A 56,552-nucleotide genomic window follows, 5' to 3' on the forward strand; every position below is an offset into this window, starting at 1 on the left:
TCGTCGAGCATCGTGATCACGTGCGGGAACGCGTCGCGGAAGAAGCCGCTGATCCGGATCGTGACGTCGATGCGCGGCCGGCCCAGTTCGGCCGGCGGGATCGCCTCGATGCCCGTCACCCGGCGGGAAGCCTCGTCCCATACCGGCTGGACGCCCAGCAGCGCCAGGACTTCCGCGGCGTCGTCGCCGGACGTCCGCATCGCCGACGTCCCCCACACCGACAGCCCGACCGACCGCGGCCAGTCCCCGTTGTCCTCCCGGTAGCGGCGGAGCAACGAGTCCGCCAGCGCCTGCCCGGTCTCCCAGGCCAGCCGGCTCGGGATCGCCTTCGGGTCGACCGTGTAGAAGTTCCGCCCGGTCGGCAGCACGTTGACCAGCCCGCGCAACGGCGACCCGCTCGGGCCGGCGGGGATGTAGCCGCCGTCGAGGGCGTGCACCACGGCGTCGAGCTCGCCGGTAGTCCCCGCCAGCCGGGGCACGATCTCCTCCGCCGCGAACGAAAGAACCCGCGCGACCTGCGGGTCCGGCGCCACCGAAGCCACCGCCGTGGCGTCCCAGGCGCGCATCTCCATCGTCTGCACCAGCTCGCGCGCCGTCTTCTCGACCGCGTCCACTTCGGACATCGGCGCGTCTTCCTTGAGCCCCAGTGCCGACCGCAGTCCCGGCACCGCACCCTGCTTGCCACCCCACATCTGGGACGCCCGCAGCATCGCCAGCACCAGGTTGACGCGGGCCTCGCCGGTCGGCGCCGCGCCCAGGACGTGCAGCCCGTCGCGGATCTGGGCGTCCTTGACCTCGCACAGCCAGCCGTCGATGTGCAGCAGGAAGTCGTCGAACTCCGCGTCGTGCGGCCGTTCGTCGATGCCGAGGTCGTGGTCCAGCTTCGCGGCCTGGATGAGCGTCCAGATCTGGGCGCGGATCGCGGGCAGCTTCGCCGGGTCCATCGCCGCGATGTTCGCGTGCTCGTCGAGCAGCTGCTCCAGCCGCGCCATGTCACCGTAGGACTCCGCGCGCGCCATCGGCGGGATCAGGTGGTCGACGATCGTCGCGTGCGCCCGCCGCTTCGCCTGCGCGCCCTCGCCCGGGTCGTTGATGAGGAACGGGTACACCAGCGGCAGGTTCCCGAGCACGGCGTCCGGCGCGCACGACGCCGAGAGCCCGGCCGTCTTGCCCGGCAGCCACTCCAGCGACCCGTGCTTGCCCAGGTGGACCACGGCGTGTGCGCCGAACTCCTCCTCCAGCCAGCGGTACGCGGCCAGGTAGTGGTGGCTCGGCGGCAGGTCCGGGTTGTGGTAGATCGCGACGGGGTTCTCGCCGAACCCGCGCGGCGGCTGGATCATGATGATGACGTTGCCGCTCTGCAGCGACGCCAGCACGATGTCCCCGTTGTCGACGTACAGCTCACCGGGGGCCGGGCCCCAGTGCTCCTCCATGGCGTCGCGCAGTTCCGCGGGCAGCGCGGCGAACCACTCGCGGTAGCGGGACGCGGGGACCCGGATCGGGTTCCCGGCCAGCTGCTCCTCCGTCAGCCACTCCGGGTCCTGACCGCCCGCGGCGATCAGCGCGTGGATGAGCACATCTCCATCAGGCTGCACAGTGCCGTCGGGCTGGTATGTGCCGGTCGGGTCGACGCCCGGGAACGCGTCCGCACCCAGGTCGTAGCCCAGCGCGCGCATCCGCCGCAGCAGCTCGATCGCCGACGCGGGTGTGTCCAGCCCGACCGCGTTGCCGACGCGAGAGTGCTTCGTCGGGTACGCGGACAGCATCAGCGCGATGCGCCGCTCGGCTGCCGGGGTGTGCCGCAGGCGAGCGTGCGCGAGCGCGATCTTCGCGACGCGGGAAGCGCGTTCGGTGTCCGGCACGTACCGGGGGAGGCCGTCGGCGTCCAGCTCCTTGAACGAGAACGGCACCGTGATCAGCCGCCCGTCGAACTCCGGGACGGCCATCTGGTTCCCGGCGTCGAGCGGCGACAGGCCGTCGTCACTGGCGGCCCACGTCTCGCGGTCGCTGGTCAGGCAGAGCGCCTGCAGGATCGGGACGTCGAGGGCGGCCATCTCGGCGACGTCCCACGCCTCGTCGTCACCCCCGGCCCCCACCTCGGACGGCCGCGTGCCGCCCGCCGCGAGCACCGTGACGAGCAGGGCGTCGACCTTGCCCAGCTCGGCCATCATCTCGGGCTCGCGCGTACGCAGCGAAGCGGTGTAGATCGGCAACGCGCGCCCGCCCGCGGCTTCGATCTGGTCGGCGAGCGTGTGGACGAAGTTCGTGTTCCCGGACAGGTGGTGCGCCCGGTAGTACAGGATCCCGATGACCGGGCCCTCGGCCTTCGCGGGACGCTCGAGCACGCCCCACGTGGGCTGTTCCGCGGGCGGCTCGAAGCCGTCGCCGGTGAGCAGGAGCGTGTCGGAGAGGAACCGGTGCAGCTGGGTGAGGTTCGCCGGGCCGCCCTGCGCGAGGTAGGCGTGGGCTTCGGCGGCGATGCCGGCCGGGACGGTCGAGAGCTTCATCAGCTCGGCGTCCGGCGTCTGCTCCCCGCCCAGGACGACGACGTGCGCGCCCGACGCCAGCAGCGTGTCCAGGCCCTCCTGCCAGGTCCGCGGGGTGCCGAGGATGCGGACGACCACGATGCGCACACCGTCGAGCAGGCCCGGCAGCCCGGCGACGTCGAGCCGCGCGGGGTTGCCGAGGCGCCATGCGCCCTCGGCCGAACGGGCGCTGAGCAGGTCGGTGTCCGAAGTGGACAGAAGCAGGATCACGAGGTTCCTCCTCGGGGTCCGCGCCCCGGGTAGACGGGCGCGCCGGCCGGAGTTCCTGGCTCCCGGAGACCCGCCGACGCACTCCCTCCCGCGGAGGCGGCATCGACCCAGTCTCCGGTGACAGTGGCGGGACCGCCCCGGACTCTCACCGGGTTCCTCCACCTGCCGACGCGTGGGTATCGGCTCCACTCTCCGGTGCCGGTCGAGGTGCGTCAAGGTGACGTTGACCGGGCGCTCGGTAACCTGGCGGCTTGGAAGCCTTCCTCCGCGACTTCGCCGCCGCCCAGTCCAGCCGCCAGCGCTACCGCCGGGCGACCGCCGACGAGCTGGCGGCCGCCGAAGCCGGGTTCGCCGCGTTCCTCGACCGGGCCCCGCACCACCTCGGCGAGCTGGGGTTCTCGGTGCGGGACGGCTCGCTCGCCGTCCAGGAGCCCGGCTCCGAGCGGGCCTGGGGCCTGTACGTCATCGACCGCTCGGCGCCGCCGTCGCTGGTGGTCGAGGCGCCGCACGCTTCTTCCGACCTGCGCACCGAACTGATCGGCCTCGAGCTCTTCCGGCGAACCCCGGGCGCGATCCTCGCGGTCGGCGGCGCGCACCGCCGCCGGGAGGATCCCGCGCACGACACCGGGACCGTCTTCCACGTCGTCACCACGCTGCTGGCCCGGCGCGGCCTGCCCCAGGTCCAGCTGCACGGCTTCAACGACACCACGCTCAGCTCGGCGGACGTCGTGCTCTCCGCCGGGGCCGCCGAAGCCGGGGACGCCGTCCGCCGCGCGGCCGACCGGCTCGCCGCCGCCGGGTTCCGCGTCTGCCGGGCCTGGGACGAGCCGTGCCGGGGCCTGGCCGGCACCACGAACGTGCAGGGCCGGGCCGCCGGGGGCAGTCCGTTCCTGCACGTCGAACTGAACCGGACCGTCCGGGAGGACCGCCGCGACGAGGTCGTCCGTGCGCTCGCCGAGGCGGACCTCGCCAAGCCCTAGGCGGACTGTTCTCCCAGGCGGGGGAAGGGTTTCGTGGAGAACAGGACCTCCAGCGGGACCTCGAAGAACTCCGCGATCCGCAGGGCCACGAACAAGCTCGGGCTGTACTCGCCGCGCTCCAGGTAGCCGATCGTCTGGTAGTGCACGCCCAGCGCCTCCGCCAGCTGGCGTCGCGAGATCGACCGCTCCGCGCGCAGCATCGCGATCCGGTTGTAGACGACCTCACTCATGACTACCCCACACGCTGCATGGCCTTCTCCCGCCGTTCGGCCACCGACGAACCCGCTTCCCGCCGCGCCATGCGGCGGAGCAGCGCCGGGGCCAGGGCCAATCCGATCACGGACCACGCGACGAGCACGGCCAGGGTCGGCAACGGCCGCCACGACCGGCCGATCTCGACGACCACCGCGCTGTCGGGCAGCAGCGCCGAGCGCATCCCGAGACCCAGCCAGTACATCGGGAAAACCTGGGCGATGTCCTGCACCCACTCCGCCAGCGCGGTGATCGGGTAGAAGATCCCCGAGATCGCGCCCAGGCCCATGATCGGCAGCGTGATCAGCGCGATGGACCGCGGGCTGTTGGTGAGCGAGCCCAGCGCGGCCCCGAGCGGCAGGGTGGCGACCAGCCCGAGCGCCAGCACCCACAGCAGGTGCAGGTACGACCAGACGCCGTCCGGGGCCAGCGAATCGAACAGGAACAGGCACGGGACCAGGACCAGCAGGATGCCGGTGACCTGCGCCATCGCCACCGCCGTCGTCTTCCCGACCAGGTAGCCGAGCATGCCGTTCGGCGTCGCCTTCGCGCGCAGCAGCGTGCCGTCCTCGCGGTCGATGGCGAGGTAGCCCGCGGTGCTGTTCAGGCCGTTGAACACGATCCCGGCGCCGAGCACGCCGGGCACGGTGGCCGCGCCGAGCGAGAACCCGGTGCCGGGCAGGGTCGCGTTCCGCATGAAGAACAGCGTGCCGAGGAAGAGCGCGACGAAGACCAGCTGCCCGACGACGTCGTCGCGGTTGGTCCACGTCTGCTTGAACTCGATCCAGCCGCGGGCCACCCCGGTCCGCAGCGCGGCGGTCCTGGCGTTCATCGCGCACCCGCTTCCTGGAGGCCGAGCTCCGTCTCGCCGCCGGCTTCGGCGCGGTGGACCAGCGTCATGTAGGTGTCCTCGAGCGACGCCCGCCGGACCTCGAGGTCCGCGACGGCTTCGCCGTGCTGCTTGAACAGGTCGTACACGTACTTCGTCGCTTCGGTCGTCGCGTGGACGAAGCGCTGGCCGCCGACCGTCCAGCGGACCTCGGCCTCGCCGGAGATCTGCCGGGACAGCGCGTCGGCCGAGCCGTCGGCGATGATGCGCCCGCCGTTGAGGATGAGGATCCGGTCGGCCAGCTTCTCGGCCTCGTCGAGGTCGTGCGTGGTGAGCAGGATCGTGGTGTCGAGCTCGTCGGACAGCCGGTGCACCAGGTCGTGGAACTCGCGGCGCGCCTCCGGGTCGAAGCCCGCGGTCGGCTCGTCGAGGAACAGCAGCTCGGGGCGCCCGACGATGCCGATCGCGACGTCGAGCCGCCGGCGCTGGCCACCCGAGAGGTTCTTGATCTTCTTCTGCGCGTGCTCGGTGAGCCCGACGGCCGCGATCAGCTCGTCGGCGTCCCACGGCCGCGGCTGCGCCTGCGTCGAGTAGGGCGCGTAGTACCGGCCGAGGTGCGCGAGCAGCTCCCGCACGCGCCACTTCCCGTGGTCGCGCCAGGACTGGAGCACGACCCCGAGTCGCGCCCGCCAGTCCTCGCCGCCGTGCGCCGGGTCGGCCCCCAGCACGCTCACTTCGCCCGCCGACCGCATCCGGAAGCCCTCGAGGATCTCGATCGTCGTCGTCTTGCCCGCGCCGTTCGGCCCGAGCAGGCACACGACCTCGCCCCGGTGGGCCTGGAACTCGACGCCGTGGAGCACGTCGTTCGTGCCGTAGCGCATCCGCAGCCCGCGCACGCGGACCACGGGGACTGCTGGATCTCTCATGTGCCAACCCCCATCGGACTGATGTGATCGAATGTAGCACACCTACTACATTCGATCAGACTCCTGCTGTGATGAAGATGGGGCGTGTGCGGCCGGAGACGACGTGAATGACTCATTTACGTCGTCTGGTGACAGGAATGAGTCATTCACGACGCCTGGGTCGCCGCCCTCCGCGACCAGGACACATTCGTTCGAGAAACTTCGCCGAACCGGGAACTTGACCCGCGGTCATCCGGTTCGCCGGGCATGGGTACTTGGCTGGGGCTCGCTCTCCCGGGCGGCGTCGTGATCCTGCTGGTCATGGCCGCGATCGAACTGCGGCCGCGCAAGAACGGCTCGCGCTTCAAGGCCCGGCTGTCCGCGACGTACGTCGAGGAGACCACCGCGTTCCTCTACGGCACCAAGCGGCGTGAGCTGGAACACCGGGAAACGATGTCGATGCTCGTCGAGCAGGACGCCGAGGGCGCGCCTCCCTGGCGTGACGTGGACCTGGACGCCGGGATCGCCCGGATCCGGCCGCGCGCGGACCCTCCGGAGCCGGAAAACCGCCAGCTACAGTGACCTCATGCCGACCCCAGCACGTGTGCGAGCCGACGCGTGCCCGGGAGTTTTCGCTCCCCACGACGCCGCCGACGGCCCGTTGGCCCGGGTGCGCCTGCCCGGCGGCACGATTTCCGCACCGCAGCTGCATGCGCTGGCGGACTGCGCCGAGGCGTGCGGCGACGGCGATCTCCACCTCACCTCGCGCGGCAACGTCCAGCTGCGCGGCGTCACCCGGCCCGGCCTCGCGGCGCGGCTGGCCGACGCCGGCCTGCTGCCTTCGCCGTCGCACGAGCGGGTGCGGAACGTCCTCGCGTCGCCGTTGAGCGGGGTGCGCGGCGGGCTCGCCGACGTCCGGGGCCTGGCGCACGACCTCGACGCCGTGCTCTGCGCGACCCCGGAGCTGGCCGAACTGCCGGGCCGGTTCCTCTTCGCCTTCGACGACGGCCGCGGTGACGTCGCCGGGGAAGGCGCCGACGTCTGCTGGCGGGCGACCGGCCCGGCCGAGGGCACCCTGCTGCTCGCGGGCGGCGACACCGGACGTCGCGTGGTTCGTGCCGACGCCGTCCCGGTGCTGGCCGAGGTCGCGCTGGAGTTCCTCCGCGTGCGTGGGTCCGCCTGGCGCGTCGCCGAGCTGGACGACCCGGCTTGGCGCGGAACACCTGTGCCGCGGAGCGCGACAGAGGTCCCGGCCGGGCTCATCGAGCGGGATGGCGGCTTCGCGGCGGGCGTCGTACCCCGCTTCGGGCAGCTGAGCGCCGCTCAGGCGCGGACCCTCGCCGAGTACGGTCCGGCTCTGGTCACGCCGTGGAAGTCGCTGGTCCTGCCGGACGTGCCCGCCGACGTCTTCGAGCGGCTGGGCTTCGGTGGCGAGCCGCTCGGCACGAGCGCGTGCATCGGCCGGTCCGGCTGCGCGAAGTCGCGCGCCGACGTCCGCGCCGACGCCGTCTTCCGGCCGGGCCTGCGCGCACACTTCTCGGGCTGTGAACGGCGGTGCGGGAAGCCGTCGCAGTCCCATGTGGACGTCGTCGCCGAAGCGGGCGGCTATCGCATCGACGGCCGGTGGGTGCCGCTCGACGAGATGGAAGGGAAGCTGTGATCGACTACCTGCGGGACGGTGCCGAGATCTACCGGCACTCGTTCGCCACGATCCGCGAGGAGGCGGACCTGGCGATCCTGCCCGACGACGTGGCGGGCCTGGCGGTCCGGATGATCCACGCCTGCGGCATGGTCGATCTGGTCGACGACCTGCGCTACACGCTCGACGTCGTCGAGTCCGGCCGCGCCGCGCTCGAAGCGGGTGCGCCGATCCTGTGCGACGCGCAGATGATCGCCAGCGGCGTCACCCGGCGTCGCCTGCCCGCGGGCAACGAAGTCGTCTGCACGCTGCCGGACCCCCGTGTCCCGTCCCTCGCCGAGCGGATGGGCACGACGCGCTCGGCGGCGGCCCTGGAACTGTGGCGCGACAAGCTGCCCGGCTCGGTGGTGGCGATCGGCAACGCGCCGACCGCGCTCTTCCGCCTGCTGGAGATCCTCGACGAAGGCGTAGGCGCGCCCGCGGCGATCATCGGCGTGCCGGTCGGGTTCGTCGGCGCCGCGGAGTCCAAAGTGGAGCTTGCCAAGCTGGCACCGGCGCCCTACCTGGTGGTGCACGGGCGCCGGGGCGGCAGCGCGATGGCCGTCGCCGCGATCAACGCCCTCGCGAGCGCCGAAGAATGACCGGGACGCTCTACGGCGTCGGGCTCGGCCCCGGCGACCCGGAACTGATGACGGTCAAGGCGGCGCGGCTGATCTCCGAAGCTTCGGTGATCGCCTACCACTGCGCGCGCCACGGGCGGAGCATCGCGCGGTCGGTCGCCGAGCCGTACCTGCGCGAGGGGCAGATCGAGGAGAAGCTCGTCTACCCGGTCACGACCGAGACGACCGACCACCCCGGCGGGTACGAGGGCGCGATCGCGGACTTCTACGAGCTGAGCGCGAAGCGGCTCGCCGAGCACCTCGACGCGGGACGTGACGTCGTCCTGCTCTGCGAAGGCGACCCGTTCTTCTACGGCTCGTACATGTACATGCACGAACGGCTTTCCGGCCGGTTCCCGGCCGTGGTCGTGCCGGGGGTGACGTCGGTGAGCGCGGCGTCGTCGGTGCTCGGGCGGCCGCTGGTGCAGCGCGACGAGGTGCTGACCGTGCTGCCGGGCACCCTGCCGGCGCCGGAGCTGGCCCGGCGGCTCGCGGACACCGACGCGGCGGCGGTGCTGAAGCTGGGCCGCACGTTCGGCTCGGTGCGGGAGGCCTTCGAAGAGGCCGGGAAGCTGGACGACGCCGTCTACGTGGAGCGCGCGACCTGGGGGCAGCAGCGGATCGAGCCCCTCGCTTCGGTGGATCCTTCGACGGTGCCGTACTTTTCGCTCGCCTTGCTGCCTTCGCCGGCCTATGCGTCACGGGTTTCGCCCGCACCTGATCTCGTTCCGGCTGCCGGGGGAGCGGGCGAGGTGGTCGTGGTCGGGCTCGGCCCGGCGGGTCCGGAGTGGCTGACGCCGGAGGCCGCGGCGGAGCTTGCGGCCGCCGAGCACGTCGTCGGGTACGGGCCGTATGTCGCGCGCGTGCCGCAGAAGGCGGGGCAGCGGCGGCACGCGTCGGGCAACCGGGTCGAGGCGGAGCGGGCGGTCGAGGCGCTGACGCTGGCGGCTTCGGGGGCGCGGGTCGCGGTGGTGTCCTCGGGTGACCCGGGGGTGTTCGCGATGGCGTCGGCAGTGCTGGAGCAGGTGTCCTCGGGGCACGGCGCGGGTGTCCGGGTGCGGATCGTCCCGGGCGTGACGGCGGCCCAGGCGGCGGCGTCGCGCGTCGGCGCCCCGCTCGGGCACGACTACTGCGTGCTGTCGTTGTCGGATCGGCTGAAGCCGTGGGAGATCATCGAGAAGCGTCTCGACGCGGCGGGCGCGGCGGATCTGGTGCTGGCGCTGTACAACCCGGCGTCCCGCTCCCGGACGACACAGCTGGCGGACGCTCGCTCGGTCCTGCTCCGCCATCGGGCCCCGGAGACGCCGGTCGTGGTGGCGCGGGACGTCGGCGGACCGGAGGAGGACATCCGGGTCACGACGCTGGGTGCGCTCGATCCGTCCACTGTGGACATGCGCTGCCTGCTGATCATCGGCTCGTCGCGGACCCGGGTGGAGAACGGGGTGGTGTGGACTCCGCGCAGCTATTGACGTCCGATGTACGCCGGGCGGAGCGGGCGCTGCACCGCCGGACCTCGATGGCGTGCGAGGCGGCGTCGGCGGCCGGGGTGCCGGGCCGGTTCCGGGCGTGGGACGAGGACGGGTTGCTGGCGGTGCTGGCGACGGATCCCGCGCTCGGGTACCTGTCGACGGTGTCCGGGGTGACGCCGGAGACACTGCCCGCGGTGGCCGGCTTCGTGCACAAGCCCGGCTGGGACGGCGCCGAACCGACCGTGGTGGCGCCGGCCGGGCTGCCGGTGCCGGGACTGGTGCCGGCGGGCGAGCGCATCCTGGCCGTCCTGCGGCTGGAGCCCGCGCCGGCACCGGCGCCGGAGGCAGTCGACGAAGACACCTTCCTGCGAGTCCTGCTGGCGGGCTTCGAGGCGCACGGGACGGTCGCGGCGTTCATGGCCGCGGAACACCGGCACCCGCGCATGCGGCGGTTCCAGGTGCTGGACGGGCCGACGCCGATCGCCGCCGCGGGCATGACGCTCCACGACGACGTCGCGGTGCTGGGCGCGGCTTCGACCCTGCGCGAGCACCGGGGCCGGGGCGCGCAGCCGCAGTTGCTGCGCCGCCGCTTGGAAGTGGCCGCCGCGGAGGGCTGCACCCTGGCCGTGGCGACGGCCCGCCCGGGCTCGCCCAGCGCGGCCAACCTCGAGCGGGCCGGGTTCCACCTCCACCGCCGCACGGCGTGGCGGAAACCCTGACCCAGCAGGTCTCACGACGTCGGGCCGGTCAGCGGGTCGGGTCCTTGCCGTTCGGCTGGCTCGGGCCCGGGCCCGGGGACCACCACCCCGGCACGGTCTTCTCCCCGTGCACCACGGTCGGCGCGATGCCTTCGGTGAACGGCTCGATCTGCAGCAGCTGCCCCCACGACTGGCTCGGCTGCCCGATCAGGTAGCTCGGCACCTCGGGCTCCTCGGCCAGCTCCTCCAGCCACCCGATCGGCCCGCCGTTGGTCGAGGACGCCCACTCCGCCTCGTCCGCCAGGCCGCCCGCGGTGATCCGGTACTCCGGGACCTGCGAGATCCCGTCGTGGGACGTCACCGGCTGGACGCACGGGTACACGAACGACGCCGGCCAGTCGACGTACACCGGCTTCGAGCCGATCTTGTCCGTCAGCGTCGTGAACGTCGGGACGCGTGGGGCCGACGCCGCGATCCAGCCGTCCTCGGTCAGGTCGTTGTCGACGATGTTGATGCGGACCGCGTTCGTCTCCGGGGGCAGGTCGCGCAGGTTGATGCGCGTGTCGTTCCAGCCGCCCGTGCCCGAGCCCGGCGGGAGCGCGAACTGGCTGCGCAGGATCTTCACGCCGTCCGGGGTGTTGACGCCGTAGTCGAGGCTCACCGACGTCGGGCGGCGGGCCTCGCCGGCCGTCGCCACCACGATCTGGCCGTCCGCGGGCTTCTCCGTCAGCGCGTACCAGTCGCTGCGCAGGCGCCCCGCGCGCGTCTCCGGGTCGAGGTAGCTCGACCACATCGGCACGGTCTCCGGGGTGAACCCGTGCGGCGGCTCGGCCAGCGGGTCCTTGTCGTCGACCGCGCGGGTGTGGAAGCCGGTCTGGACGCGGCCGTTGTCCTGGTCGGGGTTGGGCAGCGGGGAGTTCGGCTCCTTGGGCTTCTCCGCGACCGTCCGCTGCTCGGTCTGCGGGTGCAGGATGCTCGTCGCCGCGTCCCGCTCCACCATGACGTGGTCGGAGAGGTTGCAGCTCTTGCCGAACAGGTGCCCGATGTTCGCCGCGCCGAGGCTGTAGCTGCCGGCCTGGTTGTGGATCGCCCACGCCATCGTGACGAACTCGCCGCCCGCCACCAGGCCGCACACCACCACCAGCGACAGCGACCCGAGCCGCAGCGCGCGCAGCCTGCCCTCCTGCGGCTGGGCCGGCAGCCCCGGCCGGTGCGCGCGGACGTTCTCGACGAACGCGTAGATCCCGGCGACGGCCGCGGCCACCAGCAGGATCGTGGACAGGCCGATGCCGCCGATCGACGGCGCCACGTTCGTCCACTGGACACCGAGGCGCGAAACGAACCAGTACGTGTTGGGCCCGGTCGCGGCGAGTGCGGCGACCACCAGCAGCGCGGCCAGGAAGGCCGCGCGGTTGCGTTTGGACCGCAGCACCGTCGAGCTGGTCGCGAGCGCGGCCAGCGCCGCCATCGACGCGCCGACCGCGGCGAACGCGCCGAAGTGGTGCGTCCACTTCGTCGGCGTCAGGGCCAGCAGCAGGAAGAACAGCGCCGTCGTGCCGATCAGGCGGCGCGCGGGGCCGAGCGCCGCGCCGGGGATGCGGCCGCGGCGCAGCAGCATCACCAGGCAGGTGGCGGTGCACAGCACGACCAGGAGCACCGGGAAGCGGCGTGGCGCCGAGCCGTCCGGCAGGTCGGCGAACAGCAGCTGGTAGCGGGCGAGCTCCTGGAACCACGACAGGTTCGGGCCCACCTGGGTCCGGATCCGGGTCGCCTCCTGGACGGTCGCGAACGTCTGGTCGGCGAACACCACGACCAGCACCAGCAGCCCGGCCGCGGCGACCGGCGCGAGCACCGGCAGCCAGCCGTTCTCGTTCGCGCGCTGGCGGATCAGCTTGAACAGCGGGCGCGCGGCGACCAGGTACGGCGCCACCGCGATCAGCCCGGTCGGCGTCGCGGCCAGGGTGAACCCGGCCGCGGTCAGGCCGAGGCACAGCGGCAGCAGCCGCCGCGTCACCAGCGTGCGCTCCACCGCGCAGATCGCCAGCAGCGAGCCGAGCGCGGCGACCGGTTCCGGGCGGACGCCGTTGTTGTAGGGCATCCACCAGATCAGGAACACCGTCGCGGCGGCCCAGCTGGCCGGGCGGCTGGTGCGGATCTGGGTGCCGAGGCGCGGCATCACCTCGCGGCTGATCAGCAGCCAGCTGAGCACCCCGAGCAGGAACGACGGCAGCCGGATCCACGGCGGCACCACGCTGACGTGCGCCATCAGCTCGAAGACGTGGTAGAACCAGCCGAACGGCGCCTCGGCGACCCCGAACCAGCGGTGGTAGTTCGTCAGGAACCCGGTCTGCTCGGTGACCCGGGCCATCGTCAGGATGTAACCGTCGTCCGAGGTCACCGGCCCGATGAAGACCCACGCGCCGAGCGCGGCGATCACCGTGGCGTCCCGCAGCGTCAGCCGCCACCAGCCGACCGGCGCCCAGCGCGGCGCGCGTCTCGCGGCGCCGGAGTCGCGGCGCCAGACCGCGATCATGCAGCCGACCAGCGACAGCACGGCGAGCACGCCGACGCCGACCTTCAGCGCCGTCGGCGACGTCTGGTAGCGGGTGTCCGGCACGACCGAGACGTGCAGGCCGGCGATCGGGTCCTTGCTCGAGTTGATCGAGGAGTAGATGCCGACCACGCGGGGCCGGACGTCGCCGTTCGCGTGGAACACCGGCGTCCCGGCCACGGCGAGGGTCATCTGCGTCGCGTCGACGTCCAGTTCGACGTCGCACTTCTCGGCGGGCAGCGGCTGCTGGGCGATCTGCTGGCCCTGGCTGGAGGCGAGCAGCACGCCGTTGTCGATGCGCAGCTGCAGGCCGACGCCGTTGCCGGCCTTCGGGTCGGTGCGGCCGTCCGGCACGGTGGCGAAGAGCAGGCCCGGGCCGCCGGTGCGGGCGTCGACCGAGCGGATGGCCGCGCACGGCAGCTCGGCGCGCAGGTCCTGGGCCCAGTACCCGGTCAAGGGCGCGTTGACGGAGCGGGTGTCGCTGCCGGTCGGCCAGACGACCTCCGCCGTGTCCTGCACCACCGGCAGGAAGGGGAAAGCCAGCGCGCACAAGGCCGAGAGCAACCCCAGCGCTACGGCAATCAGACGCATCGGCGCAACGCTAACGGGTCAGACGTCGGCGGCTGACGCAACCCCCGGATCACGCGGCGTGAAGCGCCCGTGGTGGAGGGCGGCGGTCAGGGGGCGGCGGCGGCGCCAGCCGTGGCGCTCCAGGTCGGGCACCGTTTCGAGCTTGCTCACCGGCCCGACGCAGAGCCACGCGACCGGCCGGATGCCGGCCGGGATGCCGAGCAGCTCGCCGAGGAACGGCTCGCGGTAGAAGCTGACCCAGCCGACGCCGAGACCCTCGGCGGTCGCGGCGAGCCAGAGGTTCTGGATCGCGAGGCACACCGAATAGAGGCCGGCGTCGGCGATGGCGTGCCGGCCCAGGACGTCGGGCGCGCCGCGGGCCGGGTCGTAGGTGACGACGATGCCGAGGCTCGCCTCGAGGATGCCCTCGATCTTGATGTTCGCGAAGGTGCTCGCCCGGTCTTCGGCGAGCTGGTCCGCGAACACCTCCCGCTCCTCGTGGACGTGCTTCGCGAACGTCTCGCGCGTCGCGTGGTCGTCGACCAGCACGAAGTCCCAGGGCTGGGTGAGCCCGACACTGGGGGCGGCGTGCGCGGCCTCGAGGATCCTCAGCAGCGTGGCTTCGGGGATCGGCTCGCCGGTGAACTCGCCGCGGACGTCCCGGCGTTTGCGCAGGACTTCGTAGAACTCTTCGCTCATCGGTGCAGGACCCAATCGACGGCTTCGGTCACGGTCTCGGCGGTCTCCGTCCGCGGTCTCGGCGGCCGCCGGACCAGCAGGACGGGGAGGTTCAGCTCGCGCGCCGCGGTCAGCTTCGCGCTGGTCTGGGTGCCGCCGGAGTCCTTGGTGACCAGGACGTCGACCCGGGCGAGCAGCTCGCGCTCGGCGGCCACCTCGTACGGCCCGCGGGCCAGGATCAGCTCGTGGTGGCGGGGCAGCGGCGGCCCGGGCGGGTCGACGCAGCGGATCAGGAACCACAGGTCGTCGAGGTGCGCGAAGGCGGGCAGGCCCTGGCGGCCGCTGGTGAGGAAGACGCGCGTGCCCAGCCCGGGCAGCTTCCGGGCGGCGTCGGCGAGGTCGTCGGCCCAGTGCCAGACGTCCCGCGGTCCCGGTTGCCAGCCCGGCCGGGCGAGCCGGAGGAGGGGCACTTCGGTCAGCTCGGCCGCTTTCGCCGCGTTCGTGCCGATGCGTTCGGCGAAGGGGTGCGTCGCGTCCACGACGGCCTTCACGTCGTTCTCGCGCAGCCAGGCCGCGAGACCTTCCGGGCCGCCGAAGCCGCCCACGCGCACCTCGCCGGCCGGAAGCCGTGGGCGCGCGACGCGTCCTGCCAGCGAAGACACCACACGGACTTCGCGCGCCACCAGGTCTTCGGCGAGCTTCCGCGCTTCGCCGGTCCCGCCGAGGATGAGGATCACGAAGGACGTCCGTAGCCGACGGCTTCGCGCCACCGGTCGAGAGTGCGCAGGTTGGCCAGCGTCTCGGCCCAGGTCAGCTCGGGTGCCTGCCGGTCGCCGACGTGCGTGGCGACGTGGTCCGCTTCGCGCGCGAAGACGCCCTGGGTCGCTTCGACCTCGATGACCTCGGGCTCGCCGTCGGCCGGCGTCAGGATGATCCGGGAGACCCCGGGCTTGCGCAGGGGGTGGATCCACGCCGGTTGCGGCACGGACAGCTGCCCGCGCGTGCCGAACACGCGGATGCCGTCCTCGCGGGTCAGCCGGATGCCGCAGGAGATCGTCGCGAGGATGTCGCCGGGCAGGCGCAGCAGGCCGGTGGCGTACTCGTCGACGCCGTCCGCGCTCAGGTGGGCCATCCCGCTGACCTCGGTCGGCTCGACGACGTCCTGTCCGGTCGCGGCCTGGGCGACCAGCCGGGCCAGCGACGTGCAGTAGCAGCCGACGTCGAGGATCCCGCCGCCGCCGAGCGCCGGGTCGCTCAGGCGGGCGGTCTCCTCCGGGTTGCTGTCGAAGGAGAACGTCGTGTCGACCGCGCGGACTTCGCCGATGGCGCCGCTCGCGATCAGCTCGACGAGCCGCCGCGTCTGCGGGTGCAGGCGGTACATGAACGCCTCCATGAGGAAAACGTCGTTCTCGCGCGCGGCGGCGATGACCTCTTCGGCGTCGGCGGCCGTGATCGTCAGGGGCTTCTCGCACAGCACGTGCTTGCCCGCTTCGGCCGCGGCGATGGCCCATTCCTTGTGCAGCGCGTGCGGCGTCGAGACGTACACGGCGTCGACGTCCGGGTCGGCGAGGAGGTCTTCGTAGCTGCCGTAGGCCTTGGGGATCTCGAAGCGGGTGGCGAATTCGCCGGCGCGGTCGGCGTTCCGCGCCGCGACGGCGGTGAGGGTGCCGTGCTTGCTTTCGTCGACGCCCGCGGCGAAGTGGGCGGCGATGGTCCCGGCGGCCAGCAGGCCCCAACGCAAATCGGCACTGCGCAGTTCCGTCACAACGACTCCGGTTGGTTCGCCCGGTCGCGGGCACTGGAATAGAGGAAGCTGTCCGGGAAGCCCGCGGCGGCGAGCACCCGGCCGACGAAGATGGTGGCAGCCCGCGTCATCCCCGCTTCGCGGACGAGCTCCGGCAGCTCCCCGAGCACGCCCCGCACGATGGTTTCGCCGGGCTGGGTCGCGAGCGCGACGACGGCGACCGGGCAGTCGGCGCCGTAGTGCGGGGTGAGTTCCCCGGTCACGCGCTCGACGTGGTTGATGGCGAGGTGCAGCGCGAGCGTCGCCCGCGTGGCGGCGAAAGCGGCGAGGGTTTCGGTGGGAGGCATCTTGGTGGACCGGGCCTGGACACGGGTGATCACCAGGCTCTGGCCGACTTCGGGAACGGTGAGTTCGCGTTTCAGCGCGGCGGCCGAAGCGGCGAAGGCGGGCACGCCGGGTACGACGTCGTAGGGGACGTTCTTCGCGTCGAGCCGCCGCACCTGCTCGGCGACGGCGCTGTAGAGCGAAGGATCGCCGGAGCAGAGCCGGACGACTTCGTGCCCGTTCTCGTGCGCTTCGACGAGCTTTCCGACGATTTCTTCGAGGCTCAGGTTCGCGGTGTCGACCAGCTCGGCGCCCGGCGGGCAGTGGGCGAGCAGGTCGGGCGGGGTCATGCTGCCGGGGTAGAGGCAGACGCCGCAGCGGGCGAGCAGGTCCCGGCCGCGGACGGTGATGAGGTCCGCGGCCCCGGGTCCCGCGCCGACGAAGTGCACGGTCACCGGCCCTCACCGCCGAACACGGTCGAGCGGTCTGCCGCGGCTGGTCGTGAGTGAGAAACAGGGTTAGAACACTGTTTCTCACTCACGAGCCCTCCGGCGGTCACCGGCTGCTCCACTGCGTCACCGTCCGGGCGGGGGTCCACCCGGTGTACCCCCCGAGCGGCGCGGCGCGCTCGACCGCGATCCGCAGCAGCTCACCACCCCGCTCGGCGTACACGTCACCGAGGATCTGCTCGGCCTCCAGCGTCACCCCGTGCGCCACCAGCCGCGCGCCGGTGGCCAGGCACGTGTCCAGCAGGCCGGGCGCGGTCAGGCCGCCGCCGATGAAGATCGCGTCCGGTGCCGGGAGCGCGCTCAGCGACTCCGGGGCCGGGCCGGTCACCACCTGCAGCTCCGGTACCCCCAGGTCGAGGGCGTTCCGGCCGATCCGCTCGGCGCGTTCCGGGTCCTGCTCGATCGCGATGGCGCGGTTCAGCTCGTGCAGCCGCGACCACTCGATGCCGACGCTGCCCGCCCCCGCGCCGACGTCCCACAGCAGCTCACCGGGGCTCGGCGCGAGCCGCGCCAGTGCCGAGACGCGCAGGTCGCGCTTGGTCAGCTGGCCGTCGTGGGAGTACACGTCGTCCGGGATCCCGATCAGCGGCAGCGCCGGCCCCTCGCAGGTCAGCGCGAACACCGTCAGCGGGCCGGGGTCGCCGTCCCAGCCGTCGGAGATGCGCTCGTCCGGCCCGCCGAGGTTCTCCAGCGCGAACAGCTCGCTCTCGCCGTACCCGCGCACGGTCAGCAGGGAACGCAGGCCCGCCGCGTCGGCACCCAGGACGAGCACCCGCCGCCCCGGCGCCAGCACCCGGGCGACGCGGGCCGGCGACCGGCCGACGAGGGTCACCACCTCGGTCTCCTCGGCGGACCAGCCCAGCCGGGCCCGGGCCAGCGTCACCGACGAGACCGCGGGCAGCGCCTCGACCTCGTACCCGTGGGCCACCAGGGTGGTGCCGACCCCCGACAGGAACGGATCGCCGCTGGCCAGGACGCAGATGCGCTGCCCTTCGTGCTCGGCGATGAGAGCGTCGAGCCCCGGCAGCAACGGCGACGGCCACGGCTCGCACGGGACGTCCGGAGGCAGGTACGCCAGCTGCCGCGGTGCACCCAGCACCACGTCGGCGCCGAGCACCAGAGCCTGGGCCTGCTCGGAGAGTCCCGGCCATCCGTCGGCTCCGATCCCGACCACGGTCAACCGTGATTTTTCGCGCACGATTTCCCACCCTAAGCGAGCCGGGCCCTGTGCGATGATCGGCCGGTCGCCGACCTGGAGGAGTGCTGTTGAAGCCGTACCCGTTCACCGCCGTCGTCGGGCTGCCGGACCTGCGCCTGGCGCTGGTCCTCTCCTCGATCTCCCCCGCGGTCGGCGGGGTGCTGGTGCGCGGCGAGAAGGGTACGGCGAAGTCGACCATGGTGCGCGCGCTCGCGGGCCTGCTGCCGGGCGTCGACGTGGTGGGCGGCTGCCGGTTCTCCTGCGATCCCGCGGCTCCCGACCCGGTCTGCCCCGACGGCCCGCACCCCCCGGACGCGCGCGCTCACCGGCGCCCGGCGAAGCTCGTCGAGCTGCCGGTCGGCGCGGCCGAGGACCGCGTCGTCGGCTCGCTGAACCTGGAACGCGCGCTGGGCGAAGGCGTCACGGACTACCAGCCGGGCCTGCTGGCCGCCGCGCACCGCGGGCTGCTCTACGTCGACGAGGTCAACCTGCTCCACGACCACCTCGTCGACACCCTGCTCGACGCCGCCGCGATGGGCCGCGCGACCGTGGAGCGCGAGGGCGTCTCGGTGTCGCACGCGGCCCGGTTCGTGCTGATCGGCACCATGAACCCGGAGGAAGGCGAGCTGCGGCCGCAGCTGCTCGACCGGTTCGGCCTGACCGTCGAAGTCGCTTCCAGCCGCGACCCGGAGCAGCGCGTCGAGGTCGTCCGGCGCCGCCTCGCCTACGAGGCGGACCCGGACGGCTTCGCGGCGGAGTACGCGGCCGAGGATGCGCAGCTCGCCGCGGACATCGAAGCGGCGCAACGGCTGCTGCCCGCCGTCAAGCTGCCCGACGACGCGCTGCGCCGGATCGCCGAAGTCTGCGCGTCCTTCGAGGTCGACGGCATGCGCGCGGACATCGTCACCGCGCGGACCGCGGTCGCGCACGCGGCCTGGGCCGGCCGCGACGAGGTGACCACCGACGACGTCCGCGTCGCCGCGCGGCTCGCGCTGCCGCACCGGCGCCGCCGGAACCCGTTCGACGCCCCCGGCATCTCGGAAGAGCAGCTGGAGCAGGCCCTTCAGGACGCCCAGCCCCCGGAGCCGGGCCCCGAAGACGACGGTCCCGGCTCGGGTTCGACGCCCGGGGAAGCGCCGCAGGAAGTCCCGCAGGGGGACGCGCCGCAGGGTCAGCCGCAGCAGCGGAACGGCGGGCAGCAGAAGACCGTCGGCGCCGGCGAGACGTTCAAGGCCCGCGTGTTCCGCGTCCAGGGCACGGGCGAAGGCGAGCGGGGACGCCGGTCGCGCGCGATCACCGACAGCGGCCGCACCATCGGCGTCCAGCCCCCGAGCGTCCGGGACGGGCGGCCGCACCTGGTCGCCACCGTGAAAGCCGCCGCGCCGCACCAGAAGGCCCGCGGCCGCGACGGCGCCGGCCTGAAGCTGCGCCGCCAGGATCTCCGCTTCGCGCTGCGCGAAGGCCGTGAAGGCAACCTCGTGCTCTTCTGCGTCGACGCGTCCGGCTCGATGGGCGCGAAGGCGCGGATGCGCGAGGTCAAGTCCGCAGTGCTGTCGCTGCTGCTCGACGCCTACCAGCGCCGCGACAAGGTCGGGCTCGTCACGTTCCGCGGCACCGCCGCCGAGCTCGCGCTGCCGCCGACGATCAGCGTCGACGCAGCCGCGTCCCGCCTCGAAGGCCTGCCGACCGGCGGCCGGACACCCCTCGCGGAAGGCCTCCTGGAGGCCGCGCGCGTGCTGCGCGTCGAGGAGATCCGCGACCCGCGGCGCCGTCCGCTGCTGGTCGTCGTCACCGACGGCCGCGCCACCAGCGGCCCCGACGCCGTCGCGCGCGCCCAGGCCGCGGCCGGGCTCCTGGGCGGGGTGACCTCCGTCGTCATGGACTGCGAGAGCGGCAGGATGCGCCTCGGCCTGGCCGCCGATCTCGCCACCCACCTGGGTGCCGAGCACGTGCCGCTGGCCGAGGTCGCCGCCGGATCCCTCGCCGACGCCGTCCGCTCGCGCACCGGAAGGGCCGCCTGATGCCGCAGGGGAAACCGGAAGCCGTCCCGGCCGACGGGCTGACCACGCGCCAGCGCCGCAACCGGCCGCTGCTCGCCGTGCACACCGGCGAGATGAAGGGCAAGTCGACCGCCGCGTTCGGGATGGCGCTGCGCGCCTGGAACCAGGGCTGGTCGATCGGCGTGTTCCAGTTCGTCAAGTCGGCGAAGTGGCGCGTCGGCGAGGAAGCCGCGTTCCGCGCGCTGGGCAAGCTGCACGACGACACCGGTCAGGGCGGGCCGGTCGAGTGGCACAAGATGGGCGAGGGCTGGAGCTGGGCGCGCAAGTCCGGCACCGAGGAGGACCACGCCGCGAACGCCCGTGAAGGCTGGGCGGAGATCAAGCGCCGGCTCGCCGCCGGGACGCACGACTTCTACGTCCTCGACGAGTTCTCCTACCTGCTCAAGTGGGGCTGGCTCGAGGTCGGCGACGTCGTGTCCACTTTGGTCTCGCGCCCGGGGCACCAGCACGTCGTCATCACCGGCCGGTACGCGCCGCCGGAGCTGGTCGAGGCCGCCGACCTGGTCGCCGAAATGACCAAGGTCAAGCACCCGATGGACGCCGGCCAGAAGGGCCAGCGGGGGATCGAGTGGTAGCGCGCGTGGTCGTCGCCGCCCCCGGCTCCGGGCACGGCAAGACCACGATCGCCGCCGGGCTGATGGCGGCGCTGCGCGAGGCCGGGCACCGCGTGTCCGGGCACAAGGTCGGGCCCGACTTCATCGACCCGAGCTACCACGCGCTGGCGACCGGACGCCCCGCGCGCAACCTGGACCCGTTCCTGCAGGGCGAAGAGCGGCTGATCCCCTTGCTGCGCCACGGTTCCGCCGGGGCGGACATCGCCGTCATCGAGGGCGTGATGGGCCTGTTCGACGGCGCGCTCGGCACCGAGGGCTATGCCTCGACCGCGCACGTCGCCCGGCTCCTGGACGCGCCGGTGGTGCTGGTGGTGGACGCGTCGGCGGCGTCGCGCAGTGTCGCGGCGACCGTGCTCGGGTTCGCTTCCTACGACACGCGGGTGCGGCTGGCCGGGGTCATCCTCAACAAGCTGGGCTCGCAGCGGCACCTCGACGAGATCGCGGCCGCGCTGGAGGCCACCGGCGTCCCGCTGCTGGGGGCGTTGTACCGCAACGAAGAGATCCACGCGCCGAGCCGGCACCTCGGTCTGGTGCCCGCGGCGGAACGGTCCGCGGAAGCCGAGCGCGTGCTGCCCTCGCTGGCCGCGTGGGTGCGGGACGGCGTCGACCTCGAGGCGATCGTCCGGATCGCTTCGGCGGCGTCTTCGCTTTCCGCGCCACCGTGGGAACCGTCCGGTGTGGACGGTCCACGCGTGACGGTCGCGGCCGCCGGAGGTCCCGCGTTCACCTTCCGCTACACCGAGAACATCGAGCTGCTGGCCGCCTGCGGGGTCGACGTGGTCGACATCGACCCCCTGCGGGACAAGGCCCTGCCGGACGGGTGCGCCGGCCTTTACTTCGGCGGCGGCTTCCCGGAGGTGCACGCGGCGGAGCTGTCGGCCAACACCGCGTTGCGTCTCGAAGTCGCTTCGGCGATCGAACGCGGGATGCCGGTGAGCGCGGAATGCGCGGGCCTGCTGTACCTGTGCCAGTCGCTGGACGGCGTGCCGATGGTCGGCGCGGTGCCCGCGGACGCGAAGATGACCGCCCGCGGCAAGCTCGGCTACCGGCGCGCGGTCGCCGTCGAGGACAACGTCCTGGCGACGGCGGGGCAGCGCGTCACCGGGCACGAGTTCCACCGCACCGAGGTCACGCCGTCGCACGGCGTGACGGCGGCGTGGGGCTGGGACCGGCAGCTGGACGGCTTCGCGTCGCCGACGCTGCACGCGTCCTACCTGCACGTCCACTGGGCCGGGTATCCCGAGCTGGCCCAGCGGTTCGCGGCGCGGGTCCGGGCCCGTGCCTGACTACGACCTGCACCACCACGGCGACCGCGAGGTCGGGCCGGGGCTGGTCGACCTCGCCGTGAACGTCCGGCTGCCGCGGCCGCCCGCGTGGCTGCGGCAGGTGCTGGCGTCCGCGCTGGACTCCCTGGCCGCCTATCCGTCCACTGTGGACGCCGAATGTGCGGTGGCCGCGCGCCACGGCCGTCCCCCGTCGGAAGTCCTGGTCACCGCGGGTGCGGCGGAGGCGTTCACGCTGCTGGCCTCGGCTCTCCGGCCGCGGCACGCGGTGGTCGTGCACCCGCAGTTCACCGAGCCGGAGGCGGCCCTGCGGGCGGCGGGACACGCCGTCACGCGCGTGCTCCTGTCCGAAGCGGACGGTTTCGTGCTGGACCCGTCGCTGGTCCCGCTCGACGCCGACCTGGTGTTCGTGGGCAACCCGACGAACCCGACGTCGGTGCTGCACCCGGCGGCTTCGCTGCTTTCCCTGGCGCGCCCCGGGCGGTTGCTCGTGGTCGACGAGGCGTTCCTGGACGCGGTCCCGGGCGAAGGGGAAAGCCTGGCTGCCGGTGCCCCCGGCGTCGTCGTGCTCCGCAGCCTGACGAAGACGTGGGGCCTGGCCGGGCTGCGGGCGGGGTACGTGCTCGCTCCGGCGGACGTCGTCGAGCGGCTGCGGGCGGTGCAGGTGCCGTGGTCGGTGTCCACGCTGGCCGGGGTGGCGACGGTGGCGTGCTGCCGTCCGTCCGCTTTGGAAGAGGCGGAAAAGCTGGCGATCGCGGCGGAGTCGGATCGCGAGTACCTGGTGTCCGGCCTGGCCGAGGTGGGCGTCCCGGTGCTGGGTGACCCGCGCGGCCCGTTCGTGCTGGTGCGGGTTCCGGACGGCGCTTCGGTGCGCGCGCGGCTGCGCGAAGCGGGTTTCGCGGTGCGCCGCGGCGACACGTTCCCGGGACTCGGCCCGGACCACCTGCGCCTGGCGGTCCGCGACCGCGCGACGACCGACGCGTTCCTGGCCGCGCTGCGCGAAGTTTCGTAAACACCGACAGGGGGCTGTCGCCGGCACCGCCGAGAGTGGGTGTCGCCGCCGGGAACCGCCCGGCGTGGCAGCGAAAGGACCGACATGCCCCGATTCAACGACGTCGCCTGGTTCGAGATCGGTGCCGCCGACCCGGCGGCCGCCGAACGGTTCTACGGCGACGTCTTCGGCTGGACCGTCGCGCAGGACGAGTCGGCCAGCACCGACGCGGCCTACCGGGTCATCGAGACCGGCGGTTCGCGCGGCGGGCTCTTTTCGACCAAGGGCGAAATGCCCGACTACGCGGTGTTCACCGTGCTCGTCGAGGACGTCGAAGCCGCGTGCCGCCGGGTCGAGGAGGCCGGCGGGAAGGTGCAGCGCCCACCGGCCGTCAACCCGGTCGGCGTGACGTTCGCGCACGTGCTGGACCCGGCGGGCAACCACTTCTCGGTGTTCACTCCGCCAAAGTGAGCTGTTCGACGACGCCGTACGGGATGTCGAGGTCCTCGCGCCGCAGCGGGCGGGGCGGGGGCACCTCGGCGGTGACCGAGACCGAGGTGATCCGGTCGATGCGGAAGGCCCGGATCCCTTCGCGCAGCCGGCACCAGGCCACCAGGTACCAGTGGTCCGGCTTGCCGACGTAGCCCAGCGGCTCGATCTCCCGCCGTGTCTCGGCGCCTTGGCGGTCGCCGTAGCCGATGCGCAGGACGCGGCGGGCGCCGAGCGCATCGGCGAGCACGCGGGGGATCGGGGGCAGGTCGCCCGCGTCGTCGAGGAAGTGGACGCGGGTGGCCAGGTCTTCGGCCGCGGCGGCGTCTTCCTGCTGCATCGCGGCGACGAGCTTGCGCAGCGCCGAGCCCGCTTCGGCGCGGAACGGCGTGCCCGCGAGCCGTTTGAGCGCCAGGGCCATCGCGACGGCCTCGCCCGGCGTCAGGTTCACCGGCGGCAGGGTGCGCGCCTTGTCGAGGCAGTACCCGCCGGTGCGGCCGGGCTCGGCGTAGATCGGGGTGCCCGACTGCTGCAGCGCGCTGATGTCCCGCTCGACGGTGCGGGTGCTGACTTCGAACCGGTTCGCGAGCCAGCGCGCGCTGCGGGGCCGCGGCGCGACGGCTCGGAGTTCTTCGACGAGGGCGTAGAGACGGTCGGTCCGGTTCACGTCGTCGACCCTAGGCGTGGGGTACGACGTTTTACGCGAGGGTGAGCAGGGCGGCGGCGACGGCGACCTCGACCCCGGCGCCGAGGACGTCGCCGGTGACGCCGCCGAGGCGCTTGGTGGACCTGGCCAGGAGAGCCGCGGCCACGACGTAGGCGATCGCCACGGCGAGCGGGCCCCGCCACCAGGGCAGCCCGGGGATCAGCGTGGCGAGTCCGGCGGCGGCGACGGCGATCGCGGCGGCGGCGGTTCTCGGGACCGAGCCGGCCACGGTGGCGCCGAGTCCCTCGGGCCGCGCGGACGGCACCCCGCGCGCGCAGGACATCGAGAGCGTGCAGCGTCCGACGAGCACGCTCGCGACGACCGCGGCGACCGGGTGCGCGGCTTGGGCGAGCGCGCCGACCTGGACGAGCAGGACGAAGACGAGGGTGGCGACCCCGGTGGGCCCGGAGTCCCCGCGGCGCATGACGTCGAGGGCTTTGGCGCGGTCGTAGGAGGCACCGAGGCCGTCGGCGGTGTCGGCGAGCCCGTCGAGGTGCAGGCCCCGGCTCCCGAGGGCGACGGCCCCGAGCGCAAGGGCGGCGATGGCGATCTTCGGGAGGTCGAGCGCATCCCCGGCGGCGACGACGAGCCCGGCCGCCGCGGCGAGCGGGAGGGCGGCGAGGGGAGCGAGCACCATGGCGCCCCCGGCGACCCGGCGGTCGATGACACGGGGCGCCGGGACGGGAACGGTGGTGAGGGTCCCGACGGCCATCCGCACGGAATCGGCCCAGCGGCTCACGAGCGCCCCAAGGCGGCCTTCGGTGCGTGGGGCGCACCGAAGGCCACATTGGGTGCGTGGGACGCACCGAACGCCACATTGGGTGCGTGGGACGCACCGAACGCCACATTGGGTGCGTCCCACGCACCCAACGCCACATTGGGGCGCTCGGGACCTCCGCTCACGCGAGGTCCGCCAGCAGACCCATGTCCGCGATGATCGCCCGCGCCGCCCGGAGCGTCGGGACCGCCTGGACCGCCCCGCTCCCTTCGCCGAGCCGCAACCCGAAGTCCAAGATCGGCTCCAACCCCAGTGCCTTCAACGCGAACGCCTGCGACGGCTCCGTCGAGCGGTGCCCGGCCAGCCACCACCGCTCCGCCCCCGGCGCGATGTCGCGCGCGACCAGGGCCGCCGCCCCCGAGAACACCCCGTCCAGCAGCACCGGGATCCTCAGCAACGCCGCCTCGACCAGGAACCCCGCCGTCGCCGCCACACACGCGCTGCCCAGCGCCGTCAAGCGCGAGAACGGGTCCTCCACCCGGCCCGAAGCCCGCGCCAGAGCCGCCGCGACCGCCGCCGTCTTGCGCTCCAGTCCGGCTGGGTCGACACCCGTGCCCGTGCCGACCACCTCGGCGGCCGGCAGGCCCAGCGAGGCCGCCACCAGCGCCGCGCACATCGCCGTGTTGCCGATCCCCATGTCGCCCGGGATCAGCACGTCGGCGTCGCCTTCCTCGCGGGCGATCGCGCGGCCCGCTTCGAACGCCGCCTGTGCCTCGCCCGGCTCCAAAGCGTCCTCGACGTCGATCGAGCCCGACCCGCGGCGGATCTTGTGCGCCGTGACCGACGCCGGCAGGTCCGCGCCGTCCCAGTCGACGCCCAGGTCGGCCACCCGGACCTTCGCGCCGACCTGCGCCGCCAGGACGTTCACGCCGCTCTTGCCGGCCAGGAACACCCGCACCATCGCCGCGGTCACCTCGCGCGGGTACGCCGAAAGCGCCGACACGCCGTGGTCGCCCGCGAAGACGACCACCCGGACGTCGTCCAGCGGGCGGGGCGGCACGCTGCCGTGCGCCGCCGCCAGCCAGGCGGCGATCTCCTCCAGCCTGCCGAGCGCGCCGAGCGGCTTGACCAGGCCGTCGAGCCGCTCGAGCGCTGCGGCGCGGGCGGCGGGGTCGGGCACGGGTACGTCGAACACGGGCGCCTCCTGGTTACAGGTCGAGCGCCCGGCCCGCGACGACCAGCACGACCCGGTCGGCGTCGGCGGACACCCGGTTGTTGAGTGCGCCCAGCACATCACGGAACAGCCGTCCGGACGACGTTGCGGGCACCACACCGCTGCCGACCTCGTTGCTGACCGCGACCACCGGCACGCGCGCCGCGGCCCACGCGGCCAGGAAGTCCTCGAGCCGGTCGTCCAGCCGGTGTTCCCAGCCCGGCTTCTGCCGCCACGCGCCGACGTCGTCCAGCACGCGGGACAGCCAGGTGCCGAGGCAGTCGATCAGCAGCGGCTCGGTCGCCTTGCGGAGGGTGCCGGCCAGGTCCGTGGTCTCGACGGTCTTCCAGTGCGACGGCCGCCGCGCCTGGTGCGCGGCCACCCGCGCGGCCCATTCGGGGTCGTCGTCACCCGCGGGAAGGCCGGGCGCGACGTAGACGAGGTGCGGGTGGCGGGCGACGAGCCGCTCGGCGTGCCGCGACTTCCCCGAGCGGACGCCACCGAGGACCAGCACCTTGCTTTCGTCGCGGCCGTACCGGCGGAGCGCTTTCGCAAGGTTCTCGAGGTACCCGGCGAGCCGGGTGGTCAGCCCCGCCGACGTGTTCTTTCCCGCGGAGGCGGCGTTGGGCACAGTCATACCCGGCATTGTGGTGCACGCGCTACCGTGCGCCACGTGCCACTCCGTCTAGGGACAACCGCTGCCGGACTCGTTACCGGATATGCCGCCGACACCCTGTTCGGTGACCCTCGACGGGGGCACCCGGTCGCGATCTTCGGTTCGGCGGCCGCGCGTCTCGAACGCGTCCTGTGGGCGGACTCGAAGCCGCGCGGAGCCGCCTTCGCGGGGTTGTGCACCTTCAGTGCTGTCGGTCTCGGCGTCGCGCTTCAGACGGCGACGCGGCGACGCCCCTTCGCACGCTTCTCCCTCACGGCCGTGTGTACGTGGGTAGTGCTCGGCGGACGCGGCCTCGCCGCCGAAGGAGCCGAAATGGCCCGCCTGCTCGAAGCGGGCGAAGTGCCTTCGGCGCGTCAGCGGCTCTCGCACCTCTGCGCGCGCGACGCGACGACGCTCGACTCCGCCGAACTGACCCGCGCGGCGACCGAGTCGATCGCCGAGAACACCTCGGACGCCGTGGTCGCGCCGTTGTTCTGGGGTGCGGTCGCCGGGATGCCCGGCTTGCTCGGCTACCGCGCGTTCAACACGCTCGACGCGATGGTCGGGTACCGGTCGCCGAGGTACCGGAACTTCGGCTGGGCCGCGGCGCGCGCCGACGACGTGGCCAATCTTGTGCCGTCGAGGATCGGAGCAGTGCTCACGGCGATGTGCGCGCCCCTGGCGCGAGGCCGCGCGCGAAGCGCGTGGCGGGTCTGGCGCCGCGACGGCGGGCAGCACCCGAGCCCGAACGCGGGGCAGGTCGAGGCGGCGTTCGCGGGGGCACTGGACATCCGGCTCGGCGGGACGAACAGCTACGGCGGGGAAGTGGAGAGCCGCGCCCGGCTCGGGGAGGGGCGCGATCCGGAGCCGGTCGACCTGCGGCGGGCGGTGCGGTTGTCCCGCCTGGTCGGGCTGGCCGCGGTGGTGGCCGCGACGGCGGCGGCCCGATGAGCGGCCTCCTCGTCGCCGGGACGACGTCCGACGCCGGCAAGAGCCTCGTCACCGCCGGGATCTGCCGGTGGCTCGCCCGCCGGGGCGTCCGCGTCGCGCCGTTCAAGGCGCAGAACATGTCCAACAACTCGATGGTCTGCGCCGACGGCGCCGAGATCGGACGCGCCCAGTGGCTGCAGGCGCGGGCGGCCCGGGTCGAGCCCGAGGCCGCCATGAACCCCGTCCTGCTCAAGCCGGGCAGCGACCGGCGCAGCCACGTCGTCGCGCTCGGGAAGCCCTTCGGCACCCTCGAAGCCGGGGAGTACGCCACCGGCCGCGCCGGGCTCGCCGAGATCGCCTTCCACGCCTTTCAGGACCTCGGCGAACGCTACGACGTCGTCGTCTGCGAAGGCGCCGGCAGTCCCGCCGAGATCAACCTGCGCGGCGGCGACTACGTCAACATGGGCCTCGCACGGCGGTTCGGGCTGCCCGTGCTCGTCGTCGGCGACATCGACCGCGGTGGCGTCCTGGCCGCCATGTTCGGCACCCTCGCGCTGCTCTCGGCCGAGGACCAGGCGCTCGTCGCGGGCTGGGTCGTCAACAAGTTCCGCGGCGACGTCGGCCTGCTGCGGCCCGGCCTCGACAGCCTCGAGACGGTGACCGGCCGGCCGGTGCTGGGCGTGCTCCCGTGGCTCGACCGCGTCTGGATCGACTCCGAGGACGCCCTCGCCGCCGCGGGCTGGCGCCGCGAGGCCCACGGCCGGGGGCTGCGGGTGGCCGTCGTGCGCTTCCCGCGCGCGTCCAACGCCACCGACGTCGACGCGCTCGCCGCCGAACCCGGCGTCACGGTGACGCTCACGGCCGACCCCGACACCGTCGCGGCGGCGGACGTCGTGGTGCTGCCCGGGTCGCGCGCCACCGTGGACGACCTGGCCTGGCTGCGCGACCGCGGCCTCGACACGGCGCTGGCCGCCCGCGCCGCGGCGGGCCGGCCGGTGCTCGGCATCTGCGGCGGCTACCAGATGCTCGCCGAGTCCATCGTGGACGACGTGGAGTCCGGTGCGGGCGAGGCGCCGGGCCTCGGCCTGCTGCCCGCGCGGGTCACGTTCGCCGAAGAGAAGGTGCTCGCCCGCCCGTCGGGGACCTGGCGGGGCAACCCCGTCGGCGCGTACGAGATCCACCACGGCTCGGTCACCGTGCCGTCGGCATCGGAGTCCTTTTTGGACGGAGTACGCCAGGGCGCGGTCTGGGGCACGATGTGGCACGGCGCCTTCGAGAACGACGCCTTCCGCCGCGCGTGGCTCACGGAGGCAGCAGCCCAGGCCGGGGTCGGGTGGACCCCGGCGGCGGGCGCGCCCGGCTTCGCCGACCTGCGCGAGGAGATGCTGGAAAAGCTGGCCGACGCGATCGACGAGCACTTGGACACGGCGGCCCTGCGCACGCTGCTGGACCTGGGGGCGCCGAAGGACCTCCCGTTCGTCCCGCCCGGCGCGCCCTGACGCTCAGGGCCGGACGAACGCGGTGAGCTGCCCGCTCACCTGCCGGAAGGTGCAGGTCGCCTCGCGGACACCGTCGGCCCAGGAATCCTCGGTCGGCAGGTGCGCCATGAACTTCAGGCTGGGCGGCGGGGTTCCTTCGGTGAAGTACGCCACCGCCGCGGCTTCGCACGCGAGCAGGGCCGGATCGCGCAGCGCCGCGACACCCGGGTAGGTCTCGTAGCCGCTGCTCACGTCGACCCGCTTGACGACCTGCTCGTCGTGCGGCTGGTCGCAGGACACCCGGGTGACGTACTCGCCGTCGGCGCCCGAGTTCAGGCAGTCGCCGGCCGCCATGGTGTGGATGTAGTCCGGACCGGACGCCGCGTGCGTGAGGAGCTTCGGCACCACGGTCGTGAGCCCGACGCCCAGCCAGACCACGCTGAGCACCAGCCCGGCGATCGCGAGCCCGCGTCCGCTCTCCTTGCTCCGGCTGATCCGGACCAGCGCGAGGATGCCGAACAGCGCGCTCAACGGGACCAGGCCGGGCAGGCCGCACAGCAGTGACGCGATCGCGAACCCGTCGGTCCCGGGGGACTCGACGGGCCCGCGGACCGTCGTCTGGCTGTGGCTGGACAGCGTCGAGCGCGTTTCGTCGAACAAAGGTCCCCCTCCGGATTCCCCCGACCCGGCGGGGGAATCCTCAGGGACCGGCGCCGGTCCCAAGATCACGATCCGGCGGCGACCGCGGCCTTCTTGGCCAGCGACTTCTCCGCGAGGGCACCGAACGCCAGGCCCAGCGCCAGCCACAGCGTCACCTGGGTGCCGATCGAGGCGGTGCGGAAGCTCCACAGCGTCGAGGCCGGGAACTCCGCGGGAACCTCGTCGACCACCGGCATCAGCCAGGCCACCACGCCGATCACGACGAGGTAGCCCGCCGCGGCCAGGAGGAAGCCGTTCCCCGCGCCGAAGCGGTCCGCGAGCTTGCGGCCGGACACCGTCGCCAGGATGCCCACCAGCAGGGACACCGCGACGAACCCGAAGTACAGCTCGGTGCGCGAGCCGATCGTGCCCGGCTGGCCCACGGCCGGCGGGTTGGCCGGGTACTTCAGGAAGGGGACGAGGAACACCACGGCGAACGCGCCGCCGGTGAGCAGCAGCGCCGTCACCCGGGGGCGGAGATTGCCGAGGCGGCCCTGGGCGAACGCGAAGGCGAGCGAGAGCAGGCCGCCGAGCGCGACGCCGTAGACCACGACGCCGGTGAGCAGCCCGACGGTGCTCTGGATGTCCCGCGGGACGAGCTCCTCTTCGGGTTGCTCGGCCGGCGCGGGGGTGGCGCCCGGGTCGTGGGAATGGGCGTGGCCGCCGGACTCTTCGAGCCCGATGGCGGTGTTCACCGACGGCTCGCCGAAGGCGTAGGCGAACCCGAACGCGAGCACGCCGGCGATCAGGCCCGCGAGCATGCCGCGGACCAGCAGGGTCTTCATCATGGGAGGTCGTGCCGCCGCTCAGTGGCAGGGGAAGGCCAGCAGGTGCCGGCCGTCGTGCACGAACTCGTGGACGTACATGTTCGCGAACACCGCGGTCGCGCCCTGTTCGGCGCTCACGAAGTACAGCGCGATCAGGGCGAGGAGCACCACGAACACCGCCCACGGCACGATCTCACGGATCGGGATGCGGATCGGGAGCGGAACGGCGGGAGCTGCCGTGTGGGACATGTGCGTGGCCTCCTCGGGCTTTCGCGGCCTCATCGGGGTCGGTCACGACGGTCCGGGTCTGGCTTCCCCCGGGGTGGGGGTCACAGTGGCGCGACCGCGCGGACTTGCACCGCGTTCCGGAATCCGTCGTCTGGCCGGTTGAGCGTAGGTCCGCCGTTTGGGCTGCGTCAATGTGACAATGCCGCGGTGACTCGAATGGTGGCGGCCCTCGATGTGGGCGGGACGACGATCAAGGCGGCACTGCTGGACGAGCAGCTCCAGCCCCGGGCGACGCTGCGCGCGGAGACGGCGCGCAGCGCGGACGGCACGGCGCTGGCCGCCCAGGTCGCGGACATCGTGGCCGCGCTGGCGGAGCAGGCCGGCACCGGCATGCCGGCGGCGGTCGGCGTGGTCGTGCCCGGCATCGTCGACGAAGAGACCCGCGTCTGCCACTTCTCGGCCAACCTCGACTGGCGCGAGGTCCACTTCGGCGAGCTGCTGGAGGGGCGGCTCGGGCTGCCGGTGGCGTTCGGGCACGACGTCACCGCGGGCGGCATCGCCGAGTTCCGCGTGGGCGCGGGGCAGGGCGCGACGAACGCGGCGTTCATCCCGGTCGGCACCGGGATCGCGGCCGCGCTCCTGCTCGACGGCCGGATCCACCGCGCGCACGGGCAGGCGGGCGAGGTCGGGCACATCGACGTCGGCCACTCGGGCAAGTGCGGCTGCGGCGCGATCGGGTGCCTGGAGGCGATCTCCTCGGCGGCGGCGATCGCCCGCCGCTACACGGAACGCACGGGCCGCGCGGCCGACGGCGCCCGCGAAGTGGTCGAGCTGGCCCGGCACGGTGACGAGGTGGCGGTGGCGGTGGTGCAGGACGCGCTCGATGGTCTGGGCCACGGGATCCGGACGTTGCTGACGCTGCTGGGGCCGGAGGTGATCGTCCTCGGGGGCGGCCTGTTCACCGCGGCGGACTACGTGCTGGAGCCGGTCCGGGAGTGGCTGGCCGCGCATCTGACGTTCCAGCGGATGCCGGAGCTGCGGATCGCGAAGCTGGGCGACGAAGCCGGGCGGCTGGGGGCGGGGTTGCTGGCGTTGGACTTGCTGGAAGCCTGACCCACCCCAAGTCCGTGAATGGCTCATCGAGGGACTTCAAGTCCCTCGATGAGCCATTCACGGCTTTCAGGCCAGGAGGACCTCGACCCCCGCCGCCTCGAACGCCGCGACCTGGGCCGGGTCGGCGCCCGAGTCCGTGATCAGCTGGTCGACCGCCGCCGTGTCGCAGATGCGTGCGAAGGCGTGGCCGCCCAGCTTGCCGCTGTCCGCGATCACCGTCACCTGACGCGCCCGCGATGCCAGCAGGCGGTTGATGCTCGCTTCCCCTTCGTGGTGGGCGAACGCTCCGCGCTCCGCGTCGAACGCGTCGACGCCCAGGAACACCAGGTCGAGGGTGATCTGGTCGAGGAACAGGCTGGCGAGCGGCCCGGTCAGCTCGAACGAGTGCTGCCGGGCCACGCCGCCCGTCACCACGATCTTGATGTTCGGGCGGACGGCCAGCTCGTGGGCGATGTTGAGCGCGTTCGTCACCACCGTCAGCGCCGGTGAGCCGTCGCGCTCCGCCAGTTCCGGCCGCAGCACCAGCGCGCGGGCGACCTCGGTGCTCGTCGTGCCGCCGTTGAGCCCGATCACCATGCCGCGTTCGACCAGCCGCGCGGCGGCCGCGCTGATGCGCTGTTTCTCCGGCGCATTGCGCGCGGCCTTGTGCCGCAACGGCAGGTCGTACGCCACGTTGCTCGCCACCGCGCCGCCCCGGGTGCGGGTCAGCAGCCGGCGTCCGGCCAGGTGGTCCAGGTCGCGCCGGATCGTGGCGGGGGACACGTCGAGCTCCTCCGCGGAGGCCTCGACGTCGATCTTTTCCCGCTGCCCCACCATGTCCAGCAGTGCGCTGAGCCGTTCGTGCCGGTCCAAACCAGCCTCCTTCGCCGCCTTCCCCGACGACAAAGGTAGTCAGAGGGCGCGCAGGAAAGCCAGCGACGGCATGAAGAAGTACTCACCGCCCCGCACCGTCACCGATTGCGGCACCGGGTCGGCCGTGCGCTGCACCGATCCGCCCCATTCGACGGTGTAGTCCGACGTCCCCCGCTCGCCCTGCCCGATCACCGGGTCGAGCCCCGGCGTGACGCCGTCGACGATCGGGAAGCCCGGGTTGTCCGCCCAGAGTGCCTGCGTGAACTCGAACTGGTTGCCCAGCACCGAGTTGAACGCCATGAACAGCAGCCCGACCCCGCCGCTCGGCCGCGCCGCGGGTGGCACGTCGGCGTTCGGGTCGTCCGGCCGTTCGCCGTAGGTGACACCCCGGCGCGCCATCAGGTGCAGGCGCTCGCCGGACGGTTCCTCGGCGCCGCCGGACCCCCGCGGGTTCGTCTTGCGGATGTGCGCCTGGAACGGGCACTTCAGCGCCGCGCGGTCGCTGTCGTAGGTGAAGTTGTTCGACACCGGGCTTTCCGCGCCGTCTTCGCGCTGGGTGGTCAGCGGTGTGCCGTCCTCGAACCGGCCGATGAGCATCGCGCCCGCGCGCTCGCGGTCGTCGCCGGTCAGGCCGAGCGTGTCGGCCAGGTCCGCCTCGGCCTGCTTGAACCGCCGCACGTTCTGGTCGAGCTTGCGGAAGACGAAGTAGCTGCCGAAGTGCACGCCCGGATCGGGTGCCGCGGTGTCCGGCACCAGCACCTGGGACAGCGGCGCCGCCGGGTTCCACACGTTGATGCCGTCGGTGTTGTTCTTCTCCGCGTCGACGTCCTCGGTGAGGAACAGCGGCTGGCTCCGGCCGTCGACGTACCCGAAGTGTTCGATGCCCTCGCCGCGCGCGTTGGCGCGGCCGAGGCCGGTCTCCTCCACCAGCACGGCGACGGAGTCCGGCAGCAGGCCGAGGATTTCGTTGCGCCGGGCGGTCATCGCCTTGTCCGTGGCATCGCCGACGAGCACGACGGCGTGGATTTCCCCGTGGTAGCCCGGATCGAACGTCGAGCGCGGCGGGTCGTTCAGCTTCCGCCGCGTCTCCGGTGCCGCCATCCCGCGCAGGAATGCCTGGTCCTGCGGGAAGTTTTCGACGCCGAGGGCGCGGTAGCCGGCCGCGGTGAGTCCGACACCGACGTACGGCGTGCCCGCGGCGCCACCGCTCTTGAACGCGCCGACCTCCTCGAGGTGGGCCTTGGCTGACTTCATCTTCCCGGTGACCGAGACCAGGAACGCCCGCGCCTCCGCCGCGTCGCCGAAAGCGAGCAGCAGCGCGGAAAGGTGGTCGCGGACGTGGGCCTTGAGGATGTTCGGCTGCAGTTCGCCGAGCATCACTTCGGCGTCTCCGGTCGCCGTGGTCCAGGACAGCGTGGTGGACAGGTCGACACTCATTTCGGGCTCCCCTCCCGTGCGGATATCGCAGGCGCACGACCGGCCCGAGCTCCCCCTGCCGGCCGTGCCCCTGGAACCAGGTTGCCGACGGGGCGCTGCCGCGTGCCACCGAAACCTGGGCATTCACACGAAAGATTAAGTTGAGCGCCGAACCGTCCGCGGCGGCGGGTCCCCTGGCCGGCCGGCCGGTGGCGAATCACCTTTCGCCGTGCTTCCGTGAATTCGGTTACCGGTCATTTCCACGTCAGTTCACCGGGAACGGTAGCGGAATTCCCGCCGCTGCCGACTTTCGCCCCGAGAAGGCGGGAGACGGAGATGAACCAGGGAACACCGCGGCTGGCCGTACTGGCCACCGCCGTTGTCATCGGTGCGGCCGGGCTCGCGGGCTGTGCCACCGGTCCGGTGGACCGGCGGGCGCTGTGCACCGGGTTCGACAAGCTGGGAAGCGAGTTGATGTCGGCGAACGGCCTTTTCGACAACGCCGTCTTCGCCAGTGCCGGGGATCTGGCCGACCTGGCCGACCGGTACCAGGGCGGCGGGTTGAGCGCCGACGCCACCGCGCTGGAACGGATCTCCGACGCCGACGCGACGAACGGCTTCGAGCTGGAGCGCGCCACGTCCGGGACCGCGAAGGTCTGCGGGCACCCGCTGGGCCTGGGGACGACGAGCTACGCGGAAACCGGCAGCGGGAGCACGCAGGCGAACGGCGGCTACGGGAGTTACGGCGGGTATGGCTACTCGCCGCCCACGGAGTCCGTGACGTCGACGGCGCCCGAGCCGCCCACGTCGTCTTCGCCGACGACCCCGGCCGGTGACGAGGTGTCCGCGCGGGCCACCCTCCAGCAGCAGGTGGACACCGACCGGACCCAGGTGGAAACCCTGGCGGACAAGTGGGTTCCGCAGCTGTCGTCGAAGAACCACGGCCTCGTGGCGCACGGGACGACCTACGACTACCGCGCGATCTGGGCCGACTTCACCGCGACCCGGCAGGCGTACCCGTCGGCACTGCTGCTCTGGTCCGGCGACTACACGAGCTACACCAAGGGCGACTTCTGGGTCACGGTGGCGAACCAGTCGTTCCCGACCGGCGCGGCCGCGAACGCCTGGTGCGTGGCCGAGCACCTCGACGCCGACCACTGCTTCGCCAAGCTCGTTTCGCACACCCACGGACCCCGGGGCAGCACCCTGCCCCGGTGAACCACCCGAGAAAGGAACTGTCGTGAACTGGAGTGCTTACGAAGTCTTCAGCCTGCTCAGCGGTGTCGTCATGATCGGGGTCGCCTGCGCCCCCAAGGTCAAGGCCTCCGAACGGTTCTGGGCCCTCGTCAGCGGGGCTTTCTTGATCGGCTACGCGATCTACGTCGCCAACCAGACGAGCGGGACCTTCTCCTTCCCCTGGATCATCTTCGTGATCCCCTTCGCCGCCGCGGGCTACCTCGTGGTGCAGGCCCTCTCGAGAAGCCGGGAGACCGGGAACCCGCAGAACGACGACCGGCAGAACGAAGACCGGACCCGGTGACGCGGTTCCTCAGCCGAGCTCGGCCGTCGCCTCGACGAGTTCCGACAACGCTTCCCGGGCCACTTCGCCGAAGCTCCGCTCGTTCGACGGCTCCACCCACCGCGCGAACCCCGTCGTGAACGCCAGGCCGCCGATCTCGGCGGCCAGGCTCGCCGCCGGGTCCGGGATTCCGCGTTCGCGCAACGCCTCGGCCATCGTGGCCGTGAGCTTCGCGTGCTTGAGCAGCGACCGCTCCCGCAGGTCGCTGTGGTCCGCGACCACCTGCCGGATCGTCCGGGCCTGCTCGCGGCGTTCCGGGCCGAAGGCCGCTTCGGTGGCCGTGAGCGCTGCCGCGACCGCGTCGATCGGCGTCGCCTCGGCGGGGGCGGCCGCGATCCCCTCGGCGAACATACGGCTCAGGATTTCCTGGCCGGCGAAGAGCACTTCGCGCTTGTCGGCGAAGTGCCGGAAGAACGTCCGCTTCGTCAGCCCGGCCCGCTCGGTGATCTCCGCGACCGTGACGGCGTCGTACCCCCGCTCGGCGAACGACTCCACCGCGGCGCGCAGCAGCCGCTCGCGTGCGTTCGGTTCCCAGCGGCTCATGGTCCCAGCTTAAGCGATGACACCCGGTGTCGTCACACGTGCTACGGTGATGTCACCAGGTGTCATCACAGGGAGGTTCTCATGCGTGTCTTCGTCACCGGCGCGAACGGCTGGATCGGCTCGGCCCTCGTGCCCGAGCTGCTCGGCGCCGGCCACCAGGTCGTCGGCCTCGCCCGGTCGGACGCCTCCGCGGCGGCCGTCGAAAAAATGGGCGCCGAGGTGCTCCGCGGCGACCTGGACGACCTCGAAACGCTCGAAGCGGGCGCCCGGGCCGCCGACGGCGTCGTCCACCTCGCCTTCGGGCACGACTTCGACCGGATGGACGCCGCGATCCGGACCGACGCGGCCGCCGTCGGCGCCATGACGGCCGTGCTCGAGGGCAAGGCGTTCATCGCCGCTTCGGGGACGCCGTTCGTGGCCGGGCGGCCGGCGACCGAGCAGGACGAAGCCGTCTTCGGGGGTCCGGTGGCCGGCCGGGCCGACATCGCCCGCGCCGTCCTGGCGACAGCGCAACGCGGCGTCCGCGCGTCCCTCGTGCGGCTGCCGCGCTCGGTGCACGGGGAAGGGGACGCCCACGGCCTCATCACGCGGCTCATCGACGCGGGACGGCAGAGGGGCATCGCGGCCTACGTCGGTGACGGGACGGCGCGCTGGCCGGCGGTGCACGTCCTCGACGCGGCGCACCTGTTCCGCCTGGCGCTGGAACAGGCTCCCGCGGGCTCGGTGCTGCACGCGGTCGGCGACGAGGGCGTGGCCATCCGGGACGTCGCGGAGGTGGCCGGCCGCCGGCTCGGGCTCCCGGTCACGTCCGTGGCGGCCGACGAGCTCGGCTTCCTCGGCGCGCTCCTGGCGATCGACCAGCCGGCGTCCGCGGACCGGACCCGAGAGCTGTTCGGCTGGCAGCCGGCGCACCCGGGACTGCTGGACGACCTCGAAAAGGGTTACTACGGCTGAAAGTGGGACAGCGCCGACGGGGGTGGCGACAGTGACACCCCCGCCGGCGCCGGGTTCTACGCGATCGGCCGGTCCGTCGGCGCGATCGGGGCGGGCAGGACGTCCCGCCCGGTCAGGTAGGCGTCCACGCCGGCCGCGGCACTGCGGCCCTCCGCGATCGCCCACACGATCAGGGACTGGCCGCGGCCCATGTCGCCGGCCACGAACACGTTGTCCAGGCTGGTCTTGAACGCCTGGTCGCGGGCGACGTTGCCGCGCGGGTCCAGCTCGACGCCGAGGTCCTCGATCAGGCCCTTCTTCTGCGGCCCGAGGAAGCCCATCGCCAGCAGGACGAGCTGCGCGGGCAGCTCGCGCTCGCTGCCCTCCACCGGGACGAACTTGCCGCTCTCGTTGCGCACCTCGACCAGCTTCAACGCCCGGACCCGGCCGTCGGCGTCACCCAGGAACTCCTGCGTGTTCACCGCGTACAGCCGCTCGCCGCCCTCTTCGTGCGCCGAGGAGACCCGGTAGATCATCGGGTAGGTCGGCCACGGGTGGGCGTCCGAGCGCGCCTCCGGCGGCTTCGGCATGATCTCCAGCTGCGTCACCGACTTCGCGCCCTGGCGGTGCGAGGTCCCGACGCAGTCCGCGCCCGTGTCGCCGCCGCCGATGACGACGACGTCCAGGCCGGAAGCGTCGAACGGCGACTTCTCCAGCTCGCCCGAAGCGACGCGGTTGGCCGGCGGCAGGAACTCCATCGCCTGGTGGATGCCGTCCAGCTCGCGGCCCGGGATCGGCAGGTCGCGCCAGTCGGTCGCGCCGCCCGCCAGCACGACGGCGTCGTACGACGAAGTCAGCTCCTCGGCGGTGATGTCGGCGCCGACGTTCACCGAGGTGCGGAACTCCGTGCCCTCGGCCTCCATCTGCGCCAGGCGCCGGTCGAGCCGGTGCTTCTCCATCTTGAACTCGGGGATGCCGTAGCGCAGCAGCCCGCCGATCTTGTCGGCCCGCTCGAGGACCACGACGCTGTGGCCCGCGCGCGTGAGCTGCTGCGCCGCGGCGAGTCCCGAGGGGCCGGACCCGACGACCGCGACCTTCTTGCCGGTCTTCGTGACCGGCGGCAGCGGCGTCACCCAACCCTCTTCGAAGGCGCGGTCGACGATGGAGATCTCGACGCGCTTGATCGTCACCGGGTCGTCGTTGATCCCCAGCACGCACGCGGTTTCGCAGGGTGCCGGGCACAGGGTGCCGGTGAACTCCGGGAAGTTGTTGGTCGCGTGGAGCCGTTCGATGGCCTGCTGCCAGTCGTCCCGCCACACCAGGGTGTTCCACTCCGGGATGAGGTTCCCGAGCGGGCAGCCCTGGTGGCAGAACGGGATGCCGCAGTCCATGCAGCGGCCGGCCTGCTTCTCCAGCTTCGTCGTGGCGAAGTCTTCGTAGACCTCTCGCCAGTCCATCAGCCGCAGGTCGACCGGACGGCGCTTCGGCTCTTCGCGGGTGGTGGTCAGAAAGCCCTTGGGGTCAGCCATGTGCGGCCTCCGTTTCTTGCGGGACACCCGCACCCGGTCGGCACTCATGACTGGCTGCGCGATTATCAGCCATGAGCTGCCTCCATGATCGCCTCGTTCACGTCGCGCCCGTCCCGCTCCGCCTGCACCTGGGCGGCGAGCACGCGCTTGTAGTCCTTCGGCATGACCTTCCCGAAGCGGTCGACGCCCGCGTCCCAGTCGGCCAGCAGTTCCCGCGCGACGGCGGATTCGGTTTCGTCGTAGTGCTTTTCCAGCGTCTCGCGCAGGAAGTCCGCGTCCTCGGAGTCGAGCGGGTCGAGGTCGACCATCTCCGGGTTGACGCGGTGCGCGGGCAGGTCCAGAACGTAGGCGATGCCACCGGACATGCCGGCTGCGAAGTTGCGTCCGATCGGGCCGAGCACGACCATCCGGCCGCCGGTCATGTACTCGCCGCCGTGGTCGCCGACGCCTTCGACGACGGCCAGCGCGCCCGAGTTGCGCACGCAGAACCGCTCGCCGACCTTGCCGCGGATGAAGATCTCGCCGCTGGTCGCGCCGTAGGCGATCACGTTGCCGGCGATGATGTGGTCCTCGGCGGCGATCCGCGCCTCCTTCGGCGGCCGCACGATCAGCCGGCCGCCGGAGAGGCCCTTGCCGACGTAGTCGTTGCCGTCGCCGTAGAGCCGCAGCGTGATGCCCTTCGGCACGAACGCGCCGAACGACTGGCCGGCGGTCCCGGTGAAGGTGACGTCGATGGTGTCGTCGGGCAGGCCCTCGCCGCCCCACCGCCGGGTCAGCTCCGAGCCGAGCATCGTCCCGACGGTCCGGTTCACGTTGCGGACGGGCAGCTCCAGCCGCACCTTGTCGCCCGAGTTGAGGGCGCCTTCGGCGAGCTGGATCAGCGTGTTGTCGAGCGCCTTCTCGAGCCCGTGGTCCTGCAGCGTCTGCTGCAGGCGCAGCCCGGCCGGGGCCATCTCGGGCACGTGGAAGATCGGCGACAGGTCCAGCCCGGCCGCCTTCCAGTGGTCGACGGCCTTGCGCTTGTCGAGGAACTCGGCGTGGCCGACGGCCTCGGCGATCGACCGGAAGCCCAGCTCCGCCAGGTACTCGCGCACTTCCTGGGCGATGAACTCGAAGAAGTTGACGACGTACTCGGCCTTGCCGCTGAACTTCTCGCGCAGCTTCGGGTTCTGCGTCGCGACGCCCACCGGGCACGTGTCGAGGTGGCAGACGCGCATCATGATGCAGCCCGACACCACCAGCGGCGCGGTCGCGAAGCCGAACTCCTCGGCCCCGAGCAGCGCCGCGACGACGACGTCACGGCCGGTCTTGAGCTGGCCGTCGGTCTGCACCACGATCCGGTCGCGCAGCCGGTTGGCCAGCAGCGTCTGCTGCGTCTCGGCCAGGCCGAGCTCCCACGGGCCACCGGCGTGCTTGATGGACGACAGCGGCGACGCGCCCGTCCCGCCGTCGTGGCCCGAGATGAGCACGACGTCGGCGTGCGCCTTGGACACACCCGCCGCGACCGTGCCGACGCCGACCTCGGACACCAGCTTCACGTGGATGCGGGCCTTCGGGTTGGCGTTCTTCAGGTCGTGGATCAGCTGGGCGAGATCCTCGATCGAGTAGATGTCGTGGTGCGGCGGCGGCGAGATGAGGCCGACGCCCGGCGTCGAGAACCGCGTCTTCGCGATCCACGGGTACACCTTCGCGCCGGGCAGCTGCCCGCCTTCGCCGGGCTTCGCGCCCTGCGCCATCTTGATCTGGATGTCGTCGGCGTTGACGAGGTACTCGCTCGTGACGCCGAACCGGCCCGACGCGACCTGCTTCACGGCGCTTCGCCGCTCCGGGTCGTAGAGCCGCTCCGCGTCTTCGCCACCTTCGCCGGTGTTGGACTTCCCGCCGAGGCGGTTCATCGCGATGGCGAGGGTCTGGTGCATCTCCATGGAGATCGAGCCGTAGGAGATGGCGCCGGTGGCGAACCGCTTGACGATCTCCGAGACCGGTTCGACCTCCTCGATCGGCACCGGCGCGCGCTTGCCGTACTTGAAGTCGAACAGCCCGCGCAGCGTCAGCAGCTTCTCGGCCTGGTCGTCGACGGCCTTCGTGTACTCCTTGAAGATCTCGTACTTCCCGGACCGCGTGGAGTGCTGCAGCTTGAAGACGGTCTGCGGGTTGAACAGGTGCGGCTCGCCTTCGCGCCGCCACTGGTAGTCCGCGCCGGTCTCGAGCTCGCGGTGCGGCGCGTGGAACCCGTCGGCGGGGAAGGCGTACTTGTGCCGCTTCGCGACCTCGTCGGCGAGCGTCTCGAAGCCGACCCCGCCGAGGCGGGACGTCGTGCCGGTGAAGCAGTTCTCGATGACCTCTTCGCCGAGCCCGATCGCCTCGAAGATCTGCGCGCCGGTGTAGGACGCGACGGTCGAGACGCCCATCTTGGACATCGTCTTGCGGACGCCCTTGCCCAGCGCCTTGATCAGGTTCTGCGTCGCCTGCTTCGGCGTCACGCCCGGGATCAGGCCCTGGTGGGCCATCTCCTCGACGGTCGCCATCGCCAGGTAGGGGTTCACCGCGGCGACGCCGTAGCCGATCAGCAGGGCGATGTGGTGCACCTCGCGCGCGTCGCCGGCCTCGACGATGAGGCCGACCTGCGTGCGCGTCTTCTCGCGGACGAGGTGGTGGTGCACCGCGCCGGTGAGCAGCAGGGAGGGGATCGGCGCGTGGTGCTCGTCGAGCCCGCGGTCGGACAGCACGATCAGCCGCGCGCCGTCCTCGATCGCCTCCGACACCTCGGCGCGGATCTCGTCCAGGCGCTGGACCAGCGCCTCGCCGCCGCCGTGGACGTTGTAGCGGCCGAGCACGGTGACCGCCTGGAACTCCGGCAGGTCGCCGTCGTCGTTGACGTGCACCAGCTTGGCGAGCTGGTCGTTGTCGAGCACCGGGAACGGCAGCGCGATCCGGCGGCAGCTCGCGGCGTCGCCGACGAGCAGGTTCGGCTCGGCGCCGATCTGCGTGCCGAGCGCGGTGACCAGCTCCTCGCGGATGGCGTCCAGCGGCGGGTTGGTCACCTGGGCGAACAGCTGGATGAAGTAGTCGAAGATCAGCCGCGGCCGGCTGGACAGCGTCGCGATCGGCGAGTCGTTGCCCATCGAGCCGATCGGCTCCGAGCCGGAGCGGGCCATCGGCTCGAGGATGGTTTCGAGCTCTTCCTCGGTGTAGCCGAACGCCTGCTGGCGGCGGACGAGCGCGGCGTGCAGCGGCACCTCGCGGTCGCGCTCGGGCAGGTCTTCGAGGTGCAGCAGGCCGGCCTCGACCCACTCGTCGTACGGGTGCGCGGTCGCCAGCTCGGTCTTGACCTCTTCGTCCTCGATGATCCGGCCCTCGGCGGTGTCGACGAGGAACATCCGGCCGGGCTCGAGGCGTCCCTTGCGGACGATCGTCGCCGGGTCGATGTCGAGCACGCCGACCTCGGAGGCGAGCACGACCAGGCCGTCGTCGGTCACCCAGTACCGCCCGGGGCGCAGGCCGTTGCGGTCGAGCACCGCGCCGATCTGGCTGCCGTCGGTGAAGGCGACGAGCGCCGGGCCGTCCCACGGCTCCATCAAGGTCGAGTGGAACTCGTAGAAGGCGCGTCGCGCCGGGTCCATTTCCTGGTGGTTCTCCCAGGCTTCCGGGATCATCATGAGAACCGCGTGCGGCAGCGAGCGGCCGCCCAGGTGGAGCAGCTCCAGGACTTCGTCGAACGACGCCGAGTCGCTGGCGCCGCGCGTGATCACCGGGTAGATCCGCTTGAGGTCGCCCGGGACCAGGTCGGTTTCGAGGAGGGCTTCGCGGGCGTCCATCCAGTTGCGGTTGCCGCGCAGGGTGTTGATCTCACCGTTGTGCGCGACGTACCGGTACGGGTGCGCGAGCGGCCACGAGGGGAAGGTGTTGGTGGAGAAGCGGGAGTGCACGAGACCGATGGCGCTGGTGACGCGCTCGTCGGTCAGGTCGGCGAAGAACCGCTCGACCTGGGGCTCGGTGAGCATTCCTTTGTAGACGATCGTGCGCGAGGACAGGCTGGGGAAGTAGACGTCGTCCTCGACGAGCTCGTGCTCGGCGCGCTTGCGGACGCAGAACGCGCTGCGCTCGATGTGCAGCGGGTCCGAGTGCTCGGGCTTCGGGCGGCGCGCGGCGAGGAACAGCTGCGTGAAGTGCGGCATGGTCTCGGCGGCGGTCGGCCCGCAGTGCTCGGTGTGCACCGGCAGCTCGCGCCAGCCGAGGACGCGCATGTCCTCTTCGGCCGCGATGCGCTCGATGGTCGTCATCGCCCGGCCGCGGCGCTTTTCGTCCTGCGGCAGGAAAGCGGTGCCGACGGCGTAGGTGCCCGGCTCGGGGAGCTCGAAGTCCACGACCTCGCGGTAGAACTCGTCCGGGATCTGGATCAGCAGCCCGGCGCCGTCGCCGGTGTCCGGTTCGGCGCCCCGCGCCCCGCGATGTTCCAGGTTGCGCAACGCGACCAGGGCCTTCGCGACGATCGCGTGATCTCGGCGGCCGGTCAGGTCGGCGACGAAGGCGACACCGCAGGCGTCGTGTTCGTAGTCGCTCCGGTAGAGGCCCTCGGCCTCGGCGTTGCTGAGCTGCTGCCCCGCGGGGCGCAGGGAACGGGCACGGTGGGTCACGGCTGGCCGCCTCCCAAGGCGTTGGCGCGACCGGTACTCACTCCATCGTGTGGTTCGAGCTGAACCGGTTAACGAAGTGGTCCGGTACCGCGATGGTCAGTCGAGAACAGTTGCTGTTGTCGGCGTTGTCGGTGTCGCAGAGCAAGATGCCGCGAAGCGTCGGCCGAGCGGCGATGCTCGGAAACCGGACGCGGGTCATCTGGGAGGCCGCACAACGCTGGGCAGCCGAACATGTCGGTCCTGCGCACGCGCACAGACGGACCACTGTGGTGGGGGTCAGTCGGAGCGCGCGGTGTTACTCCCGGGTTCGCCGGGTCTTATGACGATAGTGTGAATTCGCTGTTATCGACATACGTCGTTGTCCCCGGGTGGGAAATGCCACGCATACGTTGACGGCCCCCAGGGTAGTCCCATATGCCGGGCTGGACCTCCCGAAGAGCGGTCTATGGTCGCTCTGACCAGCGGAAATGTCCGTCCGAAGTGGCCTGGGGCACGTGTGGCGACGCCGCTTCGGGGTGGGAAGCTGAGTGCATGGCGGACTCGTCCGATGACTGATCGTTATCTCTCCGTGGCTCGTCCGGGGGTCCACGAGATCGAGATCAAGCGCTCCCGGTTCCTCTGCGCCCTGGCTCCGGTGACCTCGGAGGAGGCCGCGCGCGAGTTCATCGCGGCTCGCCGGCGCGCCGATCCGGGGGCGCGGCACCACTGTCACGCGTTCGTCCTGGGTCCCGACGGGCGGACCCAGCGGTCCAGTGACGACGGTGAGCCGGCCGGTACCGCGGGTACCCCGATGCTGGAGGTGCTCCGCCGTCGCGAGCTGACCGACACGGTCGCGGTGGTGACGCGGTACTTCGGGGGAGTGCTGCTCGGGGCGGGCGGGCTGATCCGCGCGTACGGTCAGTCCGTTTCGGACGCGCTGGAAGTGGTTGGTGTACTAGAACACCGGCGTCTCAGGCTCGTCGAGGTGGCGGTGAGTTACGACCGCGCGGGCCGGCTGGAGAACGACCTGCGCGCGTCGCGGTACCTGCTGCACGCGACCCGCTTCGACGAGTCGGCCCGCTTCGAGATCGGCTTGGCTCCGGACGAGGCCCCGGTGTTCGAGAGCTGGCTCGCGGACCTGACGAACGGCGAAGCGACGACGACGGAACTCGGCGAGACCTGGGTGCAGGTCCCGTGATCGAACCCGGAACCCGCGTGATCGAACCCGGAACTCGCGAGTTCCGGCTCTGATCACGCGGGTTCGGGGTTCCGTCCCGCGCGACGGTGAACCAGCGGTGCCGAGTGGTCCGGTCCGGATTCGCTTGGCGCGCAACGAACTTTCGGTGCTACCGCGATCGGGTCGACTCGTGGCACCATGTCGTGCCACCGAGTTCCGGTACCACTTCGATCGCCACGACGTCGTCGACGCGGCTCGCGCTGACAACGTTGTCACCTTCTGCTTTGCTTGCCCGACAACGTTGTCGCCCGGCGGAAAGCGTGCGACAGGGAGAGGAACGGTTCATGTCCAGACCACTGCCGAGGTTCGCCGGACGGCTGCGCACGGCGGCGCTCGCCGCCCTCCTCCTGGGGGCCGGGCTCGCGGCACTGCCCGCGTCGCCGGCAAGCGCGGCCTCACCAGCCCTCACGCAGTACGTGAATCCCTTCATCGGCACGGACAACAGCAACTCCCCGAACCCCGTGCCCGGCGGCGCCGGCGGCAGCACGTACCCGGGCGCGGTCGTGCCCTTCGGGATGACGCAGTTCAGCCCGGACACCCCGACCGGGTCGCCGTCCGGCTACCGCTACAGCGACACCAGCATCGAGGAGTTCAGCCTCACCCACTTCAACGGCGCCGGCTGCCCCAACAACGAGGACCTCGGCCTGCTGCCGATCACCGGCGCGATCGGCACCTCGCCCGGCACCGGCTGGACCGGCTACGCCGGCCGCTACACGAAAGCGAACGAGTCGGCCGCGCCCGGCTACTACAAGAACAAGCTCGACAACTACAACACGACCGTCGAGCTGTCCGCGACCCAGCGGTCCGGCTTCATGAAGCTGACCTACCCGAACACCACGAGCGCGCGGCTGCTGGTCAACACCGGCCGCAGCGCGACCGGCAACCGCAACGGAAGCATCAGCATCAGTGGCAGCCAGCTCACCGGCTCGGTGACCGGTGGCGGCTTCTGCGGGTCGTCGAAGACCTACCAGATCTTCTACGTCGTCCAGTTCGACCGCGCGCCCAGCGGCTTCGGCACCTGGCTCGGCGGCACGGTGACCGCCGGGTCCGCGAGCACCAGCGGCACGAACTCCGGCGGCTACGTCACCTTCGACACCTCTGCCAACACCACCGTGCAGGCGAAGGTCGGCATCTCCTTCGTCAGCCTGGCCAACGCACAGGCGAACCTCGCCGCCGAGAACCCCGGCTTCGACTTCGCCGGGATCCGCGCCGCCGCCGACACGAGCTGGAACACGATCCTCAACCGCGTCCAGGTGACCGGGGGCGCGGCCGCGGACCTGCAGAAGTTCTACACGGCGCTCTACCACGTGTTCCAGAACCCGAACGTCGCCAGCGACACGAACGGCCAGTACCGCGGGTTCGACCAGGCGATCCACACCGCGTCGCACACCGTGTACCAGAACTACTCCGGCTGGGACATCTACCGGTCGTGGGCCGCGCTGATCGGGCTGGTCGCGCCCACCGAAGCGAGCGACATCGCGAAGTCGATGGTGCTGGACGGCCAGCAGGGCGGGTTGCTGCCCAAGTGGTCGCACAACAACAACGAGCACTTCGTGATGACCGGTGACCCCGGGCCGATCGTCGTCGGCAGCATGTACGCCTTCGGGGTCCGCGGATTCGACACGGCGGCCGCGCTGACCCTGATGGACAAGAGCTCCAACGGCGGCACCACGCAGGGGCAGGCGATCCGCGGCCGCCAGTCCGGGTACGTCAGCCGGCACTACGTCACCGAGGACCCGTCGGACTCGCTCGAGTACTCGGCATCGGACTTCGCGGTGGCGCAGTTCGCGAAGGCCGTCGGCGACACGACGAAGTACACCACCTACATGCAGCGCGCCCAGTGGTGGCAGAACGTCTTCGGCACCGACTCCGGCTACATCCAGCCGCGGGGCAGCACCGGCACGTGGGCCTGGCCGGTCGTGCCGTCGAGCAACAGCGGCTACACCGAGGGCAACCCGTCGCAGTACACGTGGATGGTGCCCTACAACTACCAGGGCGTGATCAACCTGATGGGCGGGGCGACGACCGCCGTCCAGCGGTTGGACCACCACTTCACCCAGCTCAACGGCGGCCTCACCCAGCCGTACTTCTACATCGGCAACGAGCCCGAGCACGGCGTGCCGTGGGCGTACAACTACGCCGCCCACCCGCAGGGCACCAGCTCGGCGGTGCGGCGCGTGATGAACGAGTCGTTCACCACCGGCGCGGGCGGCCTGCCCGGCAACGACGACCTCGGCGCGACGTCGGCGTGGTACGTCTTCGCCGCGCTGGGGATGTACCCGGCGACCCCGGGCGCAGACGTGCTGGCCCTGCACGGCCCGCTGTTCCCCTCGGTCTCGATCGTCCGCCCGAGCGGCACGATCCAGATCACCGGAAGCGGTGCTGGCCAAGGCGCGCAGTACGTGCAGGGCCTGAGCGTCAACGGCGTTTCGACGACCAAGTCGTGGATCCGCTACGGCGACATCGCGGGCGCGTCGACGCTGAACTACACGATGGGCTCGTCGGCGAGCGCGTGGGGCACGACCGCGGCGGACGTCCCGCCGTCCTACAACGACGGGTTCACCCCGCCGCCCGCCGCGCCGGAGCTCGGCCCGAACCTGGCGCAGGGCAAGGCGGCCACTGGCTCGGCGGCGTGCAACTCGGCCGAGGGCGCGGCCAACGCGGTCGACGGCAGCCTGGCGAACAACAGCAAGTTCTGCAGCACCGCCGCCACGAAGTTCCTCCAGGTGGACCTCGGGTCGGTGCAGAACGTGTCGTCGTTCGTCGTCAAGCACGCCGGCCTCGGCGGTGAGACCACGGCCTGGAACACCGGCGCCTTCACGATCCAGACGTCGACCGACGGCTCGACCTGGACGACGGTCGCCTCGGTGTCCGGTTCGCGGGCCAGCCGCACGTACCACCCGATCACGACCCGGTCGGCCCGGTACGTGAAGCTGAACCTCACCACCCCGGCCAACGACGGCAACGGCGCGGCCCGGATCTACGAGTTCGAGGTCTACCACTGACCCACCGGTCGTGAGTGGTTAGGGCGGTTAGAACCGCCCTAACCACTCACGACCGGGCTGCGGCAGACCACTCGTCGCGGGTGATCGCGTACTCGACTTCGCCGTGTTCGCTGCCCGGCGCCCGCTCGTGCTCCGGGAACTCCTCGAAGTACGTGCGGACGAACGTCATCCCCAGTTTCTCCATCACGCGGCGCGAGCGTTCGTTCACCGTCATCGTGAACGCCGTGACGCGGCGGACCCCCAGCTCCGTGAAGCCCTTGGCGAGCAGCGCCGCCGAGCCTTCGGTTCCGTAGCCCTTGCCCCAGGCCCGCTGGTGCAGCCGGTACCCCAGCTCCGGCTCGTCCGGCGGGTCCTGCGGGCGCGGGCGGAAATGGAACCACCCCAGGAAATCACCGGTGCTCTTCTCGATCGCCGCCCAGAACCCGTAACCGGGGAAACGCTCGTAGTAACCGAGGAACGCGGGAAGATCCAGCGTGACGATCTCGGTGCGGTCGGCCGGCTGTCCCCCATTGAGGTACTTCATCACGGCCGGGTCGTCGTAGAGCTCGAAGAGCAAGTCGGCGTCGTTCTCGGTGAACCGGCGGAAGATCAGCCGCTCGGTTTCGAGGAATACGTGCATCGGGTGATGCTGTCAGTGACCCCAGTGCGTGGCAATGCAATTACGCGGCGACGGCGAAGGCCTCGCCCAGCGCCAGCGAGCCGGCCCCGGTCAGCACGGCGGGCACGCGCTCGCCGCACTTGCCGGGACGGGCGGGTGCGATCAGGCCGAGCCGCGCGAGCCGGTGCACGGTGGACTGGTCGCAGCAGCTCAGGCCGTCGATGAACAGGTCGGGCTCGCAGCTGCAGCTGATCTCGGCGTGGCCCCCGGCCACGGCTCTCAACGTGGCCCGCTCACGGTGGTTCAGTTCCGTTGTCATGGCGGTGCCTCCTTCCCGTCAGGGACTCATTAGACCGCCCACCACCGACATTTTCCGCCTTTGAGGGTGCGAACCCGGGTATTTCAAGGGGAACACTTAGGGGTGGCGTGTCGCACTCACCAGGGTTACCCCGGCGGAAGTGGTCCAAGCGTCGTCTTGCGCAGGTGACGGAAAACGATCGACGTCCGGAATCCGACGATCTCCCGGCGCAGGGCCAGCCGGTCGGCCAGGAACGCGTGCAGCGCGTCGATGTCGGGCGTCGTCACTTCGATCAGGAAATCGTCACTGCCCGCGGTCACGTACACCGAAAGCACCTCCGGCAGTTCCGAGATCGACCGCTGGAACTCGTCGATGACCGCCCGGCTCAGCGGCCGCACCTGCGCCGCGACGAGCGCCCGGACGCCGCGGTTGAGGCTCGCCAGGTCGATGTCGGCGTGGTAGCCGCGGATGACGCCCCGCTCGCGCAGCAGCCGGATGCGTTCGAGGCACGTCGAGGGCGCGATGCCGACCTTCCGGGCGATCTCCCGGTTGGTCTGCCGGGCGTCCTCCTGCAGGTGCCGCACGATCGCCGAATCAAGTTCGTCCAGCACGGGAGCCTCCGGGGTCGTGCCGAATTTCGTTCGGCGACATGTCGACAGTGTCGACGTTCACCCTAACTTCAGTCGGTATGACCGCACATGAACAGCTCGTCGCCCGGCGTGGCCGTCGATCCGGCGTCACCACGATGGTCGCGATCCATTCGACCGCCCTCGGCCCGGCCGTCGGCGGCTGTCGCCTGAAGCCCTACGCCGACCTCACCCGGGCCGTCGACGACGTCCTGCGCCTGTCGGCCGCGATGACGGCGAAGTGCGCCGTCGCGGGGCTCGCGTTCGGCGGCGGCAAGAGCGTCATCGCGCTGGAGCCCGGCCGCGTCCTCTCGCCGGAGGAGCGCCGGGACGTCCTGCTCGACCACGCCGACCTGGTCGCCGAGTTCGGTGGCACCTACCTGGCCGGCCCGGACGTGGGCACCGGCCCGGCCGACATGCTGGTGCTGCGCGAGGTCTCGGCGTTCGCGTTCTGCACGCCCGAGTCCGCGGGCGGCACCGGCTCCTCCAGCGGCCCGACCGCCGTCGGTGTGCTGGCCGCCCTGCGAGCCGCGCTCGGCTCGCCGGACATGACCGGCCGCCGGGTGGTGATCAGCGGCTACGGCTCGGTCGGCGCACACCTCGCGGCGAGCCTGCACGCGAGCGGTGCCGACGTCGTCGTCTCCGACATCGACCCGGCGAAGCGCGCCGACGCCGAGAGCGGCGGGTTGACCTGGGTCGAGCCCGAGAAAGCGCTCACCCTGACCGCCGATGTGGTGATCCCGGCGGCGATCGGCGGGGTGCTGAGCCCCGAGACGGTGGCCCGGCTCGACACGCCGCTCGTCGTCGGCCCGGCCAACAACCAGCTCACCGACGACGCCGTCGCCGACGACCTCGCCGCCCGCGGTGTCCTGTGGGTCCCGGACTACGTGGCGAGCGCGGGCGGGATCCTCTACACGCTCTCGCGCGAAGCGGAGGGCCTGGACCACGACGCCGCGCTCGCCCGGGTCGAGACGATCGAACGGACCGTCGAGGACCTCCTGAAGGCCGCGCAGGCCAACGCGACCACCCCGCTGCACGAGGCGGCCGCGCTGGCCGGGCGACGGCTCACTTCTGGTGCGGCGCCACGTACTCCTTAGCCTCGGGCGCTTCGAACAGCGGCTTGACGTACCGGACGCCGCCCTCGGCGGTGGCGTCCGGGGTCGCCGCGTACACCTGGCGCGTCGCCGGCGTCCCCGGCTTGGAGAAGTCGAGCGCCGCGACCAGGTTGTCGGTGTTCGCCGACGTCGTCTGCTTGAGCGCCGCGGCGATGCCGTCGCGGGTCAGGTCCTTGTTGTCGCAGGCCTTCTTCAGCACCGCGCCCCACACCTCGCCGACGGCGTAACCGTAGGGAACACCACCGTTCGGCGTCTCCTTGTACGCCGCCTTGTACTTCGCCGCGACGTCCTTGGCCTTCGGCAGGTCGGCCGAGAACGGCACGCTGCTGGCGACGATCGTGAGCTTGTCGAGCGCCCCGGCGGCCGGGCTCTTGAGCAGCGCCGGGTCGAACGTCGGGTTGTTGCCCAGCACCGGCACGTTCAGCCCGAGCGCCTTGTTCGCAGCGACGGCGGACCCGGTCTGCGCGGGCGTGGTGGTCAGCGCGATCAGCTTCACCCCGGCGCCCTTGAGGCCGGTGACGACGTTGGTGAGGTCGCTGTCGGTCGAGGTGATCTTCACCTCCTTGACCGTCAGGTTGTGCTTCTTCGCGTAGAACTGCGAACCGCGCAGGCCGTTCTTGCCGTACTCGCCGTCGATGTAGACGTGCGCGATCGTGTCGCCGTCCTTGAGCTGCCCCTGCTCCTGCAGGTACGCCAGGCCGTCGATCATCTCCACGTCGTAGGTGGTGCCGACGATCATCACGTACGGGTTGTCGAGCAGCTCCGACGACCACGACGCGGGCGCGGCGACGGCCTTGTCGGTCGCCAGGTTCTGCTTCAGCGCGGCGACGACGGGCGAGCCGAGCAGCTGCACGAACCCGAGCACCTTCGGCTCGATCTGCGGGTACAGCGTCTTCGCCGTGTCGGCCTTGTAGCCGTGGTCGACCTCTTCGAGCTTCACCTGCCGTCCGCAGACGCCGCCGGCGGCGTTGAAGTCCTTGGCCCACAGCTCGTTGCCCTGCGTGACGCCGAGGCCGAGGTTCTTGAAGACGCCGGACTTGTCGGTCATCACGCCGAGCGTCACCTCGGTGGCGGTCACCCCCTTGCCGGTCTTGACGCCCGAGCTGTCCGAGCCCGACGAGCCCGAGTCGCCCGCTTTCGTGCTGCAGCCGGCGAGGGTCAGGACGACCGCCAGCGTCACCGCCAGGTGTGTGCGTTTCATGGTTCCTCCGCGGGTTGACCGGGTTGACGGCGAAGACGTTTCTGCGTGATCCGGCGGCCGATCGCGGCGAGGCCGCCCGGCTCGAACAGCACGACGAGGATGATCGCGGCGCCGTAGACGAACGAGCTGACCAGGATCGGGGTCAGCGCGCCGTCGCCGGTGCCGGAGAACCAGCCGAGGTCGGCGGAGTACAGGGCGAGGACCTGCGGCAGGCCGTTGACGATCAGCGCGCCGACCAGCGCGCCGGGGACCGAGCCGAGCCCGCCGATGATGACCATCGCGAGGTAGGCGATGGACACGTTGATGCCGTAGGTGCCGAACTCGCTCTCGTCCGGCTTGAGGATGTCGAACCACAGCACGGTCATCGCGCCGGCGAGGCCGCCGTAGGCCGACGATACGGCGAACGCGCCCGCCTTGGCGCGCAGCACGCTGACCCCCATCACCGCGGCCGCGGCCTCGTTGTCGCGCACCGCGCGCCACGACCGGCCGACCCGGCCGCGGACGGCGCCGCGCGCGATCACGAACGCCAGCACGGTGAGCAGCAGGAACAGGTACCACGTGCGCTCGGCCTGCTGGATCGGCACGCCGAGCAGCGTGATCTGCGGGCCGTCGTTGGTGAAGGGGAAGCCGAACAGCGAGAACGGCGCGGGGGCGCGCCCGGTCGACGTCCCGCCGGTGAGCTCCTCGGCCGACTGCCCGAAGTAGAGGCCGAGGAACACCAGCGCCAGCGAGGCGACGCCGAGGTAGATCCCGCGCAGCCGCCCGGCCACCGGTGCGAAGGCCAGGCCCAGCAGTGCCGAGACGACCACCGCGCCGAGCAGCGACAGGCCGGGGTCCAGGCCGAAGCCGACGACGCGGTCGTCGCCGGTGGGCCCGGAGAGCACGGTGTAGGCCGTGCCGCCGGCGAGCAGGAAGAACGCGTGCGCCAGCGAAAGCTGCCCGGCCTGCCCGACCACAAGCGTCAGCCCGATCGCGCCGACCCCGCCGATCATCATGTACTGCCCGGCCTTGAGCCAGGCCGCGTCGAGGTAGAGCGGCAGGGCGAGCAGGACGACCAGCAGCACGAGCCACGCGGCCCCGCGCACCAGCTTCGCCAGGTCGCGGTGCGGCTTGACCGGCGGCTCGCCGGCCGCGGGCGGGCTGTCCACTTCGGACACGGCGCTTTCAGACACGGGTTCGCTCCCTCGTGCCGAACAGCCCCGAGGGCCGCACCACCAGGACCACCAGCATCACGAGGAACACCGCGCTCTTCGAGAAGTCGAACGAGACGTACTGCGCGGACAGCGCTTCCACGAGCCCGACGACGAGGCCGCCGACCACCGCGCCCGCCGTCGAGTCGAGGCCGCCGAGGATCGCCGCGGGAAAGGCCGCCAGCGCGATCGAGTGCGTCCCGCGCGAAAGCCCGGCGCCGGAGAAGTCCTGCGTCGCGATGAACAGCACGGCCACCCCGGCCAGCAGGCCGGCGACCAGCCAGGCCGTCGCGGTGACGCGGGAGCTGCGGATGCCCATCAGCGCGGCGGCTTCGCGGTTCTCCGCCTGCGCCCGCATCGCCACGCCCCAGTTCGAGTACTTGAAAGCCAGCCAGAACGCCGTGATGAGCACCGCGGCCACGCCGAGGGCGACCAGGTGCGTGCGGAACAGCGTGATCCCGCCGAGCTGGAACGGCTTCGCGTCCCAGGCGCCGCCGAGGAAGGGGAGCGTGACCCCGAGGCGGCGCACGATCTCCTCGGTGACGATCACGTCGACGCCGATGGTGAGCAGGGCCAGGCTGTTCGCGTCGGCGTGCCGGGAGCGGGACAGCAGCAGCCGTTCCACGACCAGGCCGAGCAGCCCCGCCGAAACGATGCCGGCCAGGGACGCGCCCACCCAGCCCAGCGCGTCCCGTGTCACCACGACGAGGTAGCCGCCGAAGAGCACGAGCGAGCCGTGCGCGAAGTTGACCACTTCGGTGGCCTTGAAGATGATCACGAACCCCAGCGCCAGCAGCGCGAACACCGCGCCCTTGCCGAGCCCGTTCACCGTGAGCTGCAGGAATGTGTTCACGCCGCCTCCGTGCCCAGGTAAGCCTTGATGACGTCCGGGTCGGCCTGGACCTGCGCCGGGGTGCCGTCGGCGATGCGGCGGCCGAAGTCGAGCACCGTGACCCGGTCGGCGATGCCCATCACCAGGCCCATGTCGTGCTCGACGAGCAGGATCGAGATGCCCAGCTCGGCGCGGATCCCGCTGATCGTGCCGGCCAGCTCCGCGGTCTCCGCCGCGTTCATCCCGGCGGCGGGTTCGTCGAGCAGGAGCAGCACCGGCTCGACGGCGAGCGCCCGGGCGAGGTCGACGCGCTTGACGACGCCGTAGGGCAGTGCGCCGACCGGAGCGTCGACGACCGCGTCGAGGCCGAGGAACGCGCAGATCTCGCGGGCGCGTTCGGCGTGCCGGCGTTCGGCGCGGACCGTCCACGGCAGCCGGAGCCCGGCAGCGAGGAACCCGCCGCGGGTCAGCGCGTGGCGTCCGAGCATGACGTTGTCGAGCACGGTGGAGCCGGCCGACAGCGCGGCGTTCTGGAAGGACCGCCCGACGCCGAGCCCGGCGAGCTTGTGCGGGGCGAGCCCGGTGAGGTCGGTTTCGCCGAGCCGCACGCGGCCGGCGTTGGCCCGGTAGAGGCCGCTGATCACGTTGAAGCAGCTGGACTTCCCGGCGCCGTTCGGCCCGATCAGCGCGTGCAGCGAGCCGGGGGCGACGGTGAACGAGACGTCGTCGAGCGCGCGGATCCCGCCGAACCGCAGGGAAACGCCTTCGACGCACAGCTTTTCGGGGGTCCGGGTGGCGAAGCCCCCGGCCCGAGGCGAAGCCTCGGCCGGCACCGGCAGCTCCGGCGGCGTCATCCGGCCCACCTCGACAGCGTCCGGCCCGCGAGGCGTTCGCGCGCGGTCTCCGCCTCGGCGTCGGCGGTCTCCTGCGACTCGGCGTGCCCGCCCAGGTAGAGCCGCTGGACGTCCTGGCTGGCGGCGAGCTCGGCCGCCGTCCCGGCCAGGGCGACCCGGCCGACCTCCAGCACGACGGCGTGGTCGGCGACGCCGAGTGCCATCACGGCGTTCTGCTCGACCAGCACCACGGCGGTGCCCTGCTCGTGGATCTCCCGGACGGTCCGGCCGATCTGCTCGACGACCTTCGGCGCCAGCCCCAGCGACGGCTCGTCGAGCAGCAGCAGCCGCGGCGCGGACATCAGCGCCCGGCCGATGGCCAGCATCTGCTGCTCACCGCCGGACAGCAGGCCGGCGCGCTGCTTGGCGCGTGCGTTCAGGACGGGGAACAGCTCGTCGACCCGCTTGCGGGCGACGGTGCGTTCGGCCGCCGTGCGCGCTCCGATGCCGCCGGCCCGCAGGTTCTCCTCGACGGTCATCCGGGCGAAGATCTGCCGCCCCTCCGGCACGCCGACGACGCCGAGCCGGACGATCCGGGCCGGGTCGAGCTTGCCGAGCGCGTGGCCGTCGTAGCGGATCTCGCCGGCCGAGATCGCGCCGCGGTGCATCCGGAGGGTGCCTGAGACGGCCCGCAGCAGGGTGGACTTCCCGGCGCCGTTGCTGCCGAGCACGGCGAGGACGCCGTCGGCGGAGACGTCGAGGTCGACGCCGTGCAGGGCGGCCGTCGACCGGCCGTACCGCACCCGCAGACCACGCACGGTCAGCACGGACTCACTCCAGGGCGCAAGAGGCCTCCTCCACTCGTGTGACGTGAGTCACCGTCGGTGGCGGTCATCCTGCGATCAGGCGCGGCTCTCGGACACCCCCACTTGGAGACCCCGCGGGACACGAAACGGACACGGCGAAGCTCCCTACCGCGGCTGGTCGTGAGTGTTTAGGAGGGTTCTAACCCTCCTAAACACTCACGACCGGTGGGAGCGGAGGGCGGCGAGGACCTCGGGGGAAGTCGTGTGCTCGCCGAGGCGGACCGGCTTGCGGTCGCCGTGGAAGTCGCTCGAGCCCGTGGTGAGCAGGCCCAGGTCCGTGGCCACTTCGCGCAGGCGCGTGCGGACCTCCGGTGGCTGCTCCGGGTGGTCGGCCTCGACACCCGCGAGGCCGGCGGAAGCGAGACCGGCCAGCTGAGTGTCGGAGACCGACGCGCGCCGCTTCACCGACCGCGGATGAGCCAGCACCGCGACACCCCCGGCCGCGCGGACCAGCGCGATCGCGTCCACTGTGGACAGCACGTGCTTGGGGACGTCGGCGCGACCGCCGTCGGCGATCCAGTCGGACGTGAAGGCGTCGGTGATGCCCACGGCGGCCAGCGCCGCGGCGATGTGCGGCCGCCCGAGCGGCGCCCCCGCGGCGATCTCCCGCACCTGCGAGAGCGTGATCGGCGCGCCCAGCTCGCGGCAGCGCTCGACCATCCGCACGGCGCGGCGGGCCCGGTCGGTGCGGATCAGCTCCAGCTCGGCGGCCAGCGACGCGTGCCCGGGATCGACGAACAGGCCGAGCAGGTGCACCTCCGCGTCGTCGAGGCGGCACGAGATCTCGACGCCGGCGACGAGTTCGATGTCCGAGGCGGCGGAAGCGGCGGCCAGGCCCGCGAAGGTGTCGTGGTCGGTCAGCGCGAGCACCGTCAGCCCGGCCTCGGCGGCCAGCCGCGGAAGCGCGGCGGGCGGCGTCGTCCCGTCTGAGGCCGTGCTGTGCGCGTGCAGGTCGATCGTCACCCGGGGGAGGATCTCACAGCAGCCCGGCCTCGCTGGCCTTGCCGATCGCCTCGACGCGGTTGCGCGCCCCCAGCTTGTGCAGCGCCGACTGCAGGTACGTCTTCACCGTGTTGCGCGCGAGCCCCGTCGACTCCGCGATCTCCGGGTTGGTCTGCCCCTGCGCGGCCAGCCGCAGCACCTCGTACTCCCGCCGCGTCAGGCCGCTGCGGGCCAGCGCGTCCGACCGCTGCCCGGCGTCGGGCAGGATCCGCGGGTCGACGACGCGCTCGCCGCGCAGCACCCGCCGCAGCTCGGTCACCAGCTGCGCCCCGGCGGCGTCCTTGAGCAGGCAGCCGTGCGCCCCCGACTCCAGCGCGGCCAGCACGCCCTGGTGGTCGCCGTGCGCGGTGAACACCACGATCTTCCCGTCCGGGTGGACCCGGCGCAGCTCGGTGACGACCTCCGGCGCGAGCATGTCCGGCAGGCGCAGGTCGAGCAGGATCAGGTCCGGGGCCAGCGCCGCCACCCGCTCGATCGCCAGCCGCCCGGACTCCGCGGACCCGATGACGCTCAGGCACGGGTCCGAGCGCAGCAGCAGGGTCACGCCGTCGCGGACCACCGGGTGGTCGTCGACGA

The 56,552-nt window shown here is 72.2% G+C and carries 52 protein-coding genes and 1 riboswitch (2 of these 53 only partly in view); of the genes, 20 read left to right on the top strand and 32 right to left on the bottom strand.

The genetic code is table 11. From position 1 onward, the window contains the following. Positions 1 to 2,756 carry the 5' portion of a cobaltochelatase subunit CobN gene (gene cobN / locus QRX60_RS23625; protein WP_286002949.1) on the bottom strand. Its footprint begins 826 nt before the window's first position, so only the first 2,756 of its 3,582 coding nucleotides appear in the window; its start codon is at positions 2,754 to 2,756; its stop codon lies beyond the left edge, outside the window. A gap of 49 nt (positions 2,757 to 2,805) precedes the next feature. Next, positions 2,806 to 2,915: riboswitch (cobalamin riboswitch) on the bottom strand. Between the two features lie 92 nt (positions 2,916 to 3,007). Between cobN and QRX60_RS23630 the strand changes: the two genes are divergently transcribed. Next, positions 3,008 to 3,736, top strand: a complete 729-nt coding sequence (locus tag QRX60_RS23630) for a hypothetical protein (RefSeq protein ID WP_286002950.1) — start codon at positions 3,008 to 3,010, stop codon at positions 3,734 to 3,736. Here QRX60_RS23630 and QRX60_RS23635 read toward each other — a convergent pair. From QRX60_RS23635 to QRX60_RS23645, 3 genes are read right to left on the bottom strand one after another with little or no spacing between them, the layout of a single operon-like run. After that, positions 3,733 to 3,966, bottom strand: coding sequence for a helix-turn-helix transcriptional regulator (locus tag QRX60_RS23635; RefSeq protein WP_155541712.1), 234 nt, complete (start codon positions 3,964 to 3,966; stop codon positions 3,733 to 3,735). The two genes, QRX60_RS23630 and QRX60_RS23635, sit on opposite strands and share 4 nt — an antisense overlap. A 2-nt stretch (positions 3,967 to 3,968) precedes the next feature. Next, positions 3,969 to 4,820, bottom strand: coding sequence for an ABC transporter permease (locus QRX60_RS23640; protein ID WP_286002951.1), 852 nt, complete (start codon positions 4,818 to 4,820; stop codon positions 3,969 to 3,971). Beyond that, positions 4,817 to 5,743 carry an ABC transporter ATP-binding protein gene (locus tag QRX60_RS23645; RefSeq protein ID WP_286002952.1) on the bottom strand — a complete coding sequence of 309 codons (927 nt, stop codon included), beginning with the start codon at positions 5,741 to 5,743 and terminating at the stop codon, positions 4,817 to 4,819. Before QRX60_RS23645 ends, QRX60_RS23640 begins: the two co-directional genes overlap by 4 nt. Before the next feature lie 246 nt (positions 5,744 to 5,989). Here QRX60_RS23645 and QRX60_RS23650 point away from each other — a divergent pair, with 246 nt between their 5' ends. Genes QRX60_RS23650 through QRX60_RS23670 form a run of 5 tightly spaced genes read left to right on the top strand, consistent with a single transcriptional unit; the run spans position 5,990 to position 10,208 of the window. Continuing rightward, positions 5,990 to 6,304, top strand: a complete 315-nt coding sequence (locus QRX60_RS23650) for a DUF6191 domain-containing protein (RefSeq protein WP_286002953.1) — start codon at positions 5,990 to 5,992, stop codon at positions 6,302 to 6,304. A 4-nt stretch (positions 6,305 to 6,308) separates the two neighbouring features. After that, positions 6,309 to 7,382 carry a precorrin-3B synthase gene (locus QRX60_RS23655; protein WP_286002954.1) on the top strand — a complete coding sequence of 358 codons (1,074 nt, stop codon included), beginning with the start codon at positions 6,309 to 6,311 and terminating at the stop codon, positions 7,380 to 7,382. Then, on the top strand, positions 7,379 to 8,002 hold the full coding sequence (locus tag QRX60_RS23660) for a precorrin-8X methylmutase (RefSeq protein WP_286002955.1): 624 nt from the start codon (positions 7,379 to 7,381) through the stop codon (positions 8,000 to 8,002). The genes QRX60_RS23655 and QRX60_RS23660 overlap by 4 nt, the downstream gene beginning before the upstream one ends. Further along, on the top strand, positions 7,999 to 9,489 hold the full coding sequence (locus tag QRX60_RS23665; RefSeq protein ID WP_286002956.1) for a precorrin-2 C(20)-methyltransferase: 1,491 nt from the start codon (positions 7,999 to 8,001) through the stop codon (positions 9,487 to 9,489). The genes QRX60_RS23660 and QRX60_RS23665 overlap by 4 nt, the downstream gene beginning before the upstream one ends. Continuing rightward, positions 9,468 to 10,208, top strand: a complete 741-nt coding sequence (locus QRX60_RS23670; protein ID WP_286002957.1) for a GNAT family N-acetyltransferase — start codon at positions 9,468 to 9,470, stop codon at positions 10,206 to 10,208. The genes QRX60_RS23665 and QRX60_RS23670 overlap by 22 nt, the downstream gene beginning before the upstream one ends. Before the next feature lie 28 nt (positions 10,209 to 10,236). Here QRX60_RS23670 and QRX60_RS23675 read toward each other — a convergent pair whose 3' ends face one another. From QRX60_RS23675 to cbiE, 6 genes are all read right to left on the bottom strand, one after another. Then, positions 10,237 to 13,329 carry an arabinosyltransferase domain-containing protein gene (locus QRX60_RS23675; protein WP_286002958.1) on the bottom strand — a complete coding sequence of 1,031 codons (3,093 nt, stop codon included), beginning with the start codon at positions 13,327 to 13,329 and terminating at the stop codon, positions 10,237 to 10,239. A gap of 18 nt (positions 13,330 to 13,347) precedes the next feature. Next, positions 13,348 to 14,007 carry a 5,6-dimethylbenzimidazole synthase gene (gene bluB, locus QRX60_RS23680; protein WP_286002959.1) on the bottom strand — a complete coding sequence of 220 codons (660 nt, stop codon included), beginning with the start codon at positions 14,005 to 14,007 and terminating at the stop codon, positions 13,348 to 13,350. Then, positions 14,004 to 14,723 carry a cobalt-precorrin-6A reductase gene (locus QRX60_RS23685; RefSeq protein WP_286002960.1) on the bottom strand — a complete coding sequence of 240 codons (720 nt, stop codon included), beginning with the start codon at positions 14,721 to 14,723 and terminating at the stop codon, positions 14,004 to 14,006. Before QRX60_RS23685 ends, bluB begins: the two co-directional genes overlap by 4 nt. Next, entirely contained in the window at positions 14,720 to 15,751 is a 1,032-nt protein-coding gene (locus QRX60_RS23690; RefSeq protein ID WP_286002961.1) for a Gfo/Idh/MocA family protein, read from the bottom strand. Before QRX60_RS23690 ends, QRX60_RS23685 begins: the two co-directional genes overlap by 4 nt. Further along, a complete protein-coding gene (cobM, locus tag QRX60_RS23695) occupies positions 15,748 to 16,509 on the bottom strand; it encodes a precorrin-4 C(11)-methyltransferase (RefSeq protein WP_286002962.1) in 762 nt (253 codons plus the stop codon). Before cobM ends, QRX60_RS23690 begins: the two co-directional genes overlap by 4 nt. Before the next feature lie 100 nt (positions 16,510 to 16,609). After that, on the bottom strand, positions 16,610 to 17,761 hold the full coding sequence (gene cbiE, locus QRX60_RS23700; protein ID WP_286002963.1) for a precorrin-6y C5,15-methyltransferase (decarboxylating) subunit CbiE: 1,152 nt from the start codon (positions 17,759 to 17,761) through the stop codon (positions 16,610 to 16,612). Positions 17,762 to 17,829: 68 nt separating this feature from the next. On the opposite strand from cbiE, the gene QRX60_RS23705 reads away from it, so the two are divergent. The 5 genes from QRX60_RS23705 (at position 17,830) to QRX60_RS23725 (ending at position 23,180) form a co-directional block, all read left to right on the top strand. Next, positions 17,830 to 19,782, top strand: a complete 1,953-nt coding sequence (locus QRX60_RS23705; protein ID WP_286002964.1) for a putative cobaltochelatase — start codon at positions 17,830 to 17,832, stop codon at positions 19,780 to 19,782. Beyond that, the gene (gene cobO / locus QRX60_RS23710; RefSeq protein ID WP_286002965.1) at positions 19,782 to 20,396 is read left to right on the top strand and encodes a cob(I)yrinic acid a,c-diamide adenosyltransferase; all 615 of its coding nucleotides are present in this window, start codon (positions 19,782 to 19,784) and stop codon (positions 20,394 to 20,396) included. Before QRX60_RS23705 ends, cobO begins: the two co-directional genes overlap by 1 nt. Continuing rightward, a complete protein-coding gene (locus QRX60_RS23715) occupies positions 20,390 to 21,721 on the top strand; it encodes a cobyrinate a,c-diamide synthase (protein ID WP_286002966.1) in 1,332 nt (443 codons plus the stop codon). The genes cobO and QRX60_RS23715 overlap by 7 nt, the downstream gene beginning before the upstream one ends. Next, entirely contained in the window at positions 21,714 to 22,730 is a 1,017-nt protein-coding gene (gene cobC / locus QRX60_RS23720; RefSeq protein ID WP_286002967.1) for an Rv2231c family pyridoxal phosphate-dependent protein CobC, read from the top strand. The genes QRX60_RS23715 and cobC overlap by 8 nt, the downstream gene beginning before the upstream one ends. Positions 22,731 to 22,814: 84 nt before the next feature. Beyond that, a complete protein-coding gene (locus QRX60_RS23725) occupies positions 22,815 to 23,180 on the top strand; it encodes a VOC family protein (protein ID WP_286002968.1) in 366 nt (121 codons plus the stop codon). Here QRX60_RS23725 and QRX60_RS23730 read toward each other — a convergent pair. The 4 genes from QRX60_RS23730 to QRX60_RS23745 all read right to left on the bottom strand — a co-directional run bounded on the left by QRX60_RS23730 (position 23,164) and on the right by QRX60_RS23745 (position 26,472). Continuing rightward, positions 23,164 to 23,865: a helix-turn-helix transcriptional regulator gene (locus QRX60_RS23730; protein ID WP_286002969.1), complete on the bottom strand. Its 702-nt coding sequence runs from the start codon at positions 23,863 to 23,865 to the stop codon at positions 23,164 to 23,166. The genes QRX60_RS23725 and QRX60_RS23730 overlap by 17 nt on opposite strands. Before the next feature lie 31 nt (positions 23,866 to 23,896). Continuing rightward, on the bottom strand, positions 23,897 to 24,616 hold the full coding sequence (locus QRX60_RS23735) for an adenosylcobinamide-GDP ribazoletransferase (protein WP_286002970.1): 720 nt from the start codon (positions 24,614 to 24,616) through the stop codon (positions 23,897 to 23,899). 187 nt (positions 24,617 to 24,803) lie between these two features. Continuing rightward, the gene (gene cobT, locus QRX60_RS23740; RefSeq protein WP_286002971.1) at positions 24,804 to 25,817 is read right to left on the bottom strand and encodes a nicotinate-nucleotide--dimethylbenzimidazole phosphoribosyltransferase; all 1,014 of its coding nucleotides are present in this window, start codon (positions 25,815 to 25,817) and stop codon (positions 24,804 to 24,806) included. Between the two features lie 13 nt (positions 25,818 to 25,830). Continuing rightward, the gene (locus QRX60_RS23745) at positions 25,831 to 26,472 is read right to left on the bottom strand and encodes a bifunctional adenosylcobinamide kinase/adenosylcobinamide-phosphate guanylyltransferase (protein WP_286002972.1); all 642 of its coding nucleotides are present in this window, start codon (positions 26,470 to 26,472) and stop codon (positions 25,831 to 25,833) included. Between the two features lie 36 nt (positions 26,473 to 26,508). On the opposite strand from QRX60_RS23745, the gene QRX60_RS23750 reads away from it, so the two are divergent. Both QRX60_RS23750 and QRX60_RS23755 read left to right on the top strand, forming a co-directional pair. Beyond that, the gene (locus tag QRX60_RS23750) at positions 26,509 to 27,441 is read left to right on the top strand and encodes a cobalamin biosynthesis protein (protein WP_286002973.1); all 933 of its coding nucleotides are present in this window, start codon (positions 26,509 to 26,511) and stop codon (positions 27,439 to 27,441) included. Continuing rightward, the gene (locus QRX60_RS23755) at positions 27,438 to 28,919 is read left to right on the top strand and encodes a cobyric acid synthase (protein ID WP_286002974.1); all 1,482 of its coding nucleotides are present in this window, start codon (positions 27,438 to 27,440) and stop codon (positions 28,917 to 28,919) included. The genes QRX60_RS23750 and QRX60_RS23755 overlap by 4 nt, the downstream gene beginning before the upstream one ends. A gap of 3 nt (positions 28,920 to 28,922) precedes the next feature. Here the strand turns inward: QRX60_RS23755 and QRX60_RS23760 are convergent, their stop codons facing one another. The 3 genes from QRX60_RS23760 to QRX60_RS23770 all read right to left on the bottom strand — a co-directional run bounded on the left by QRX60_RS23760 (position 28,923) and on the right by QRX60_RS23770 (position 30,613). Next, positions 28,923 to 29,558, bottom strand: coding sequence for a DUF4190 domain-containing protein (locus tag QRX60_RS23760; protein ID WP_286002975.1), 636 nt, complete (start codon positions 29,556 to 29,558; stop codon positions 28,923 to 28,925). A 65-nt stretch (positions 29,559 to 29,623) separates the two neighbouring features. Continuing rightward, positions 29,624 to 30,385 carry a CbtA family protein gene (locus QRX60_RS23765; RefSeq protein WP_286002976.1) on the bottom strand — a complete coding sequence of 254 codons (762 nt, stop codon included), beginning with the start codon at positions 30,383 to 30,385 and terminating at the stop codon, positions 29,624 to 29,626. 18 nt (positions 30,386 to 30,403) lie between these two features. After that, positions 30,404 to 30,613, bottom strand: a complete 210-nt coding sequence (locus tag QRX60_RS23770; RefSeq protein ID WP_286002977.1) for a CbtB domain-containing protein — start codon at positions 30,611 to 30,613, stop codon at positions 30,404 to 30,406. A 195-nt stretch (positions 30,614 to 30,808) separates the two neighbouring features. Between QRX60_RS23770 and QRX60_RS23775 the strand changes: the two genes are divergently transcribed. Further along, positions 30,809 to 31,705 (top strand): ROK family protein, encoded by an 897-nt coding sequence (locus QRX60_RS23775; RefSeq protein WP_286003679.1) that lies wholly within the window; start codon positions 30,809 to 30,811, stop codon positions 31,703 to 31,705. A gap of 66 nt (positions 31,706 to 31,771) precedes the next feature. On the opposite strand, the gene QRX60_RS23780 is transcribed toward QRX60_RS23775, so the two are convergent. Further along, positions 31,772 to 32,557 carry a DeoR/GlpR family DNA-binding transcription regulator gene (locus QRX60_RS23780; RefSeq protein WP_286002978.1) on the bottom strand — a complete coding sequence of 262 codons (786 nt, stop codon included), beginning with the start codon at positions 32,555 to 32,557 and terminating at the stop codon, positions 31,772 to 31,774. A 39-nt stretch (positions 32,558 to 32,596) separates the two neighbouring features. Continuing rightward, the gene (locus QRX60_RS23785; RefSeq protein WP_286002979.1) at positions 32,597 to 33,994 is read right to left on the bottom strand and encodes a Dyp-type peroxidase; all 1,398 of its coding nucleotides are present in this window, start codon (positions 33,992 to 33,994) and stop codon (positions 32,597 to 32,599) included. Positions 33,995 to 34,309: 315 nt separating this feature from the next. On the opposite strand from QRX60_RS23785, the gene QRX60_RS23790 reads away from it, so the two are divergent. Next, positions 34,310 to 35,191 (top strand): hypothetical protein, encoded by an 882-nt coding sequence (locus QRX60_RS23790; RefSeq protein WP_286002980.1) that lies wholly within the window; start codon positions 34,310 to 34,312, stop codon positions 35,189 to 35,191. 22 nt (positions 35,192 to 35,213) lie between these two features. After that, positions 35,214 to 35,513: a hypothetical protein gene (locus QRX60_RS23795; RefSeq protein ID WP_286002981.1), complete on the top strand. Its 300-nt coding sequence runs from the start codon at positions 35,214 to 35,216 to the stop codon at positions 35,511 to 35,513. A 9-nt stretch (positions 35,514 to 35,522) separates the two neighbouring features. Here QRX60_RS23795 and QRX60_RS23800 read toward each other — a convergent pair whose 3' ends face one another. Beyond that, positions 35,523 to 36,095, bottom strand: a complete 573-nt coding sequence (locus tag QRX60_RS23800; protein WP_286002982.1) for a TetR/AcrR family transcriptional regulator — start codon at positions 36,093 to 36,095, stop codon at positions 35,523 to 35,525. A gap of 81 nt (positions 36,096 to 36,176) precedes the next feature. Between QRX60_RS23800 and QRX60_RS23805 the strand changes: the two genes are divergently transcribed. Beyond that, complete coding sequence (locus tag QRX60_RS23805; protein WP_286002983.1) at positions 36,177 to 37,049, top strand: SDR family oxidoreductase; 873 nt, start codon at positions 36,177 to 36,179, stop codon at positions 37,047 to 37,049. 56 nt (positions 37,050 to 37,105) lie between these two features. On the opposite strand, the gene QRX60_RS23810 is transcribed toward QRX60_RS23805, so the two are convergent. Together QRX60_RS23810 and gltB are read right to left on the bottom strand one after the other, a co-directional pair. Beyond that, positions 37,106 to 38,557 carry a glutamate synthase subunit beta gene (locus QRX60_RS23810; protein WP_286002984.1) on the bottom strand — a complete coding sequence of 484 codons (1,452 nt, stop codon included), beginning with the start codon at positions 38,555 to 38,557 and terminating at the stop codon, positions 37,106 to 37,108. 65 nt (positions 38,558 to 38,622) lie between these two features. Then, the gene (gltB, locus tag QRX60_RS23815; RefSeq protein WP_286002985.1) at positions 38,623 to 43,194 is read right to left on the bottom strand and encodes a glutamate synthase large subunit; all 4,572 of its coding nucleotides are present in this window, start codon (positions 43,192 to 43,194) and stop codon (positions 38,623 to 38,625) included. Positions 43,195 to 43,741: 547 nt separating this feature from the next. Here gltB and QRX60_RS23820 point away from each other — a divergent pair. Both QRX60_RS23820 and QRX60_RS23825 read left to right on the top strand, forming a co-directional pair. Next, entirely contained in the window at positions 43,742 to 44,371 is a 630-nt protein-coding gene (locus QRX60_RS23820; RefSeq protein ID WP_286002986.1) for a YigZ family protein, read from the top strand. A 323-nt stretch (positions 44,372 to 44,694) separates the two neighbouring features. Beyond that, positions 44,695 to 47,415: a GH92 family glycosyl hydrolase gene (locus QRX60_RS23825; RefSeq protein ID WP_286002987.1), complete on the top strand. Its 2,721-nt coding sequence runs from the start codon at positions 44,695 to 44,697 to the stop codon at positions 47,413 to 47,415. A gap of 46 nt (positions 47,416 to 47,461) precedes the next feature. Here QRX60_RS23825 and QRX60_RS23830 read toward each other — a convergent pair whose 3' ends face one another. From QRX60_RS23830 to QRX60_RS23840, 3 genes are all read right to left on the bottom strand, one after another. Then, positions 47,462 to 48,034 (bottom strand): GNAT family N-acetyltransferase, encoded by a 573-nt coding sequence (locus QRX60_RS23830; RefSeq protein WP_286002988.1) that lies wholly within the window; start codon positions 48,032 to 48,034, stop codon positions 47,462 to 47,464. Between the two features lie 40 nt (positions 48,035 to 48,074). Next, positions 48,075 to 48,332, bottom strand: a complete 258-nt coding sequence (locus QRX60_RS23835) for a hypothetical protein (RefSeq protein WP_286002989.1) — start codon at positions 48,330 to 48,332, stop codon at positions 48,075 to 48,077. Between the two features lie 125 nt (positions 48,333 to 48,457). Continuing rightward, complete coding sequence (locus QRX60_RS23840; protein ID WP_286003680.1) at positions 48,458 to 48,919, bottom strand: Lrp/AsnC family transcriptional regulator; 462 nt, start codon at positions 48,917 to 48,919, stop codon at positions 48,458 to 48,460. Positions 48,920 to 48,999: 80 nt separating this feature from the next. Between QRX60_RS23840 and QRX60_RS23845 the strand changes: the two genes are divergently transcribed. Next, positions 49,000 to 50,034 (top strand): Glu/Leu/Phe/Val dehydrogenase dimerization domain-containing protein, encoded by a 1,035-nt coding sequence (locus QRX60_RS23845; RefSeq protein WP_286002990.1) that lies wholly within the window; start codon positions 49,000 to 49,002, stop codon positions 50,032 to 50,034. Here the strand turns inward: QRX60_RS23845 and QRX60_RS23850 are convergent. The 7 genes from QRX60_RS23850 to QRX60_RS23880 all read right to left on the bottom strand — a co-directional run. Beyond that, positions 50,003 to 51,253 carry an ABC transporter substrate-binding protein gene (locus tag QRX60_RS23850; RefSeq protein WP_286002991.1) on the bottom strand — a complete coding sequence of 417 codons (1,251 nt, stop codon included), beginning with the start codon at positions 51,251 to 51,253 and terminating at the stop codon, positions 50,003 to 50,005. The two genes, QRX60_RS23845 and QRX60_RS23850, sit on opposite strands and share 32 nt — an antisense overlap. Beyond that, a complete protein-coding gene (locus QRX60_RS23855; protein WP_286003681.1) occupies positions 51,250 to 52,350 on the bottom strand; it encodes a branched-chain amino acid ABC transporter permease in 1,101 nt (366 codons plus the stop codon). Before QRX60_RS23855 ends, QRX60_RS23850 begins: the two co-directional genes overlap by 4 nt. 67 nt (positions 52,351 to 52,417) lie before the next feature. After that, positions 52,418 to 53,296, bottom strand: a complete 879-nt coding sequence (locus QRX60_RS23860) for a branched-chain amino acid ABC transporter permease (RefSeq protein WP_286002992.1) — start codon at positions 53,294 to 53,296, stop codon at positions 52,418 to 52,420. Then, entirely contained in the window at positions 53,293 to 54,138 is an 846-nt protein-coding gene (locus QRX60_RS23865) for an ABC transporter ATP-binding protein (RefSeq protein WP_286002993.1), read from the bottom strand. Before QRX60_RS23865 ends, QRX60_RS23860 begins: the two co-directional genes overlap by 4 nt. After that, positions 54,126 to 54,935 carry an ABC transporter ATP-binding protein gene (locus QRX60_RS23870; RefSeq protein WP_286002994.1) on the bottom strand — a complete coding sequence of 270 codons (810 nt, stop codon included), beginning with the start codon at positions 54,933 to 54,935 and terminating at the stop codon, positions 54,126 to 54,128. Before QRX60_RS23870 ends, QRX60_RS23865 begins: the two co-directional genes overlap by 13 nt. Before the next feature lie 195 nt (positions 54,936 to 55,130). Next, entirely contained in the window at positions 55,131 to 55,937 is an 807-nt protein-coding gene (locus QRX60_RS23875; protein WP_286002995.1) for a PHP domain-containing protein, read from the bottom strand. A gap of 13 nt (positions 55,938 to 55,950) precedes the next feature. Then, a protein-coding gene (locus QRX60_RS23880; RefSeq protein WP_286002996.1) for a response regulator crosses the window boundary here: on the bottom strand, positions 55,951 to 56,552 show its 3' portion. It continues 22 nt past the right edge of the window; 602 of the gene's 624 nt are visible here — the last part of the coding sequence; the start codon falls outside the window, past its right edge — the gene reads right to left on this strand; its stop codon occupies positions 55,951 to 55,953.

Source organism: Amycolatopsis mongoliensis, assembly GCF_030285665.1.
GTDB lineage: Bacteria > Actinomycetota > Actinomycetes > Mycobacteriales > Pseudonocardiaceae > Amycolatopsis > Amycolatopsis mongoliensis.

Coding starts and splice junctions, on each gene's coding strand:
- QRX60_RS23645 (WP_286002952.1), bottom strand. CDS start 5,743: ATGAGAGATCCAGCAGTCCCCGTGGTCCGCGTGCGCGGGCTGCGGATG.
- QRX60_RS23785 (WP_286002979.1), bottom strand. CDS start 33,994: ATGAGTGTCGACCTGTCCACCACGCTGTCCTGGACCACGGCGACCGGA.
- QRX60_RS23770 (WP_286002977.1), bottom strand. CDS start 30,613: ATGTCCCACACGGCAGCTCCCGCCGTTCCGCTCCCGATCCGCATCCCG.
- QRX60_RS23655 (WP_286002954.1), top strand. CDS start 6,309: ATGCCGACCCCAGCACGTGTGCGAGCCGACGCGTGCCCGGGAGTTTTC.
- QRX60_RS23800 (WP_286002982.1), bottom strand. CDS start 36,095: ATGAGCCGCTGGGAACCGAACGCACGCGAGCGGCTGCTGCGCGCCGCG.
- QRX60_RS23845 (WP_286002990.1), top strand. CDS start 49,000: ATGACCGCACATGAACAGCTCGTCGCCCGGCGTGGCCGTCGATCCGGC.
- QRX60_RS23640 (WP_286002951.1), bottom strand. CDS start 4,820: ATGAACGCCAGGACCGCCGCGCTGCGGACCGGGGTGGCCCGCGGCTGG.
- QRX60_RS23675 (WP_286002958.1), bottom strand. CDS start 13,329: ATGCGTCTGATTGCCGTAGCGCTGGGGTTGCTCTCGGCCTTGTGCGCG.
- QRX60_RS23830 (WP_286002988.1), bottom strand. CDS start 48,034: ATGCACGTATTCCTCGAAACCGAGCGGCTGATCTTCCGCCGGTTCACC.
- QRX60_RS23755 (WP_286002974.1), top strand. CDS start 27,438: ATGAGCGGCCTCCTCGTCGCCGGGACGACGTCCGACGCCGGCAAGAGC.
- QRX60_RS23825 (WP_286002987.1), top strand. CDS start 44,695: ATGTCCAGACCACTGCCGAGGTTCGCCGGACGGCTGCGCACGGCGGCG.
- QRX60_RS23810 (WP_286002984.1), bottom strand. CDS start 38,557: ATGGCTGACCCCAAGGGCTTTCTGACCACCACCCGCGAAGAGCCGAAG.
- QRX60_RS23820 (WP_286002986.1), top strand. CDS start 43,742: ATGACTGATCGTTATCTCTCCGTGGCTCGTCCGGGGGTCCACGAGATC.
- QRX60_RS23765 (WP_286002976.1), bottom strand. CDS start 30,385: ATGATGAAGACCCTGCTGGTCCGCGGCATGCTCGCGGGCCTGATCGCC.
- QRX60_RS23665 (WP_286002956.1), top strand. CDS start 7,999: ATGACCGGGACGCTCTACGGCGTCGGGCTCGGCCCCGGCGACCCGGAA.
- QRX60_RS23850 (WP_286002991.1), bottom strand. CDS start 51,253: ATGAAACGCACACACCTGGCGGTGACGCTGGCGGTCGTCCTGACCCTC.
- QRX60_RS23735 (WP_286002970.1), bottom strand. CDS start 24,616: ATGGCCGTCGGGACCCTCACCACCGTTCCCGTCCCGGCGCCCCGTGTC.
- QRX60_RS23650 (WP_286002953.1), top strand. CDS start 5,990: ATGGGTACTTGGCTGGGGCTCGCTCTCCCGGGCGGCGTCGTGATCCTG.
- QRX60_RS23835 (WP_286002989.1), bottom strand. CDS start 48,332: ATGACAACGGAACTGAACCACCGTGAGCGGGCCACGTTGAGAGCCGTG.
- QRX60_RS23790 (WP_286002980.1), top strand. CDS start 34,310: ATGAACCAGGGAACACCGCGGCTGGCCGTACTGGCCACCGCCGTTGTC.
- QRX60_RS23725 (WP_286002968.1), top strand. CDS start 22,815: ATGCCCCGATTCAACGACGTCGCCTGGTTCGAGATCGGTGCCGCCGAC.
- cobO (WP_286002965.1), top strand. CDS start 19,782: ATGCCGCAGGGGAAACCGGAAGCCGTCCCGGCCGACGGGCTGACCACG.
- QRX60_RS23775 (WP_286003679.1), top strand. CDS start 30,809: ATGGTGGCGGCCCTCGATGTGGGCGGGACGACGATCAAGGCGGCACTG.
- QRX60_RS23635 (WP_155541712.1), bottom strand. CDS start 3,966: ATGAGTGAGGTCGTCTACAACCGGATCGCGATGCTGCGCGCGGAGCGG.
- QRX60_RS23805 (WP_286002983.1), top strand. CDS start 36,177: ATGCGTGTCTTCGTCACCGGCGCGAACGGCTGGATCGGCTCGGCCCTC.
- QRX60_RS23745 (WP_286002972.1), bottom strand. CDS start 26,472: ATGACTGTGCCCAACGCCGCCTCCGCGGGAAAGAACACGTCGGCGGGG.
- bluB (WP_286002959.1), bottom strand. CDS start 14,007: ATGAGCGAAGAGTTCTACGAAGTCCTGCGCAAACGCCGGGACGTCCGC.